We start from the raw sequence: 57,671 nt of genomic DNA on the forward strand, positions 1-57,671 counted from the left end.
GACGCCCTGCCCGTTCTTCTGTGGATTCACCGGCAAACGATTTCAAATAGCCTTTATTCTCCATCCGATTCAATGCAGTGTGAAGTGCCCCCATGCTGACTGAGCGTTTCAGCCTTGATTCAATTTCATCTTTGATCGCCACACTATAGGCGGCATTGTTCAGGATTCCTATCGTGAGGATTACAATCTCCTCAAACTCTCCCAATTGATAGTCTTTCATCTGTTATAATTTGATTTTTATTGGTCATTACCTGTCCCGAAAATCGGGGTGGAATCTCGCACCGTGGATAATCATCTCTCTGTGTGACTTCAGAGTCATGCTCGACTTCATAACAAACAGAATAATATCTAAATGTAGGAATAATAATTATGCCAGACTTTTATAGACTATTTTGAGCTATTGAGAGGGATTTGTAAGCTGGTCTTGTCCGTAAAAGGACAGAAATGATCGGATTTGGGATTTTCAAAAAAAATTATATCCATGTTTTAACCCGGACTATGCATTAGGATTCGTAACAGCCTGTCCCGATTCTTTTCGGGAAGGGTTCAAACTGCAAGAAAATCAGTCACTTTGGAGATCGAGTCGTCCCGTACATACGGGGCGGTGAGAGCGAAAAGTGAAGCATAGCGACTGATTTTGAGGCGGTTTGAAGCCGTAGTAGATTTGCTAATGCATAATGCGGGTTTAAGTACACGATCTTGCTCCAAGAAACTGATAAATAGATCACTTACATAAAACATATGTCAGCAAGGGCTAGAAAAGAAAACTACTCCCCTCGTTTCAATATCCTCCTATTTAAATCATATGTGATTTAACAATTCCAAACTTACTTTCTGGACAAATTAGATCACTTTCCCCTGATTTTCATCAGAAGATAGGTAATGCTAAAACCTAGGAAGCCTAGGACACAAGACAGAATCACAGCCCCAACCAAATACTGATGAAGTTGAAGATAAATTGTCTCTATGGTTATTTCTGAAAAATCAGGAATCAGTACTTTCTCTTTCATAAAAAAACTTCCAAAAAAGTAGCTGGACAATATTATTACAGGAATCAAAGGTGGTAAACTTATATTCGAAAAGGCAAGGACTATAACCCGGTTAAGCTTCAGAAAGCTTGCCACAAAAAATGCCGCAATCATCTGAAATCCCCAAATCGGAAACACTCCAAAAAACAACCCCAACCCAACTGCCCCTGCCATATGCATAGGATCGTCCTGATGCCTCTGAAATTCTCTCCTAATCTGAGTAAATATATTGCTATCACCTTTGGAGAAAAATAAGCGCTTGGGCGCATAATAAGCCAAAGCCAATACAAACAGCACCGTATTCAACACCGAAATCCTACTGAAATCAGTAAACGGACGAAAATGACTGACCCTATCTTCTGGGTAATTTACATGGATAGGCACTTCTTTGATGGGAATCCCATCCCATGCCAGCCGAACAATTACTTCTATCTCAAACTCAAACTTCTTGGTAAACCATCTCTTGTCCACAACCGCAGCTAATGGATAAGCCCTAAACCCCGTCTGTGTATCAGAAAGCTTAATACCAGTATCTACCCAAAACCAAAAATTACTGAAGTTATTGCCGAAACTGCTTTTCTTCGGAACAGATTCTTGGGTCATATTGCGGGAGCCCATCAGAACAGTTTCTGTCTCTAGAAGATGGATCTGCTCCAGGATATCTTTGATATTTTCAGGCTCATGCTGACCGTCCGAGTCCAAGGTAATGGCATAATCAAACCCCTGTCCGAAAGCGTGTTCAAATCCTTTTCTCAGTGCATATCCCTTCCCCTGATTATTCTCATAACTGATATAATCCAAATCAGGGAAAGCTTTTAGGATTGATTCTGTGCTATCTGTAGAGCCATCATTCACCACCAATAAGTCATAACAAATTGACAAGACTCCAGATATTACTTCACTGAGAGTTGCTTCATTGTTGTAAGTTGGGATGATGATGCAAACTTTCTTTTCCATTAAACCTGAGAGTAAACACCTTTCATTTTAAAGAAAACCTTATCCCCTGAATAAAGATTTGCTTCTACTTTCAACCCATCCTCTACTTCTGTGTGCTTTATGCTTAGATGCACAGTTTCATTTTCAGCAGGATTCAAAACTGCAAGAAATTTTATGCTTAGAGCTGTCTTAAGATGAAATTCTCTCCCAAAAAGTCTTTGTAGTGAAGATCTGACCGCCTCCACCATAATTACACCTGGCAAAATTGGGTGTCCAGGAAAATGCCCTTCGAAAACAGGGCTATTGCCCAATACCTTCACTTCCATCAATGATTCCGTTTCTGCTTGGGAAATGACAGTAATTTCAATTGTATGATCTAAGGCTACCTGCTGCATTTTATTGAAAAATTGATGGAGGAATCGCAGTATTTATTTTCTGGTTCGTAAAATTGATTTCCGTGGAATCATCCTGGTTTTCAAACATTTTCAGTTGATCGAGTAGCAGCGTTTTCTCATCAAAGACCAGTTCTATCTTCGTCAATCGCTTCGTCATCCGCTTATCCACAGGCAATAGTGTGATGGCCATTTTGCCATTCTTGCTCTGAAATCTCTTTTCAAATGAAGGATCATTCAAAATAGATCCATCCACGGTACTCAAAATAAACTGCCTGAAAATACTCATCTGCATATTCAAGCCTGTAGATTTTTTAATAGATTCACCATCAAACTGAATTATCTCATCCTTAGTCAGAATAAAATAAATAGTGCTTGGCTCCCGCTGCTCCCAGCGTATTCTGTCTGGATTTTCATAGTAAAAAAGACCACTGGATACGAGTGGCTCATCAAAAAGCAAACTCTGTTTTCGCTGGGTAAAATCAGCCGTTATAAAGTTTACTGTCTTGTAGTGCTCTTGTAGCTTGGTGGCAAAAGCTGCATCCTGATTCTGGGCAAAAGCAGGGATAGATAGCGAGATAAACAATATGAGATTAAGTAGAAATCGCATTTAATTCAATTCAGCTTTTAAGGTCAAGTTTCTTCTTTTCAGTTCCAGTATCAAAGGTTCCAATATCGAAACTGTGTGTGATTGGGTATCATGCAAGAGTACAATATCTGATCCCTTTATTTTTTTCTTCAAACTCGCAAGGAGTTTTTCAGGATCTTTTTTGACGGTATCAAAGCTTCTCACTGTCCATCCTACCGCTTGCAATCCCTGTTTTTTGAGTGCAAAAGCAATGTTTGGATTGGTGACTCCAAATGGAGGCCTATACCAGTTGCCTGCATTAGGAATTATAGTTTGTAATGCTTCATGTCCGCTTTCAATATCAAATGCAGTTTTATGCTTGCTCCAAAGCCCAATCATAGGATCATGACTGCATGAATGGCTTCCCAGAATATGCCCTTCTGCATGCATTCTTTGAATAAGCGCTTCATTGCCCTTCACTTTTTTCCCGATCAGAAAAAACATCGCTGTCACCTTATGCTTTTTCAGAATATTCAACACCAATGGTGTATTCACAGGATCGGGACCATCATCAAAACTAAGCAAAACATTATCCTCAGTCGTCTTCAGCACATACTTGACAAAAAACTGTGGTTTGATAAGCATAGCCATGGAAAACAAAAAAAGTGATATCCCAACTGCCAATACAATCAAATATAAATTAGAAATCGAAGTCATTATTATCACTGCCGCAAACAGAACAGCTATTCCCAAAACTATCTGGACCTTACTCATGGCCAAGCAATGTTAAGCCTAGACCAGCTTCTGAATCAGTACAGATCAAGACATGCCGATACGCTTTCTCCGCTAAATACGAACATCCCAAATGCATCGCTATACCTGAATTGGTCATGTAGCTTCCAACTAATCCTGCCACAGATCTTTGAGCTATATCGAAGTTACTTATCAAATCGGCTGTAGTAAGAAGCAAACAGAATTTCTTATCAACCTGATTTTTCAACAAAAAGGAATCAATTTCTCCAGTAGGGTTTTCGGTTTTCATCTTGATCAAAATATCCTTTACAAAAATCTCAGAAGGAATATCGACACTCAGCTGGAAAAACGATGCTCCTTCCCCAAATCCTTTAATATCCGTTTCCTTATAGCCCGCCTCTCTTGCCAAATTATCAAGCAAGGGAATATGCTCATCAGCCGCGCCTAGGAGAAAGTTCTTCATTCCAAAATGGGATTGAAGAGCCGCATCTTTCAGGCCATTTTCAAAAGAAAAATTCCGCTGCACATGCGTCATATTATAACCATGATTTTTCAGTTGCAAGGCAATCTGTCCAGAAAGCGTATTGTGGCTTGACTGAGTGAAGGCCGTCGGGGAAATCAAACCTGTCGAAGACCCGGAAATAAGATTCAAAAACTTCTCTGTATCCGCCAGATTACCAAGTCCTGTTCCCACTATAATAGCATCCCAATCCAAGGCCGATTTTTTGGAAATAGTCAAACCACACATCAAAGCCATTTTGGTGATTTTTGACATTCTACGTAATGCCATCACTGGAATCACTGTTTTATAGTCAGGGTCAAAAGCCTTGAATTCTGATAAACCCTCCTTCAAGTTAGACAGACAAAAGCCTTCCCAAAAGCCCTGGGCAGAGATCGAAACCGCTTGATGGATATAAAGCTTTTGCATCAATTCTTGGAAAAAATCAAAGAGGTTGAATTCCCGCCAAATCCGAAGGAATTTGACATGACATGGTGTATGTCTTTTGGTACAGCTTTCCGTAAAAGTGAAGAAGAATCTGTCATAGGCTCCACAATACTGAAGTTTCCAAAAGCGCAGTTTTCAAGCAGACTTTGTACGGCAAAGATGGCTTCTATAGCTCCCGAAGCCGCTAAGGTATGGCCAGTTGCTCCTTTGGTAGAGCTAAAATCGGGAAGAACATCTCCAAAAACAGACTCCATCGCTGCCAATTCCGATGAATCGTTATTCTGGGTTCCAGTACCATGAGCATTGATGTAGCTGATTTGATCAGGTTTCAGACCTGCAATTTCTAATGCTGCACGCATGGCTTTTTGTGCGCCGATTCCTTCAGGTGAAGTCCCTGTGTTGTGGAATGCATCATTGCGATTTGCCCAGCCTGAGAGTTTTGCAAGGCAGCGATTACCGCTTTCTTTTATACTCTGGTCACTTTCCAAAAGCAAATAGCCTGCACCTTCACCTAGATTCAGCCCACGCCGACTTGCATCAAATGGTTGGCACAAATGAGTATCATAAACCATCAAAGACCTAAATCCTTCGATAGTAAAGTTGCACAACGCATCAGTTCCGCCCACCAATACCCTGTGAAACTCTCCCGTATGGATCAATTGCGCTCCCAGCATGATTGCATTCGCGGCTGAAGAACATGCAGTAGAAATTGTATTTACATACTCAAAATCACCTACATTTTCAGCGATGTATGTTGAGTTGGCACCTAGGTCATGCATTTGAAAAAGAGCTGCATCTCCCTGCTCACCTTTGCTTTTTGCCTCAAAATACTGCTCACTCAGATCCATTCCACCAACTGTGGTGCCATTGATAAATGCAGTAGGCATTCCAGAGTCAAATACAGTACTCCCCATAGCTTCATTGGCTGCCAGAAGCCCCAAAAGTGCCGATCTTGATGTGTAGTCCGATAAAGGCACTCCACCTAATTTTGATAGTTGCTGATTAGTAAATGGCACTTTCCCGGCATAAAAATACTGCCCATCCCGCTGATAATGGCTTATGCCTATTATCCCAGATCTGAGCTGATTGAAGTGGTGCTTTGAACTGATACCCAAAGCACTCACTACTCCTAGACCGGTAACATTAATCTTTGTCAAGATCGGTTTTTTACGATGTAATCTACAAGCGTATTCACCGACTTAAAAACTTCCTTTCCCGACTCCGGATTCTCCAATACTACTCCGAAATGATTATCCAGAATTACAATAATTTCCAGTGCATCAATCGAATCCAGTCCTATACCTTCCTCTCCGAAAAGTGGCTGATCATCTTTAATATCCTCAGGTGTCAAATCTTCCAAACTCAACTGCTCAATCAGACACTTCTTTATTTCTTCCTGTAAACTCATCTTTATATAGTTAATAACGACATTTTTATTTCCGCAGCTTCTACCAAGTAAAGTTGCAGCTGATAATTCTCCTGAAATACATCTACCCATCCTCCGAGGCAATAAGCGGCCTTCTCACAGGAAATCAACAAATCAGCCTCCATAGCCCATTCTTCAAAATCGAAACTTGGCTTCAAAATAAGTAGATTTTCCCCATACCATTTATTCCGGATAGCTATTTCACCCATCATAATGTTTGGCAAGGTATATACAAAGATCGCAGGGCTGACTTTAGTCCCTTCATGGATAAGCTGCTGATGTTTTGAATCGGTATCCAAACTGGATTGCCCATTGAAAAAAATCATGGCAACTTCATCATCTCTGAAGCTTAGCTTCACCTCCTTTGATAAGTACTCAGCTCCCAGAAATGCCAGTTGGCATAGCTTGTCCATCTTGTAAAACTTAGGATAGGGAGAATCCAGCTTCTTAAACGCTGCCTTCAGGAACTCAGACAAATCTCCATTTTCAAGTGAAAACACCGTTGTTCCGTTGACGGCTACATTGCCATTTTCAATACTACAGGAAGAGATTACTTGTATAGCCATTTCCTACTGTTTCTCGATTAAAATTGCCGCATTACAGCCACCAAAACCCGATGCCGTTTTCAACGCCAGCTTCACGTCAATTTCCAGGTTTTCCTTCAATACATTAAGTTCAGTCTCTGCCCCGGCATTCACACATCCAAATGTCTTTAGCAGTAAGCCCACTCGCATGCTCCGCATGGTCATTGCGAGTTCGATCAGACTACTCGCTCCCAGAGTATGACCAAAATAACCTTTCAAACTATTCAAAGGAGTTTTTTCCAAACCGAGTCGGCTGAAAGCTTTGGCTTCCATTTCATCATTGAATAAAGTCCCGGTTCCGTGAGCGGATATAAATTGAACCTGATTAGCAGGTTTACTGCTGTAATTTAGAGCTTTTGAAACTGCCCTGTAAAGCCCTTCTCCAGTTCGGGAAGGACCGGAAATATGATTTGCATCATTGCTTGTAGCTCCACCCAGATACTGAAAGGGAGCAGATTTGAAGAGACTTTTATCCTTCGAAAGCACAACACTTGCTGCTGCTTCTCCTAGATTCAATCCATTTCTGTGTTGGTCGAAGGGTTTGCATTGAGCTGCGTCCACAGCGAAAAAGGACTCAAAACCCAATGCGGTAAATTCACTAAGTAAATCTGCACCGACAACAAGCGCATGATCTACCTGATCAGTGGCGATCTTATCCGCTGCATAGATCAAAGCTGACAATCCCGAAATACAGGCACATGAAACCACCTTTCCCTCACAGGAAAACGGCAGTTCCTTCTGTAGCTGCTGCATTAACCAATAAGGATTTGAGCGCTCCACATCACCATTTTTTAAATGGGTAATATCTCCCTTGGTAGTACTCAGCACAAACAGCCAGCGCTCTTCCAATTGATGGGTGATATGCAAACCTTCCAAACTCCCTTGACAACTCTCCCCTGCAAATTCCACTATCGGAGAATCTGTAGAGAAGGAAGAATCATCGAATTTTGCAGCAAACAATTTTGAGATACCGGGAAATGGTTTTTCCACTTCCCTGAGTCCTGTTCTACCATTCTGAGCATTGGAAAACGCTTCCTGAATACCCCAGCCCAATGGTGAAATCACATTCTCCGCTCCCAAAAATACTTTTAGATTTCCAGCCATACTTGTTTGGACTTCCAAGTTTCAAAAACAGGAGGAGTATTCAACTGTAGCTCCATTTCTTCATTTACGAAGACTTGTATTGTTTCTCCCACCGCAGCCAATTTGTCGGTAGTTTCATTATAAACCGTGTATTTGTAGATGACTTTGGCTGCTTGACTGTATTGAAGTCGGGTGACAAGCCGGGCCACATGCCCAAATTTCAGTACCGATTTGAACTGCAACCTGGTATCGACTATTGGCAAAATCAGCTTATTTTCATAGAGATCATGGTAAGACATACCATACTTCTGTCCGAGACTTTCCCGACCATCTTCAAAAAACTTAAGGTAATTCCCATGCCATACTATGCCCAAAGAATCAACTTCTGAAAAACGGATGTTAACCAGTATTTCGTCTTCTATATATTTCATGTGATTATAACTGTTTTTCAAAGGCCATTACCTGTCCCGTGACGAAGAATACGGGATGGAATCTCGCAGGTCTTCTAATCATCTTTTCGTGTGGCGCTCGAGTCATGCTCTATTTCATCTGTTTATTTCTGTTTTTCAATGGTCATCCCGATAGCTATCGGGAGGAATCTCGCAGGATATATAATCATCCGGCTGTGTGTTCCAGTAGGTACGGGATCATGCTCGATTTCACGGATTGATAACAATTTTCATTTCACATTCCAGCAGCAACTCGCCCAAGTTAAAGCATTTGCCACTGATCAGCGTAATATTAAATACTTCCTGCAGGATTTCCACTTGAGTAGTAATCGTCTGCGATACTGCTGCAAAACCTGCGACCTTTACTTTATTAATTCCACCAATAAACCCTAGCGGGACTTCTTCTCCTATCTCCCTTGCTTCCAGTCCCACCATTGCCGCAGCTGTCTGGGCGATATTCTCCAGCATTCCGGATTCAGAAAAAAGATCGCCATTAACAAAGATATTCTCAGCTTCAATATCAAATTCAGCCTGAATTCTACCTTTTGAGTATGCCAAAACTCTACTGACCATCACCATAGGTGTACGTTGTGGGATCAACGAAACAATGGGGATTTTACGTAATTCTGGAGATGAAAACATTAAGATGGGTCTTGGTAAAAATCGTAGTAGTTAAACCACTGCTCTGGATATTGCTTCACTTTTTCCTCTAGGGCAACCACATAATTCTTTACAATTTCATGGATATCACCATCAGCTTTGCATGGCTTGGTTGCGCTAAACTCGTATCCAAATTTACTGTGCTTCACCGCAAAAACGAAAGTATATTCAGCTTTAAGCTTACTTACTATAGAGAAGGATCCTTCTGGGAAATGTGCTTTCGAATTTAGAAAATCTGCCGCAATGGTTTTCGATCCCGGCAAAAAACGGTCAGCATTGATGCAGATCAGTTCCTTTTGCTTGTAGTGTTTGTAGATTTTCACTAAATGAGACAAGTCATCTTTGATCGGAATAATATTAAAGCTGGGCTTTGACCCTATCCTGTCCAAATAGCTGTTGATTTTCTCCTCCTCGTTTTCGAACATCACCACATTCAGGGGTACATCCAGATTTTGCAGCAGATTGCCGGCAATATCCCAATTTCCCACATGAGCAGAAAAAACAAAACCGCCTTGGCCTGAATTCGCCATACGGATCAGTTGATCTTCACCCTTTTGCCTGTAGAAAATATCCCCGCCGAGATTCCTAGCCAAAGCGATCTTATCCAGGATACTTTGAGCCAACAAAAAGAAATTGGCTTTGCACAAAGTTTTCGCCTTCTGAGTGGAAAACCCCATGTGATTTTGATAGAAATCAAGAATATGCTTTTTGGGCTCCCGGGCAAAAATGTAGTAATAAAAAGAAATTACCCTCAACAGAATGTATGTGTTGGACAAGCCAAAAACGCGGAGAGAACCCACTACTATTTTGTACCCAAGTACATTCCCCCTGCTCCTACCCGTCCATGAGGCCATTACTTCGCACTCACTTTATCAAAAATCAGATTGTAAAAATCCTGATAGGTACTAACAGACTTAAAATCCTCACCTGTCACTTTAAAGCCAAAATTATTTTCAATCACCACTACCAAATCCACATAATCCAAACTATCCAATTCCAATGTGTCCTTTAAGCTGGCATTAGGTTCAATGACGCTCTCATCCACCTCAAATTCTTCCACAAGGAAGTTATTTATCCTCTCTATTACGATTTCCTTCGTCATACTTTCTTTATAATTAAAGTTGAATTAGTGCCTCCAAACCCAAAAGAATTGGAGACTATATGCTTTAACTCAGCTTTCTTTGAGTGTGCAATAATATTAAGTTCCAAAGAAACTTCATCTGGATTTTCGAAATTAATATTCGGCGCAATGAAATTATTCTTCATCATCAGCAAGCAATAGACGATTTCGCTTGCACCCGCCATCCAGCATTCATGACCTGTCATGGACTTAGTGGAGCTTATTGGAGTTTTTGATCCAAACACCTCTTTAAGTGCCATTCCTTCAAATCTGTCACCCACCGGGGTGGATGTGGCATGTGCATTTACGTAGTCAATTTCCTCAGGATTCAGACCTGCTCCCTTCAGCGCCATTCGGATTGATCTTACCTGCCCGTCCATGTTGGGGTTGGAAATATGCTCTCCATTAGAAGAAAAACCATAGCCTACCAATTCTGCTAAAATTGTGGCTCCCCGAGCTCTGGCAGACTCATAGCTTTCAATAATCAGCGTGGCGGCTCCCCCACTTGCCACCAGTCCATCCCTATCTCTATCAAAGGGACGGCATGAAGCCTTAGGATCATCCTCACGGGTGGAAAATACGCCAAGTCCATCAAAACTCCCAAAAGCCAAAGGATTCACCTCTTGTGCTCCGCCGACAATAATCATGTCTTGTATTCCGGCTTTGATCAATTGATATCCCATGCCTATGGCATGCGAACCGGAAGCGCAAGCTGCACTTACCGTATAATTGATTCCCCGCAGCTTGTAAATAGTCGCCAAATTCATGGTGACAGTACTGTTCATCGATTGAAAAATAGACCCTGATCCTACCAGCGTGGTATCCTTCTTTGCACGGATTGTATCTACAGCCTCTATCACTGCCTTTGCGGAAGAATCGTTTCCATAAATCACCCCCACCTCATTCTCCTCAAAAAACGTTAGATCCAAACCTGCCGTTTTCAAAGCCTCCTCTGTAGCCACGACGGCATATTTGGCTTCTTCACTAAGGGTATTCCGCTGTTTTCTGTTTAGGATAGTCTTTAGATCGGGCTCCTCTACCAAACCAGCGAGTTTGGATCTAAAGCCCATTTCTTCTCTAGCCGGATCAATGGAAATTCCACTCAGACCATTTTGCAGGGAATGCAATACTTCCTCTAGATTTTTACCAATACAGGAATAAATCCCCATGCCTGTGATTACTACCCTACTCATGAAATTCCTCCGTTTATGTTGATTACTTCACCGGTGATGTAGGCGGCTTTTTCGGAAACAAGAAATGAAACTGTTCCAGCTACCTCTTCCGGTGTACCAAATCTATTCATTGGAATTAGTTTTTTCAATTCATCCTCGGGTAAATCCTGCGTCATATCCGTGCTGATAAATCCCGGGGCTACTGCATTCACTGTTATTTTTCTCTTCGCTACTTCCTGCGCCAAGGACTTGGTGAAAGCGATCATGCCTCCTTTGGAAGCGGAATAGTTTGTCTGTCCGGGAACACCTTTTACACCTGCAAGGGAAGTAACATTTATGATGCGTCCATATCTCTTTCTCACCATATGATTGATCACTGCCTTGGTTACATTATAAGTACCCCGTAAATTGACATCGATCACTTGGTTAAATTCATCTTTTTCCATGAAAACCAACAGATTGTCTTTGGTAATTCCCGCATTGTTCACCAATACTTTAATCTGATCCTCCGGATTAGACTTGATCCAGGTTTCTATTGCTTCAGTGGTCTTTTCGTAGTCCTGCACTTGGAACTGCATTAACTCCCCTGAACCGCCATTCGCCTCTATAGCTGCTAAAGTCTCCAGTGCAGCAGCCTCATTGCTGGCGTAATTAATCAAAATATGAAATCCATAATCCTGAGCCAGCGTGATGGCGATGGTTTTCCCGATACCTCTGGAGGCTCCAGTGATCAAACAACAATCTCTCATTTATACTCCTTCTTTACTTTGTAACAACTTAGCCTTTAATCTGGCCAATTCTTCATAATTAGGCTTATCTGCTTTTATTACTTCTAATTCTTCTCTCACAAAATCATACAAGCCCTTCGAAGAGGAAGAAAGCCTATCGTAGCTCTGATCGATATCTATCGCCTGGGCAATTGCAACCAACTGGACAGACAATACTTCAAAGGTATTATTTATCACCCGCTCTGCCATGAGCGCTGAGTTGGTACCCATGCTCACAATATCCTGATTATCTCCATTATTCGGAATGGAGTGAATATATACAGGTGTACTCAATGATTGGTTTTCAGCTGTGGTGCTGACTGCTGTGAACTGCATCCCCTGTAAACCGAAGTTGAATCCAAGTTTACCCATATTTAAGAAAGCAGGGAATTTATTATTCAATCGATCATTCATCAAGTAATTGATCTGCCTCTCCATGAGCATGCTCAACTTGGTCATGCCTATTTTAAGCTTATCCATCTCGAATGAGATGTAATCCCCATGAAAATTACCACCATGGTACACATTCTCAGTATCGGCACAAACAATTGGATTATCGTTTGCCGAATTAATCTCTTCCTCCACTATTTTCTTAGCATTCAAAAAAGTATCGTATATCGGCCCGATGATCTGGGGAACGCATCTAAGGGAGTAATATTCCTGAACTTTTTCGGAGAAAAACTCCTGACCGTTTATGTACTTCTCATTAAAGAGATGGTCATGTCTGTTTTTCAATACATTCCCGTCAGCCAAAAAACCCCGCATTTTTCTGGCTACATATTGCTGTCCAGAATGAAGTTTTGCGCCGTTCAGTTCCTCGCTAAAGGAGTCTGTATAAGAGGCTGTCAATTCATTCATCACTGAGGAAGCCAGTATACTATAATGTAAGAGTGTAGAAGTATGAATCAGGTTAATTGTCGCCAATCCGCTCATACAGGAAGTACCATTGATAAGTGACAATCCATCCCTGAGCTGCAGCTCAGACGGCTTGAGATTGGCAACCTTAAGGGCTTGTGCTATAGGCATTATTTCATCTTTGTAATATGCCTTTCCCTCTCCTATCAACCCCAACGTCAAATGTGCCAATTGAACCAAATCACCGCTTGCTCCGACTCCACCATGCTGCGGAATAAGCGGAAATATTTCCTGCCCGATGAAGCTCGCTAAAGTCTCCAAAATCTCTGGACTGGTACCGGAAAAACCCAGGGCCAAGGTATTTAACCTGCAGATCATAATGATTTTGGTGGCTGCAGGGGAAAGAAAATCGCCTGTACCATTGGCGTGACTGCGGATTAAATTATACTGAAGTTCCTTAAGGTCTTCTTCGACTACACGGTACTGAGCCATCGGTCCAAAGCCCGTATTAATCCCATATATCACTTTATTTTTGGAGAATTCCCTTAAAAACTCGAAAGAACGGATTGATCTCTTCAGTTGAGTTTCAGATAATATATACGTACTATCATTTCTAAAAAATCTTTTAATATCCTCCAGCTGCAGATAATCACTCGGCAGATTTTCTTTCATCTGTTTATAATTTGTTTTTTAATGGCCATATGGAATCTCGCAGGGTAAATAATCATCTCTCCGTGTGACGCTTAGGGTCATGCTCGATTTCATATGACTCGAATCTTGTATTTAACAAAACTAGAACATTTAGTAATCCCAATAAGCTTGAAGACCTATTTTAAACGAATATTTAAATAAGTTGCAAAGAACTTCCATAGGTAGATTGTAATATTGCACTTTGAGACCACGGAATTGGTAGTTGGATTTTTATGCGTCAATTGATTAAATACCTCCCTGTAATTCTCTTTATCCTAGTGATTTTGGCAGGTGCTTTTAGCGCATCGAATCTGGATATTCATGAAAATCTAAACAAGTCTATTCCAGGCAACTTGGATCTCGAAGCCTTGCAGCCGGTGATTGAAAAAGGTGAGCGTGCAGTATTTTTCTCATTGGATATTCGGGATTTACAAGGTGATAATTACCAAATAGACAGTACAGGAAATGCTCTGATCACAAGCTTGAGCGAAAGCTTCGCTTCTCAACTTGGCGGACTTCAATATCAATCTGATATAGATCCTGATATTTTCAATTCCTTCGTCCAAGATCATCTTTATTTATTTTTGGAGGAAAGCGATTACGCTGTTTTTGATAGTATTTCACAAAGAAAAAACCTTGTAAGCGCCTTAGCGGAAAACAAAAAAACGCTAAGTAGTACACAAGGATTTGGTATGGCACAAGCCATTTCAAATGATCCGCTTCATTTGAGCCAGTTAGCATACAAAAACCTTTCTAAGGGTCTTTCTCTCCAAAATATGCTTACTACTGAAGGTCTGTACATCTCCACAGATGGCACAAAACTCATGGTGAATGGAGAACTTATTTTTGATCCCAAGGAAGTAAGTAATGTACAGCTTCTTGATACCCAACTGGCAGATTTCAGAGATTCTTGGAATCAGAATCCATCGCATGCGCGACTCGACTATTTCGGTTCGTTTACCATTGTATCCGCGAATGCATATCAAATCAAAAAAGACATTATTCTCACGGTAAACTTAGCCCTTCTATTCATTGTCGGACTACTGTATTTTTATTACCGCAAGCTCTCCACCATTCTATTTTTCATACTTCCCGGTACTTTTGGAATTGCTGCGTCAATCACCTTGGTTTATTTGTTTGCAGGAGGAATTTCTGCATTGGCATTGAGTGCAAGTGCTGTGATCATGGGAATAGTGGTGGATTATTCTTTCCACTTTTTTTCCCATCTGAGTCAGGACAAAGATGCATTCAAAACCAGAAACAGCATTGCTTTACCACTGATAGTCAGCAGCATTACGACGATAATTGCCTTCTTTTCGTTGACGTTTGCAACTTCCGAAGCATTGAGGGATTTTGGTGTTTTCACGGGTCTGAGCCTACTGTTTACGCTAATTTTTATCCTGTTCCTTTTGCCGCACTTAATCCAGCTTTTCGGCAAAAAAACGATGCAAAACGGCAGCAAAAAAATGGACAGCCTGATTGAAAAGTTTAGCTCAGAAAAGATCAAACAGCCTAAATGGATACTACTAGTCATTTTACTAGTAACAGGATTTCTCGCTTTTCACGCAAATGAAGTAGAATTTGAGAATGATCTAACCAAACTTAATTTTTATCCCGAGGAACTCAAAAAGAAAGAAATAGCACATCAAAACCTCGATCCTGATACCCAAAAGCGAATTACCATTGTAGCGTATGGCGAAACTGATCAAGAAGCAGCTGAGCGTAACAGAGCACTTTTCGAGACACTGACTCAAAACTCCTCCGGTACGAATCAGGAGGTGAATTCTATTGGTTCATTTATCATTCCAGAGAAAGAAATCCTACAAAAATCAGAAGCTTGGATTTCTTTTTGGAATAAGAAAGGAGAAGAGTTTACCAATCAATTTGCTATAGTTTCCGATTCGTTGGGCTACAGTTCCCGCGCTTTTTCTCCTTTTCTAAATAGTATACAATCTACCCCTGCGAAGATCAATTCGTTTGAATTTGCCACACAGTTTGAAAGTCTTCAAAAACTGATTATTCGAGACCGGAATACGAATATTCTGACTACGGCAGTCTTTGACAAGGATGCCTATGGGCAGCTGAAAGAAACCATTGCTTCGGTGCCGGGAACATTTATAGTAGATGGAGAAAGTGTTGCAGAATCACTGGTCAATTCCGTGAAAGCTGATTTTAACCTGCTCCTAGTCATCGCCAGCGTTTTGGTATTTGCGACTATGCTGCTTGTCTATGGCAGATTGGAATTGACACTGATTTCTTTTCTGCCAATGGTATTGAGTTGGCTATGGATTTTGGGATTGGCTGCACTGTTCGATATCAAGTTCAACTTCATCAATATTATGATCGCCACGATCATCTTCGGTTTGGGAGATGATTTTGCCATTTTCATCACCGACGGATTGCAGACCAAGTACAAGTATGGGAAAAATGGGCTGGCTACAAACAAAGCAGGAATCTTGCTTTCCTCTATCAGTACAATTATTGGAACGGGAGTCTTGTTTTTTGGCCAGCATCCGGCCATCAGATCTATAGCTGCCATCAGCGTGATCGGAATCAGTACTATCGTAATCCTGAGCTTTGTGGTGCAGCCGTTTTTGTACCGCATGCTTATTACAAGACGTACAGATCAGGGCAATCCACCTTATACGATTTTAGAGCTAATTATCAGCGTTTTCGCTTTTACTTTTTTCTTCCTTGGCTGCATGATCAGTACGCTGTTGACAGTGATCGTGCTGATTATTCCTTTCTGGAAAGTGAAGAGTAAAAAGCTGTTTGTACATCGGCTGATACAGTTTTTCACCTGGTCACTTTTGAAATTCATGGTATTTCTAAAGAAACGCTACTACAATTTTGAGTTGCTGGACTTTTCAAGACCTTCGGTTATCATAGCAAATCACAGCTCCTTTTTGGACATTTTGTACATCGCTATGCAGCATCCAAAAATCACTTTTCTGGTTGGTCCGTGGGTGTACAATTCTCCCATTTTTGGCAAATTCATTCGCTTTGCTGATTATATTCCGGCCTTTCTCCCTATTGAGGACAGCCTGGAAAAGCTGAAAGGTTTGGTTACTGACGGCTACTCTATATTGGTTTTTCCTGAGAGCCACCGATCTGTAGATGGCAAAATGACTCGATTTCACAAAGGTGCATTTTACCTGAGCGAATTGCTTCAAATTGACATTACACCGGTACTGCTGCATGGGCTAAATTATACTTTACCCAAAGGGGATTATTATGTCAAGAGCGGTGACATAAATATGAAAATCCTCTCTAGAATCTCAAATTCGGACACGCGTTTTGGTGAGGGATATAGTCAACGGGCAAAGAACATCACGAAATATTTCAAGGAGGAACATGCTCAATTCATCTTGGAACGAGAAGATGCCGATTTTTTGGAGGCTCCCCTTAGGTATGCATATCTATATAAAGGGCCGATTTTGGAGTGGTATTTTAAAATAAAATATAGCCACGAGAAGCATAATTATGAGCTGATTCACCGTGAACTGATCGAAAAAAACAGCATCTATGACCTTGGCTGCGGCAATGGATTTTTGAGTTATTTCCTGAAATTGAAGAATTCTGAAAGAAAGATCATCGGGATAGATTACGACGAAAACAAAATTGCCATTGCGGAAAACTGCTACCTGAATGATGGCTCCATGGAGTTCATTTCAGCTGACATTTCAGATATAGAGCTCGCTTCGTCTGAGGCAATTATTTTGATGGATGTTTTGCATTATCTGAGTCCAGAGAAAAAAAGCATTGTGCTACAGATGTGCCTCAACAGCTTAACAAATGACGGTATTCTGATCATTAAAGACGGCCTACTCAGTGATTCCGATAAACACAAGTGGACTCTTAATTCTGAGAAATGGAGCACCAAATGGGTGAAGTTCAACAAAATAACAGATGAGCTTTCATTTTTCGACCTAGCCTTTATCGAAAACTGGTCCACCGAAAATCACCTGGAAATGAAAATTCTATCAGAGTCCAAGGACTCAAGCAACACCTTGATGGCGATCAGGAAATTATCTTGAAAGTAATTTAACCACAAGGAACGCGGAGATTATCACAGAGGCCACAGTTTCATTTTTTTATTGAAAGGGCTGAAAGTCCTAAATAATTCCGCCCAGTCTGTAGGGCGGGGTACTTTCATCAACACCTATGCTACAAAGCTCTGAAAGAGCGAAATACCCCCCTTCAGAGAGCAGAAGGTGCTAGAGCCATTGTCAATTGTCGGTTCCTATTGACCTGTCTCTATAACACTAAATTCAAGAATGTTTCCCAGCTACAACTATCGCTTTGTTTTCAATATTGATCACTTTTGCCAACGTAGACAATATGGTCCGATGCTTTTTCACAAATGGATTAGCATTATCCCAAACATGCCCAGCTAATACTGAGCATATCTTTTTTTTGATTTCGGGATTAATCTTTGGATTAAAGAAAATGGTTTGTAACTCCCCATTATACCAGCCATTGACATAGGATCGAAAAACCTCTACGCCATATTGCATTTCATCCTCGTAGGCAGTTTGCCAATCCACGGATTCACCATTCAATTCCTTCTCCACCAATTTTGCCGCAAGCAATCCAGAAACTGTAGCCAAGGTGACACCAGAAGAAAAAACAGGGTCCAGAAATTCCGTAGAGTTTCCGCACAGCACATAGCCATCACCATACATCCGCTTCACACCTACTGAATATCCTAAAATCATGCTTGGATCACGCTGATACCTAGCTTCGGTAAATCTCCCTTTCAGCAGTACAAAACTCCTCACGAAGTTTAAGTATGCTTTGTAATCATCAGCAGCAAAAGCCTTGGTCTCTTCCGTCTCGGACACCAAACCGACGCTTGCCGTCCCATCTGAAAATGGAATCACCCAAATCCAGGAATTCTTATCGTCAAAAGGATAAATAAAAATATCATCCCCTTCTCTTCCCGTTCTCTTTTGATCTACAAAATGTGCAAAGACGGCACCTCTTGGTTTCTGAACTGAGGGTTTTTCCAAGTTTAGCAACTTGGGCAGCACACGCCCATATCCGCTTGCATCGATAATAAAGGATGCTTCAATAGTCGTTTTGCCACCATCTTCTGGCTCGTATGTCACTGTACGATATTCTTCATCGATCTCCACTGCGGTCACCGTGTTCCCGAAGAGAAACTGAACTCCATTGGCTTTGGCAGCATCAACCAAGTCCTGATCAAAATGTATGCGTTGGATATTCCAAGTCCAATCCCAGGATTTCGAAAATTGCTGACTGAATAAAAATGAACAGGTTTGATTTTCTCTATTATAATAAGAGGCTCCCATCTTCTTTTGGTAGCCTTTTTCGAGCAAAGGAGGCATCAAACCTGCTTCCTCTAATGATTCCATACACTTTGGCAACAGACTTTCTCCAATTACGAACCTTGGAAATCCCTCCTTCTCCAGCACAATCACTTCAAAGCCTTGCTTTACTAAATAACTAGAAGCTACAGTCCCGGCGGGACCAGCACCAATCACAACTATTTTTTTCATACCAAACCTTTGCCCGCTTCCCCGCTAAAATTTAATTCAGATTACTTGCTTATTACTTACCTTTTTTAGTTGCCTTCTCCTTGCTTACTAGTAGTTCATATATAGTTCGAGCCCAGTAGTTTCTCAGTCCGAATCCTCCCGGTTTTTCCACAAAATGCTCTGCTGAAATGATTTCAGATGTTTGGGCATCGATTAGAATTAACCAATGCGAACCCTTTGTCGTTTTTTTATTATAGCACTCTGCCACCAATAGGGCAGCTGTGCCTTCGATCTCTGACAAATCATATGATAGTGCAACAGTCTCAGCTTCTTCTTGAGTGATCATGTGATCCTCCTCCTGAACCATAGCTTCAGTATCAAGCCCCTCATTTTTTTTATAGGTATAAGACAAATCTATTGTCACATCAGAGATGCCCAATGCCTTTTTTACATCATATTTATCAGGCTCAGTGATCACAAAATCATTCCAGTCCAGCAGAAATCTCGGCAAATCGCTCGGATCAGTAAATCCGGCAGCCCCAACAAATTTGGCATGTGTGTAATCAATTCCTATCCAAGTGACAGGCCCATCAATTTTAAAAAGCTGATCATTTCCAGCACTTGAAAAAAATGCCAGGAATGGGAGAATAAGGGAGCAAAATAAATTCATAACTTTGATGTTTATTAATGTGAATATTCCTTCTCTTTTATCTTAAAGATTAAAGGACTAAATTAAACTAGAATTGCGGAAGAAAAAACTCATCATTTGCGGAGTCATTTCTCTTTTGATTATCATCCCCTTAGTTTTTATTAAAATCACAGTTTATCCCACTCCGGATTTACCTGAAGTTCAGGCTCAAAATCCACAACGGGAAAAGATAAATAGCACTACTTTTCGCTATAAAAATAACTGGCTACGAAAAAACAAGTTCGGCAATTGGGAAAGCTACATCGAAGGAACAGCTTACGAAAGAGGCATTGCTTTGGGACTTCTCCACAAGGAACTTATCCAAAGTCAGGAAACAGCTTTTGTGGGAGAAATCGAAAAACTTCTTCCATCAAAAGTCCTGCGTACCATAATGCAATTAGGTCTTGGCTGGTTCAATCGTAATCTGGACAAAGACATTCCCGAAGAATATCTGCAGGAAATCTATGGAGTCTCCCAAAGTTTCTCCGATGACTATTCCTACGTGGGGCCAAAATTCAATCGGGTGCTGAATTATCATGCCGCACATGACATTGGGCATATGGTACAAAACATGAATCTGGTGGCTTGTACTGCGGTGTCTCAATGGGATTTTGAGTCGGGGAAATCTGAGATGGTTTTGGGAAGGAATTTTGATTTTCACTTCGGGGAGGAATTTGCCAAAGACAAAATTGTTCTTTTCGTCAATCCAAGTGTGGGTTATGACTTCATTTCCGTGACTTGGGGAGGATTTAGTGGAGTGGTGTCGGGGATGAATGAAAAAGGGTTAACCGTCACTCTCAATGCTCTGCCTTCGGAGATTCCCACCAAAAGCTCCACACCGGTCTCCATTATCGCGAGAGACGTGATCCAATATGCCTCCACTATTGAAGAAGCCTATGCGATCATCTCCAAGTATGATGTGTTCGTGTCTGAATCATTTACGATTGTTTCCGCCCTGGATCAAACAAGTGCTGTCATCGAAAAAACACCTGAGAAGACGGCAATATATTATCCCCAAGGCAATCAGCTTATCGTTGCAAATCACTTCCAAAGTGATGAATACAAAAACTCACCCCTCAATTTGGATCATATCCGTGATTCGGAATCCATGCCTCGCTTTGACCGTATGAAAGAACTCACCGCTGACGACAGCATTATTTCTGTTGAGAATACACTTCGATACATTCGTGATCAAAGAGGTATCAACAGCAAGGAATTGGGAACAGGAAATCCCATGGCTATCAATCAATTACTGGCGCACCATGCGGTGATTTTCGAACCCGTAAAAGGAATTGCATACATCTCTGCCGCTCCTTTTCAAGAAAATGTATTCAATGCATACGATGTCAGTTCCATTAAAACCATGGCAGATCTTGATCCTATTCATTCTCCTGAAATAGACTCCCTACGATTGGCTCAAGATACATTCTTTGCCAGTCGGGGATTTTCAGACTATCAGGAATACAAAATTTTAAAGGCCGATTTTAATACAGATCCCGAGAAGAAAGTTTCAGAGAAAGGATTCACCGAAAGGTGGATCGCTACAAATCCTTCTTACTACGAACCTTATTTATTGCTGGCAGATTTCTATTTTGACCAAGAAGATCTTGAGACGGCAAAAACTTACTATGAGCTAGCCCAAAGTAAAGCAATACCTTATTTAGAAATCAAAAAACGCATCACCGAAAACCTAGCTAAAATCAAATGAGAGGAATAGGAATTGATATTGTAGAAGTGGCAAGGATAGCACAGAAATGTCAAAAACCCTCATTTGTCAAGATGGTTTTCACTGCTGAAGAAGAAACGTATTGCCATGCTCAGGGAAATTCTGATCAGTGCTTTGCTGCGAGATTTGCTGCAAAGGAAGCCTACATGAAAGCTATAGGTTTGGGCTGGACAAGTGATGCACAATTCCACGAAATCGAGATCGATAAACTTGAATCCGGACAACCTAAACTAAGATTGCACGGAAATACGAAGCTGGCTTTTGAAAAGGAAGGCTTTTCGGATATACTTTTGACACTCAGTCACACTTCACAAACTGCCGTGGCAGTGGTAATTGTAGTTTGAAAACCATGGAAATCGAGCATGATCCCGTACCTACGGGAACACACAGAGGGATGATTACCGTGCGAGATTCCTCCTGATAGCTATCGGGATGACCAATACAAAAACAATTCTAAACAGATGAATATCACTTCGGACAACAACATTGACTATCTGCCTGGTGATGAAATAGAAGCCAGACAAGTTGAGTTGCTCAGAAAACATCTGAGCTATACACTGGCCCACTCTCCATTTTATAGGGACAAGTTTTCAGAGCAGGACATCGCTGCTATTTCCAAACTTTCGGATTTATCCAATTTCATCAAAACATCTAAAAAAGATCTTGCTGAATTCAATGCTGAATTCTTAAGTGTTTCTCAAAGAGAGGTAGTGGAATATGTCACCACCTCCGGAACCACAGGGAAACCTGTAAGCATCGCAATTAGCAAAAATGACTTGGAGCGATTAGCCTATAATGAAGCACGATCTCTCGAAATTGCTGATTTCACCGCTGACGACATCGTCCAAATCACCACCACACTGGACAAATGCTTCATGGCGGGAATGGCATATTATCTTGGCTTGACAAAAATCGGTGCCTCTGTACTACGTGCAGGACAAGGTACACCAGAGTTTCATTGGGAAATGATCCGACAAATCAATCCCACTGCATTAATAGCTGTTCCATCATTTCTTCAGAAATTAGGATCGCATTCCAGTTCTGCTTCCAATCGAATCAATAAAGCACTTTGCATCGGCGAACCGCTTAGAAACGCTGATTTCAGCGATAATCAATTGTCAAAGAACATATCACAACACTGGAACCTTGACCTGAGATCAACCTACGCCTCTACAGAAATGGCCACTGCATTCACAGAGTGTAAAGAAAAGCAAGGTGGACATCTACTTCCGGAGCTTATCATTTTGGAGATTTTAGATGAAAACGGAAATGAAGTCACAGATGGTGAGCTCGGTGAAGTCACTGTAACTCCGTTGGGTATTGAAGGTATACCTTTGGTGAGATTTCAAACAGGTGACCTTGCCAGAAAACATACTAGCGCCTGTGCCTGCGGCAGAAACACCGCACGACTTGGGCCGATAGAAGGACGATTGGCTCAGATGATCAAGTTGAAAGGAACGACAATTTACCCAAATCAGATCGAAGAAATTCTTTATAACTATCCTTCCGCAAGTCCATACCTTATCGAAATTAACCGCGATTTCAATGGTTTAGATGAGGTTAGCATTGTTCTTCCGGAGACTTTTTCCGAGGAAGAATCGAACACCCTTCTTGTTGTTTTGCAGGCAAAACTCCGAGTGAAGCCTTCATTAAAGAAATCATCCACCTCAGCTATTCAACAGTTACTTTTCCGTGGAAATAGCAGGAAACCAAAAAAGATAATAGACCACCGAAATGCCTCAGCTTAAGGAAGAATACGACATTGTCATTATAGGATCAGGACTTGGAGGCTTACTCTGCGGATATGTGCTAGCGGAAGAAGGAAAGTCCGTCTGTATTCTTGAGAAAAACGCGCAGATAGGCGGAAACCTTCAGACGTTCAAACGGGACAAAGTTAAATTCGATTCGGGAGTACACTACATAGGCGGTTTGGATAAAGGTCAGGCACTTTATCCCTTTTTCAGATACTTCAACCTTATGGACAAGGTGGATAAAGCACTTCTGGATAAGGATGCCTATGATGTAATTTCTTTTGAAAATGATGACATACATTATCCCCATGGGCAGGGATATGAAAATTTTGTGCAGCAACTGCTTAAGCATTTCCCCAAAGAGGAAGAAGGATTGCGGATATACTGCAAAGAAATTCAGCGCATATGCGAAAAATTCGAATGGTATAATCTGGATAAGGATTATTCGGAAACCGATGAAATGAGTACTTTCAGCCTGAGTACCAAGCAGGTTATTGCCTCATGTACCACAAATCAAAAACTTCAGCAAGTGCTGGCTGGATCTAACTTACTCTACGCTGGAGAAGGAGAATCCTCCCCATTTTACATTCATGCGTTGATTATTGATTCATATATCGGCAGTGCTTACAAGCTGAAACACAGCGATCAGATTTCGAAGCAACTACGCAAAGACATCAAGGAAATGGGGGGGGACATTTTTATAGATACAGAGGTCACCAAAATCAGCAATACTCCAAAGCGTGTGGATCATGTGGAGCTTGCTAATGGACAAATAGTCAGTGGAAAGCAATTTATATCCAACATTCATCCAACCCAGACTTTCAAACTGCTGAATACCGAAGGACTTCGGAAAGTGAATGTAAACCGTATGATGCAGCTGGAAAACACGACTTCCTCCTTTATCCTGTACATCAAATTAAAGCCCAATACTTTTAAATATTCAAATTCTAACCGATACCATTTCATAGACGGAGATGTATGGAGTGCGCACAAATATGATCCGGACAATTGGCTGAAAGCTCTGGCTATTTTCAATTCCAGACCTAACACTGATACTGACTATGCACATACGCTCACCGCAATGGCATACATGAACTATGAAGATGTGAAAGAATGGGAGAACAGCTTCAATACTACGCTTAGTGAAAGTGAGAGATCAGATGAATATAAGAAGTTCAAGCGGGAAAAGGCAGATGAAATGATTACCGCACTATCCAAAATCTATCCCGATTTTGACAAGTGCATCGAGAGTTTCTATACTGCTACGCCACTCACCCAACGCGATTACATTGGAGCGATCGAAGGTGGTTTATATGGCATCAAAAAGGATTTTAATGCACCTGTAAAGTCTTTTATCAGTGCCAATACAAAGCTGGACAATCTATTTCTGACGGGCCAAAATGTAATTCTTCATGGTGTCCTCGGGGTTACGATAAGCGCTATGGTCACCTGTCAGTTTATCCTAGGCAAAAAACACATGTTGGATAAGCTAAAGGGCTTTGTCTGACCTCATCCCAGGTATATCCATCCTGTTGATTTCTAATAATCCCACAACATTAGCCCGATCATATCCCAGTAAAACAAATAGAGTGAGGTGATGCAACAAGTCAGAGAAATCAGCATTGCAGCATATTTCATCCAGGGGTTAGCTTTTATCGTATTGGGAAAAATCTTTGCTGCTTGGTAAAGCGAGAGCAATGAAATAAATAAAAATGCCCATCCTAATAAGAAAAAAAGGATTGATCCTATACTATAAAGTTTCTCGGGGTTATAGAAAAATACTACCGATACTACCATGCCTAGCAGACAACATATTGCCAGAAAAGGTGTAGCCAAGACACGAATGAATTTCTTTTTGTTTTGTATCCATCGGATGAGGATCCAAAAAGGAAGGATTAAAAATCCGGCTATTAAGAAAAGTACACAGCCCATGGCGGTATAAAACTGCAGGTATCCCCACCACAAAGGAATCTTTCTATAGGATGCCTCTTGGGTAAGAAATTCCCATTTCCCATCTGCCCCCTCGACTATCGCGCAGCTGCCTATTGGTTCACCCTGAAATCTGAATATCCTATCTTGGACCTGAACCAACCTTTGCTTCCCTCCCATCATTGATGATTGATATAAATGTCCCTCTTCCTCCTCTAGAATAACCAAGTCCATCAATCTATATAGGAAGAATCCTAGTTTCCCTAATTGAGGAAAGGAAGTAATAGGTTGGTAACAACCGCTTATTTCATTTATTAGCTCAGCTTCACTGACCTGAATATCAACATCCTCTCCCTCTTCCGGGTCTGCTACATGAGCAAGCAACAACGACTTGATTTCCTTAATGGCTTTTCCCCCATCCACGTGGTTTAAAAGAATAACAAAACCCAGGTCTAAGTCTCTTGAGTATGCAAACTCTGATAAGAACCCACCATATCTACCGGAATGACCGTAAAACAATTTTCCTTTTTCAATCTGTCCTAGCAACCCCTTTGAATATCCTAAAGAAACTCCCGATTGGGCCAAAAGCGAGGTCTCGGGGATTTCCAGCCTTTTGACTGAAATGGAATCCATGATTTGTACGGAATCATACCTACCATCACTCATCAGCATTCTTACAAATTTTGATAATCCTTCTGTCGTTAAAGTCAAAGATCCGGAGGGCCATTGAGGAAGACTGGGAAAGGGGATTTCTTGAATATCCTTACCTGAATAGCTTTTTGAAAAATGAACAAGATTTGTTTTTTGAGGATGATAACTTGAAACATTTATTTCAAGTGGCATCAACAGGTTCTCAGAAATAAACTTTTCAAATGGCTCTCCTACTTTTTCCTCGAGGATAAAAGCAGCTGTCATATATCCAAGCGTATTATATTCATAATAGTGACCAGGCTTCCAACGAGTCTCAAGGGACTTCCTATTCAGGTTCACTAACTCCCTCAACGGGGTGGCTGAATTGGCTCTGGGAAAAAGACTAAAATGCGCCTCGTCAAATCCAGACGTATGCTCTAGTAAATGGATCAACCTGACTGGATGGGAAGCTTTCCATTGATTTTTGTACTTGATCTCGGAAATTACACCTTCAATTGGCTCCAAGATATCCAGCAATCCCTTTTCTTCTGCAATTAAAGTTCCAGCCGATAAAAAGGTTTTTGAAATGGACCCTATGGTAAATAAGGTGCTTTCGCTAACGGGAATTTCATTTTGAACATCAGCAAAACCATAGTACTCCATCCAAATGATCGAGTCTTTGGAAATCAAGGCTACCCCTGCACCTGGAATACCATGATTTTTAAGGATTTGGTGGATTTGGGTATTCCTGTCGGTGGCATCAATGAACTGAGAAAATCCAGGGAAATGAATAAAGCACAACAGCAATTCAAAAAGTATGAAGATTTTAAATTCTCTCATAGGGCCGGGGAAATTTTACAAAAAAACTTTACATCATGCTTATTTTCAATTACTAGACCAATGGAGCCTGAAAAATCCGGAATCTTTGAAATTAAAATTTCAATATTCAAGCTTCCTTACAAAAAAGAATAAATTACTACCCAAAATCCGCTAAAGTATACCCCTCAAGTTGTTTTAAGAAATGACTTGCTATCACCCAATCAATTTGAAATTGATCAAAGATTTTTTCCAGCCAATTGAAAAAAATTAAATACCTGTCCGATTGTGCAATAGGTCTTGTTCGTGTTTGAACACAACTATTCCCATTATTGTCAGAAATGAGATTGATTGCAATTGTGTTTAATCCTGTCAAACATTCTAAAAAATTGGTCATTATTCTTGATCTTTAACCAAAATAGAATTTGGCAAACTTACTTCTGTTCAGAGAAATGGATTTACACCTATTTATTTAAAGAAAGGTGAAAAATAAATGCTTCAAGAGAAATAAAAATGGAATATAGGTGAGGAAAATATTAGTAAGTATTCGCCTTGTTTGAAACCTTTTGAAATGCAAAATCTCCTTTTAAGAAATTTTGTCTTTTATTTTGTTGTAAAGGTATATGAGAACTATGATTGCAATAACAAAAAATATAGCTCCCAAAAAAAACTCAATAACTTCCATAACAAGAGTCAACACAAGAATTAGCCCCAGAATGACTACACCTAGTATAATTAATCCTATTTTTTTCATAAAGCAATTTTGATTTATATAAAAACTCTCTAGCTCTCTTATTTCCAAATATATCCAAATGCAGATGGATTGGGACTGAATTGAATATAAGTACATACACACTATCCATCACTTCTTCTATCCAAATACAACTCTTGGACCAGCACAATAACTATGACGGTAATTGGGGTTGCAAGTATTAATCCCCAGCCTCCGGTAAGTGCGCCCATCAGCAATTGTGCTATTAGAATCATGGCAGGAGGCATTTTAATTAATTTTTGCTGTACAATAGGGGTGATAAAATTGCTTTCTAGGAACTGGACGAGAACATATATGCCTAAAACAATAAGTGCAGTTTGAGGTCCATCCATAAGACCAATCAGAAGAGCGGGAATTAAGGCTATTAAAGGTCCAAAGTTTGGGACAAAGCTTAGAAGACCAGCGAGAAGGGCCAACACTAACCACAAATCCAGTCCTAAAATTGCCAGGCCTGTCCCAGTAAGAACAAAGACAATAAACATAGAAAACAATTTCCCCTTTAACCAATCCCTAAGTTGCTCACCCAGCTTTTTGCTTACCTCCTCGGCTTTGGATTGTCCTTTTTCAGGGACCAGAGTAATCAATCCCTGAGTATAAACAGTTGGGTTAACTGTGAAAAAAATCCCTATGAATAATACAACATATAAATCTCCAAATACCCCAAAGGTGGATTGAAAAAATTGCCCCCCAAAAGCCTCGGCTCGTTTAACAGACTCCTCGGAAGTCACTTTTTCTAATACCTTCTCCCCTATAGTAGTCTCTTTCAGCTTTTCCTTTGCATTAACTATAGTTTCGGGAATCGTTTCACTCAACTCAGAAAATTGAGCTTGAACTTTGGCTCCCATTAACCAAAAAAAAGAAATAGCTATAAGCAGAGTTCCTATGATAGAAATGGATTTACACAGTCCCCGGTTCCACCCCGTTTTTCGTTCAATCAAAGAACTAAATCCAGTGAAAAAGACAGCAATTAATGATCCCGCAAGGATTAACAGTAAAGGATTTATAGTTTTAATAAAAAACAATATTATTAAAACTGTGAAAGCAAAGATGCCAGCGGTTAGCCATACTTTTTTTGAAAAGGACTTTTGGGAGCTATTGTCGAGATTGGGGTTTTCATTCATAAAAGACTCTTTAAGAGAGTAAATTTTTACTGATTCAAATTATGTAAAACTATTAAAGTAATTACATTCTCTATGATTGAGAGAGTATGAAAACCGAAATGATGGCTATTTTCAGGTATTAAGTGATTCTATTCTTTAGGTGATTTTTATATAACAAGTTAAAAAATATACAATCCGAGTAAAAAAAATATATGAATTTTATGGTTCTACCACGAATTTAATGGAAGTCCGTCAATGAAAACCTGACCAAATGCTGATTACTCAATATGAGAGATCGTCATTTAGCCTTTAAATGCCCATGAGTGTATATCCTCTTGCATTTAAACTAACTAAGAATCGTGTTTTCCACTAACTTAAGGGTAGAACCAATTTTATTAATCAAGTAAAACAAACTCAGCCAACATAGGGAAATGATCTGAGCCAAAACCTGGTAACCTCTCTAACTTCGAAAGCGAAAATTGCTTTGTAACAAAAAAATGATCCAAAGGCCAGCGTAAAAAAGGAGAATTCACGTCAAACGAACTGTAAATTCCGCGACCAATACGCACGTTTTTGAGATCTCCATTCTTTTCAAACAGGCGAGATGTGTCAGACCAGGAGACATCGTTAAAATCCCCAGCTACTATAACGGGAATTGTATCCTTGGATACCATATCTCCCACTTTTGCCAGAGCCACTTCTTCTTTGCCAACATTATCCGGATATCTATCAGAAGGTACAGGTGCTACTGGATGAACCCCATGAAATTGAATACTTTCCCCCGAATTCAATGTTATTTCTGCGTGAAATGATGGAACATCATCTTGATTTAAAAATATAATATTGTCGTTCGTTAATCGTAATTTGGAGTAAAGGGCCATACCATAAGCATTGTCCAAAGGAAATTCCATAAAATAAGGGTAGTTATTTTTAAGAATCTGCAATTGGTCTATCCACCAATTATCTACTTCCATGGCAAGGATCAAATCTGGGTTACTGGTTTTAATTAGTTGTAAAAACTCCTGAGAATTTTTATTGGTAACTAAAACATTGGCTATCAGAGCACTTATTTTATTATCCTTTGTGATTTTATCCACTGTAGCATCAGGCACCTTTTTCTCCCCCAGATAATAAGGCAGAATTAGTCTTCCCTGAATAACAATAGAAACTAATAACCCCAGACATAGAAAAACCGCCGGGAATCTCCACTTCTTAGTGAGAAAAAGGAAAGTAACAAATAATACTATTGCTATTATTAAATATTGGAAACGGGGAAAGTCAAGTATTTTAAAATACCAAAGCTTTAGGTCGTGAAAAAGTGAAAGAAGACTAAGGACTATGACACACATACTGAGAGTGATCACTACAATTCGCAACAAGTTTTTGAATGACTTCATCTGGTGAAATTTAAATTCAAATCTTCCTTTTTGGCAAAGTTATTCGATTAATATAAAAGCAATATCGACTATCTATACTACGTATAAAAAGGGCTTTTCAGTAAAAAAACAAGCTATCCACAATATCACCCTTTTTTAGGACTGAATTCGAGCATGTCTTTGACGACACCCAGAGGGATGATTATCAGCCCATGGGAGATTCCCTGCCTGACGGTAGGCAGGTCCCGAAACAATCCCGATAACTATCGGGACGGGACAGGTTATGACCATTAAAAACCAATTAAAAACACATGAGAGCCTAAATATTCTAGCCTGAATCACTCTGTTACTGCTACATTCTAACCTATTGCTCTCTTTGATTGGATAATAGGAATGTCAGCATAAAACCTACGATAAATATGGTTAGTGTCCCCATCACGATGGTCAAATTGGTATGAAGTGTGTTTTGAAAACCTTCCAGACTTGTTCCTTTCAAAAGGACCGCAGATAGGCTCATCCACCCAATGACTATCACTCCGCACAGTACACCGATGGCTGCGGCTTTGCTAGAAGCTTTTTTGACTACAAAACCCAATAAGAACAAGCCTAAAATCCCACCGCTAAAAATAGATGAAAGTGCCCACCAAGCTTCCAGCGCACTGGTAACACCATTGAATGCTAATGCTACTACTATACTAAGCATTCCCATCCCAAATGAGCTGATCCACAAAACCCTCATGGATTGCTTTTCAGTAGCATTCTTATGAAAATATTTTCTATAATGATCTGAAAGAAAAACAGTCGCGGAACTGTTGATACTGGTAGAAACAGTACTCATTCCCGCTGCAAAAATTGAGGCAATCAAAATTCCGGTTACTCCGACAGGAAGCCCAGATACAATAAAATAAGGAAAGACTTTATCCGCATTTTCTGCCAGATGTAATTCAGCCGGCAACAAATTTGGATATGCTTGGTAATAGGAAAAAAGGGCTGTTCCAATGAAGAAAAACAGTAGTGAGACCGGCACATAAAGTAAGCTTCCTAGCCAAGTGGACTTGACTGCTTCTTTCTCAGTTTTGGCAGTAATATAGCGCTGAATATAGCTCTGATCAATCCCAAAATTCTGAAGATTGATAAATAAGCCGTATATCAAAATCATCCAGAAAGTCGATTCTACAAAATTGAACTTGAAACTACCCAAGCTGAATTTATCTGCCTCGGAGGCAATCGTAATTACTTCTCCTGGACCATTTGGCATGGAGAACAAAATCACAATAAGGCAAAGTAACGCCCCTCCTATCAAAACTATTCCCTGAATAGCATCAGTCCATATTACCGCTTCAATCCCTCCTAGCATGGCATAGATAATCACGCTAACGCCAGTACAGATGATAATCAAAGGAATACTCCAACCAAAGAGTGCATTCATCGGAAGAGCCAAGAGATACATAATTGCCCCCATTCGAGCCAATTGGGTCAACAAATAACAAATCGAAGCATAAACTCTGGCCCAGGAACCAAAACGAGTTTCCAGATAATAATAGGCTGACTCACTTTTAAGTTTACGGTAGAGAGGAACAAAATATTTGACTGCGATCCAAGCTGCAAAAGGTATGGAGAGACTAAACACAAAGCCATTCCAATTTGATAAATAGGCATTACCAGGAAGTGCAAGGAAACTGATGCTACTTACAAAAGTGGCAAAAATTGACATCCCAATCGCCCAACTCGGAAGACGACCTCCGCCTGTAGTGTATTCAAGTGCTGTTCTTTTCCTAAAAGAAAAAGAAACACCAAATAGCACAATGACGGCCATATAAACGAAAAAAACTATTAAATCAATGATTGGTAAATCCATGTATTGGTAGGCGTTTTGGGTTTAAAAGAATCCATTTCTGTCTTGGTTGAAAAAGCCTTAAGCTGATTTGTAATGTGTTCAGAAAGTCCAATGCTGAATTGAATCCCACCTTTTTATAAGTTGAAATGAAGACCAATTTCCTGAAAGTTTCACTAAACCTTGCTAAAATGCATAATTTGAATTGAAATAATAAGGTTTATATGTTTGCCTTTTGATAGAAAGAGCCAATCCGATTTAGAAGACGATCAAAAATATTTATAGCATGCTTGAAATTATTCGTTTAGATCATATACTGATCACTATCCCAACAAATACACGGGAAGAGGCTAGACTTTTTTATTCAGGTAAGCTTTCGCTCAAAGAAATCCCAGGCACTCATCCCAATGGTGCTATTTGGATAGAAATGGGAGATATAGAACTGCATATACGGGAAGAAGAAGGACATCAAAGTAATTCAGCCAGGCATCCTGCTTTGGTGGTAGAAGACTTGGACAAAGCCAAAGCTTTCCTTCAAAAAGAAAACATCGAAATCAGTTATTCATCTGTGATTGAAGGTCGTAACCGCTGCTTTTTTAGAGATCCTTGGGGAAATAGATTTGAGCTGATTGAATATGTTAAATAGGAATATGGTTATCTGAAATGTTGCCAGTTCCCTTAGTTTCTTTGCTCATCAAGCCAGGAGACCGATGACGGAAGACGGAAGTACCCTCAATTCCTGATTTCGCCATCTCTTAAGGCGCTTTTGAACACCTAATGGTAGAAATGCGGATTTACTTAAATAGGAATATTATTATCTGAAATGTTGCCAATACGGCTAATTCCTTTGCTTGTCGGTCCTGATCTTGGATTATAATCAAATAAATTACAATTCTTAAAATCTGATTAGAAAGTACGCTTTTTCCAATATTACCTAATTTTCAAGGGCTATCAATCAGGAATTAAGTCCATTTAAAATGATTCTTCTGCTTTAATCGCAGAATTTTTACTTTCTTCGGGCTCAATATGAACCCAAATCACACTTACGAACAGAAATTTTAAGTTTTAAATCAAATTATGAAAGAAATAGTAGAAGCTATTAACGCAGTTGTTTGGAGTAATGCTCTGATCTTTCTTTGTCTGGCGGCGGGAGTTTATTTCTCATTTGCCACCAAATTTCTTCAGGTTACCTTTCTGAAAGAAATGGTTACACTTCTTTTCAAAGGCGAATCATCCAAAGAGGGTGTTTCATCTTTTCAGGCTTTTGCCATTGCTATCTCGGGTAGAGTAGGGACAGGAAATATTGCAGGTGTAGCCACTGCAATTGCCATGGGAGGTCCAGGAGCTATCTTTTGGATGTGGGTAATTGCCTTCCTAGGTGCATCATCTGCATTTGTAGAGTCTACCTTGGGCCAGATTTACAAAGAAGTAAACAATGGAGAGTACAGAGGTGGGCCAGCTTATTACATAGAAAAAGGAATAGGTAAAAAATGGTATGCAATGCTCTTCGCTTTTTCGACGATCCTGGCCACTGCCTTATTTATGCCTGGTGTCCAAAGTAATAGTATTGCCTTGAGCATGGACAATGCATTCGGCGTTCCAGTTGAATATACTGGTATTTTTGTCACCGTATTTATGGGTTTGATTATCCTAGGTGGAGTGAAAAGAATCAGTAAAGTAGCAGAGGTAGTGATTCCTTTTATGGCTGCAGCATATATTCTAATGGCTGTGGTTATTATTTCTATAAACATCACTCAGGTACCTGCAGTGTTTATATTGATTTTCAAATCCGCATTCAACATGGAAGCAGCTTTCAGTGGTGTATTTGGTATGGCTATAGCTTGGGGAGTAAAAAGAGGTATTTATTCGAACGAAGCAGGACAGGGAACTGCCCCTCATGCCGCTTCTGCGGCTGAAGTTAGTCACCCTGTGAAGCAAGGTTTGGTTCAGTCATTTTCAGTGTATGTGGACACGCTATTTGTATGTACCGCAACAGCGCTTATGATTTTATTCACTGGCCAATACAATGTATTAAATCCTGATGGGGGATTTATAGTGGAAAATCTACATGGAGTAGCCTTTGGACCAGAATACACTCAGTTTGCAGTAGCGTCCCAATTCCCTTCTCTAGGGGCAGGTTTCGTGGCAATTTCCTTACTGTTTTTCGCTTTCACCACAATCATGGCTTATTACTATATCGCAGAGACCAATCTGAGTTATTTGATCAGAAAATCTAATAACAAATGGGGTATCTGGGTACTCAGAATCGCTATTTTGGGAGCTACATTCTACGGATCTATCAAAACCGCTCAGATGGCCTGGACATTGGGTGATATCGGCGTGGGACTAATGGCTTGGCTCAACATAATAGCAATCATCCTTCTCCGTAAGCCAGCTTTCAAAGCGTTGGCTGATTACAAAAAGCAGAAGAAGGAAGGTAAAGATCCAGTCTTCGTTGCGAAAGATGTAGGCATTGAGAATGCTGATTTCTGGAAGTAAAGTTATTTTAACAGCGAAGTTCACAAAGGATAATTGTAAACATCCTTGTCATAACTACCTTAAAGAATAGGGAGTATCAAAGCATAACGTATTCGAAAGCCGGCAATTTTATTGTCGGCTTTTTTATGAGATAGTTTCACCGAAATCACTAATTTTAAATAGACATTACCCTCTGAATTGCTAACAGTTGCGAATTACCTGTAATTAGTGATAGTGTTTGAAATGTACCCCATTTACGAAAACTAATGAATAGACTTTTACTATTATGAAAACTTTAAAAACCCTTATCGCCTGCATCTGCCTAATGAGCTTTTTGGGATGTGATAACAATGATATTGCTCCCTCAAATATGGATGTTGACAGATACGTAGAATTATTGAGGAAGGGTAAATACGAGCCTTACGAATTGCCAGATTTCACTTATAAAGATATCCCAGCGCTTCTAGCCTATAGAAATGAAAATCAACAGATTACAAATTACCCTATAAACAGCATTTCTTCTCTTTGGCTTTCGGAATGCAGCTTAGGAATGTATGTATTGTGGACTATCGAATCTATCCGTGCAAGAGCCATAGACAGTGAATACCTGATTGGTACATTTCCATCCCAAAATCCTATTGTAGAAAAAAGAGATAACCCATCAGCAATAGAAAGAGGAAATGAGGTGCAAGAATTGATTGCCAAATCATACCAGGACTGGTGGAATAATAATAAGAACAAGGACTTTGATAAGTTTAAAGAAATTGATCCTTTGGTAAACACTGAATATCGGTGGCATTAAATGACTGAGCTATATATCATCTTGGCTCATGCGGTCGGAACCAAGAGAAATAAAATCTTTACTATAAGAAGTTAGGATAAAGCTTGAAGAATACGGTAGAATACCGTCGTCTCCAAGCTTTATTACGTTTAGCCAGTTTAATTAATAGATATCATGGAAAATATTTGGTTTGACAGTTGGGAAAGTATACTCAGGATAATCTTGGTAACCCCATTAGCTTACTTCACGATGGTACTTATATTACGGATTTCCGGTAAAAGGACCTTATCTAAAATGAATGCTTTTGATTTTGTTGTTACCATTGCGTTAGGATCCACTCTCGCTAGCGTAGCTCTTATCCAAAACATCCCATATGCCAATGGTATCACTGCCATTCTTGTATTTATCGGTTTACAGTTCATATTCACTTGGTTATCTGTGAGGGTAAGGGCTGTTAAAACCTTAATCACCAGCAGGCCATCATTAATCTTCTACAAGGGCGAATTTCTGAATCAGGCTATGAAAAAGGAAAGAATAACAGTTGAGGAAATATACAGCGCAGCCCGACAAAAAGGGCTTTCTACTTTAGATGGAATAGATATGATAATTTTTGAAACAACAGGTGATATTTCAATTATTGAAAAGATAACGGATAATACAGAAACTACTTATCAGGATGTTAAAATAAAACCCTAGAAATCCGATTTGACATGGGAACTAATGACCAGAGGGCTATGAAAAAACACATTATATTCTTGTTCGCATCTTTATTGTTACTATCCTGTAATTCAGATGATGAAGATATTTTAAGAACAGAAAATGGGGAAATTTGGCGTAGTGGAGGCTTATATTATTGCGCTGAACAAATACATCTTGATAATGGAGACACTTTAATTGTCAATATTAAAGACGTAATTACCTATGTAGGAGGAGATAGAGTAACTATTAAATATAAAGAACTAGGCAGAAATGAAAACTGTTCGTATGGAATCAATTGCCAGGTTATTGAGCTTAATAAAATAGAATAACGATTAGTTGAATCAAAAAAAATATGTCAATAACAAAAGACTCCGAACTAATTGGAATGAAGCGCATCAGTGAAGTGGTAGGAACCACTCTGAAACTGATGACAGCATACGCTAAAGTGGGTATGTCCACCAAAGAGCTAGACGAATACGGAGGCGACATTCTGAAAAGTTATGGAGCTAAGTCGGCACCTTACGAAACGTATGGATTCCCAGGCTATTCGTGTATAAGTGTAAATGAAGTTGCTGCGCACGGGATACCTTCGGAGAAAATACTTTTGAAGGAAGGAGATTTAATCAATATTGATGTATCCGCAGAGCTCAATGGCTTTTGGTCTGACAACGGAGGTTCATTTGTACTTGGGAAGGATATCCATAATCACCAACCTCTAGTGGATGCCTCCAAGGACATTTTACGTAAAGCCATAAACGCAATCAAGGGCGGAGTGAAAATTGCTGACATTGGTTATCTGATAGAAACTGAAGCTAGAAAATCAGGTTACACAGTAATTAAAAACTTAGCCGGGCACGGAGTCGGCAGAAGTTTGCATGAAGAACCTCATGATATTTTAAACTACCGAATCCGAAGCAACAGAGAGCGATTTAAGAAAAATACCACCGTTGCCATAGAGACTTTTATTTCGACAAACTCTACCATTGCTGTGGAGCAGAAAGATGGCTGGACTTTAATGGGGAATAATGGCGGATATGTCACACAGCATGAGCAGACAATTCTAATTACAGATCATGCTCCCATCATTCTGACGGAAGCTAATGGGATTTGGGATTAGATAACAAGGCAGCAAGCGTTAAGCTAGCAGATTTAGTGATGTTTTTTATTTTCAATTTAACACTAGTTGAAAAACCCAATAACGCTAAATGATCCTGTTTAAACCCTTATTTTAGTATCAAAATAAAACGCATACTAATAGATATAAGCAAAATAGACGCAATTGGATTGAGGGAGTGTGTATATATAATTTTGGGTAGCATAAAATAAAATGAACGTAGAAAAGAGAAAGCAAGGTGAATCTACTATTTTGACAATCAATCCAAGCTATAAACCTACAGGAATAGCAGTATTCGTTACATTGATTTTTACCGGATTTATTGTAATATTTACTCAGTCAATAGAACAGATTATAAAAGGTAATTTCAATTTATTTTTTACTATCGTTTTCGGACTCTTTTTCTGGGTAGCTTATTTCAACTTTTTCAATTTCTATTGGGCGATTCTTGGAAATAAGATTGTTGAAATAAATAATGACTTCATAAAACATACGAAATGTGTTTGGTTTTTAAGGCATTCAAAAAAGTATAGAAAAACTAAAATTGGAGAATTCAAAATTGTGGATAGCACTAACTCATTTGGAGCCGCTGGAACTGCGATGTTTGGATTTTCAAACATTAACGTTCAATATAAGTATGGTCGTAAAAAGAAAATGATTGGAAAGCAGATTGACCAAGAAGAAGCCAAATTAATATTAACAGAACTTAAAAATAAGAACTACGCTACCAAACACTATGTATAAAATCAGCCGCACAAAGCCAACGCTTAGTCCAAGTTAGGCCCCATACCTTGAACATTGTGTACAAGCAAAATAAACAGTGAATGAATAGTACGATAATCAACACGAAACTAGGAGATATTGAGTACCGTTCTATCGGAAAGGGAATTCCGGTAGTTTTCATTCACGGTGGACACTCGAACTGTTATGAAACTCTTGGTCATAAAGGCTTTGATTTATCAAAATTTCGATTGATAATTCCTTCAAGACCAGGATATGGTAGAACACCATTGAATGGTAAAAAGACACCCAAAGAAGCAGCTGACTTAATTATAGAAATATTAAATTATTTATCAATAGACAAAGCAATTATTTATGGCATCTCTGCGGGAGGATTAACAGCCATAGAATTAGCTGCGAATTATCCTACCAAAGTTGAGAAACTATTACTCGCTTCAGCTATTTCAAAAAAATGGCTAAACGAAGACGGAAAGATTTATAAGACAGCACAATTAATCTTCAATCCCAAAATTGAAAGACTTACTTGGGGTATGGTCAGGTTGTTTTCCGGAATTTTCCCAAGGATGATAGCCAAAAGCTTTTATCCTCAATTTTCAACTGATCCCGCTCATAAGCTTACTCAAGAGGATATACAAGAACTAGTTTTGGCACTGAAGCACTATCGTTCAAAAAGAGGATTTATAAATGATATTGACCAAGATATAAATGATGGGACAATTACAAAGATTAACTGTCCATGCCTTATAGTTCATAGTAAAAATGACAATAGCGTTTCATTTGAACATCCCATACATTCAAATGATATGATTAAAAATTCAAGACTGATTGAATTGGACAATGAATGGGGACATCTATTTTGGATTGGTAAAGACTCTGAACAATCGATAAAGAAAACAGTAGAATTTATAAATGAATGAAAGGCAGCGCACAACAGCACCTAAGAAAACATGAGGTGGACAGTGGTTTCCGCAAGGTTCGTTCTTCGTGGCTACTTTTGTCATGGTGGACGGGAATTGCTCAGAAAACCGCCACAAGTCATATACACTAACCGATATGCACAATCAAAAACTTCCCATATGGCAATAATAATACAACCTTACCTCATGAGTCTGCTAATTTGTTTTTAACTGATGGTGGGCTGGAAACAACTTTAATTTTTCTTGAGGGTTTTCACCTCCCCTATTTTGCAGCATTTGATTTATTAAAAGATGAGAAAGGCTATAACCTAATTAGAAACTATTATCTAAGGTATTTGAAAATCGCAAAGGATTTCAAAACAAATTTCATTTTGGAAAGCCCTACTTGGAGAGCCAGCCCAGACTGGATCGAAAAGATTGGCTATCCAAGTTCGGCAATTTCAGAAATCAATGAAAAAGCCGTTCAACTCTTGGTCGATTTAAAAAATGAATTTGAAAAAGATTTAGATGCCATCGTTATTAGTGGTTGTATCGGCACTCGGGGAGATGGTTATAAACCTGAAAATAAAATGAGTGTGGAAGAGGCTCAAAAGTACCACTCGGAGCAAATAGGTATTTTTAGACATACACCTGTTGATATAATTTCAGCTGTTACAATGAATTATGCTGAAGAAGCTATTGGCATCACCCGTGCGGCGGGAGCGGTAAACCTTCCTTCAGTCATATCTTTTACTGTGGAAACCAATGGCAATCTACCTTCAGGAATGAGTTTGAAAGAAGGTATCGAGCTAGTGGATGAAAGCGTAAAAGAATCCCCACTCTATTTTATGATTAATTGTGCTCATCCGACGCATTTCATAAACAAATTATTGGATGGGAAAAATGAGCCTTGGACAAAGCGGATAAAGGGTATTACCTGGGTGGATTTACTTTAAACCTCGTTTTCTAACCTTCTAACAGCAATAGTTTTGCAGATTATTGTCGGTCAACTTAAAGAAAAATCAATAAACAAAGTTGTCTTGAATAAGCTATTAATTCGACAGATCATGGTGCTAGTAAGTGATTTACCTCAAATAAATCGGAAAATGTTTTCAGCAAAATACACATTAACCAATATTCATGACCTTGTAGTATCGTTCCTATTCTTAGGACTCTTATTCGGGCTGCACAACTTTAAAACTCATGCAGAAAATGAATGAAGAAAAAATTATGACTCTGCACCCAGAAGGGAAGAAAGGGGTAAACATACTGAGAAGAAGGTATGACACAATCAAAGACTTTATCTTAAAAGCGATTGATGATCGTGAGGAAATTGGTTTTGATGAGCTTACAGATTTTGCCGTTGATAAACTGTCCACCACCTTCGATGGAAAAGTAGTCTGGTATATAGTAACAGTAAAACTTGATTTAGAAGCACGAAATATAATAGAGAGAGTTCCTAAGACAAGTCCGCATAAATTGCGAATGAAAAATTAACGACTCGCTAGTCGAGTACACGGCGGTTCGTAAAGCAAAAGACTGTTGCTCTTTACACCAACAATCACCTTTCCGCTACTTTTGAGATAAGGCTACCAATGGCCCCTTATCGAATTTTCACTTAACAATACGTTCAGTCCTTCGCTACCCAGTGAGGTCTCTGTAGCATTTACAGCTCTACTTCCGACAACTACTATGACTTCGGCTGACTTCTCTTAGATGTTCATTACACCCAGCATGGCCTGCATTTAGTTCCTTCTCTAAAAAATGTCCAGGGGACATTTTCTCACGCTTTGGGAAAAACCTGTCCTGAGAATCGTGATTATCTCCGCGCTTAAGGGACTTTATTCGCGGAGAGTTTGTATTGATGGCATTCATGAATACTCCGTATTTCACCCGTTGGAACGGCCATCTTTTTGGTCTATTTTCACCATTTTAGGCATACACAGCGGCTAAGAGTGCATGCCACAGTTAGTCCTTATTTTGAAGAAGAATAGAAAATTTTAAGATGGCGTAAATTAAGACATAGGAGTAATAATGCGGCAAGCACCATAGCCACAATCCGTTATGTGGCAGCTTCGAAAATGACGTCAATTCAGGAAGTATAGTATATTTATTATAGTTAAACATAAACTCTTGGAATGATGAAACTATTGAATGCAATCGGAAAGCAGATGCAGTACCCTAGGGGGGTATTCGGCAAGATCTTGTTTGCGTGGATGACGAGAAAGACTATTGCGCATGCACGTTGGACGATAGACCTAATGGATATACAACAGAATGAAGATATCATCGAAATAGGTTTCGGAAACGGTTCTAACATTAAGTTACTCTTACAACGAGCAGTCAGAGGTTCCGTTACAGGAGTCGAAATATCAGTGACTGCAATTGAAATGGCATCTAAGAAAAATGCCAAAGCCATCTCGGATGGCAAAGTGGCACTGCACCTGGCCCCAGGCAACGCCCTTCCTTCTAAAGATAGCGTATTTGACAAAGCATGTACGGTTGCCACGGCCTATGTGATTGAAGATCCTGGAGCGGTATTTAAAGAAATGTACCGTGTTCTCAAACCCAACGGACGCGCGGCCGTTACTTTTCCAGTCCGGGAGAATTTTATGCAATTTAAACCCGTAGCAACAGAAGGCTTTTACCTCCATAAGCTTACAGATCTTGAATCAGCATTTCGCGATGCGGGCTTTGTCAATTGCAAAACCGAACGCAATGATCAAGTGCGCTTTGGCGCTCATTGTATGCTTGGAGAGAAACCGACTAGTATGGACTAAAAAGAACGCCTCATGGATGACATCAATCAAATCCCTTTTAATTTCGATCCGCGAATCGGCTTAATTATCGGCATCATGGTTGGCTTTCTGGTCTTTGCTGTATCTTTGGACTTGACGTGGGAAAAGCTGCTGAGAGCCCTCAAAAGACCAAAACCCCTCGCAATCGGAATTGTTGCTCAATTTGGAATCCTACCCGCCAAGGGTTTTGCGTCAGTTGTAAACCTACCACCGACAACCTACAATTTCAATCGGCAACAAAATCATCCTTTTAGTTTTGCTATTTGTTTTTCGCCCCAATCTCTCAAATGACTAATAAAAGGAATTAATTCTGCACCTATTTCCGTGAGTGAATATTCCACTTTGGGGGGTACTTCCTGATACACTTTTCTGCTCACCAAGGCATCATCTTCCAACTCCCGTAAAGTTTGAGTAAGCATCTTTGGAGTTATATCAGTCAAGGTTTTTCGCAACTCGCCGTAACGCATTATTCCTTTGCTGTGAAGATACCATAAAATCCTGCCCTTATATTTCCCTCCAATCCGCCTAAAAGCATAATCTACCGAACAAGTAGGTTCTGAAATATTTTTTTTCATCTTTTCTTTGTTTATAACTAGTTGAATTTCAACGTTAGTATTGTTTTAGTATATAGGTTACAAAAAAGTGCATACTTGCCACAAATATACTATGTATCTACATTTGCGTCCTAAATTTCAACAATAAAAAAATGAATGCATTTATTTTAAAGGAAGCTGGAAGTATTGAGAATCTTCAATTGACAGAGATAGAAAAACCAACCATAAAAGCTGACGAAGTATTGGTAAAAGTAGTATCAATCAGTATCAATCCCGTTGATGTAAAGGCAAGGACTTACGATGGAGTTTTACAATGGATTTTTGGCGAAGAATGTCCTGTTATTTTAGGTTGGGACATTTCTGGAACAGTGGTTGAAACAGGTAGTGCCGTAACCGATTTTGTAGTAGGCGACGAAGTGTTTGGAATGGTCAATTTCTTTGGTAAAGGAAATGCCTATGCCGAATATGTGGCTTCGCCAGCAAGTCATTTGGGATTGAAACCCAAAAACACTTCACATCAACAAGCTGCTGCTGCTACGATGGTTGCAATCACAGCCTATCAATCATTAGTAGATGTAGCAAAAATTAAGAAAAATGATAAAGTGTTAATTCACGCTGCATCTGGTGGTGTAGGACATTTTGCAGTACAAATTGCCAAATATTTTGGAGCTTATGTAATTGGAACATCTTCCTCTAAAAACAAAGACTTCGTTTTATCATTAGGTGCTGACGAACATTTAGACTACAACAAAGAAAATTTTATTGGAAAACTTTCGGATTTTGATATTGTACTAGACACAATCCAAGGCGAAACTTTATTAAGCTCAATTGCCATAGTAAAACCAAACGGAATAATTGTAACACTTCCTTCTCCTGAAATTTCGCAAGAAATAAAAGACAAGGCATTAGAGAAACAGATAAACATTGAATTTATGATGGTTGCTTCAAAAAATGAGACTATAAAAGCCATTGCGCATTTACTAGAAATAGAAGCAATAAAATCAAATATTCACAAAATATTTCCTTTTGAAGAAGTAGGGAAAGCACATTTAGAAGTTGAAACCAAAAGAGTTATCGGAAAAGTTGTGGTCAACCTTTAACAAAAAACAGAGGAGAATAAAACTGCGAAAGTAAAATAAGGGCTACAGCTAATCGAGTGTCGCCCTCGCCAGATTTCTCTGGCGAGGTGCGCTTAGTGTTTTATTCGCGGAGAATTTGTATTGATGGCATTCATGAATACTCCGTATTTCACCCGTTGGAACGGCCATCTTTTTGGCCTATTTTCACCATTTCAGACATACACAACACATTGCTGCCAGTGGGGCTGTTTGCTTTGTTGACAGCCTCATTGGTAATCTTGTGACTAACTTAAAGGCATAAAATTTCAATTTCCTTCATCAAAAAGTAGCCCCAAATAATTCTTGTAAAGCGTTAGCTGTTTAGCAGTCACAGTTGGATCATTAATGGCTTTGGAAACAATAAACGCCCCTTCCATTACAACAGTGAAATGATCGGACATGGCAACTTTATCGAATTCTATTTTTGGAGTTTGGGTTTCCAATACCTTATCTATCATCACTTCAAAAGCATTTCGCCATTTTATAATGGTTTCAGCAACTGCTTCCTTGATTTCCTCACTGTATTGGTTTTGCTCGTTACTTACCGATGCATACAAACAATTGGGAGGCTCTTCCTGGCCAGAAAACATATCGATGAAACATTGTACAAATTCCAACAGCCTTTGTTTTGGTCGTTCAGCATATTGTTCTGTTTTTTCCATGACACGATCCAACTCTTGGAGATCTGTGGTAGCAAAATCGTTTACTAAAACAAAGGCCAATTCTGCTTTCGTTTTGAAATGATAATAGAAGGCGCCTTTCGTTATACCTGTTTTCTCAAGAATTAAATCTACTGATGTGCCTGCAAATCCATTTTCATAAATCAGTGCTTTGGATTCTGTCAGTATTTTATCTCTTGTTGCCTTTCCATCTCGTCCCATTTAACAAATATAAAATATTTATACCGACTAGTTTGTTTATTTAAAAATTTATTTTACTTTTATACCAACTAGTCTGTTTAAATAAGCTAATTATGAATTTTCCCTCGCCATTAGAATTGCTACTTGATCCGATTTCATTGACTGTAATCGCAATGTTTATTTCCCTTTATGTTTGGGAGAAGTTATTCCCACGGAATAAAAATCTACCATCAATAAAGTATGCCACTATTAGAGGCCTGATCGCCTTTGGTATTTTCTTCTATCTGAGCTCATATCTACCGATTGTGACCGATGGGTTTTTGGCTGATTACCAGATGATTGATCTTTCAGGTTTTCCATTAATACTCCAAGTATTGATAGGTTTACTTACCTACCAACTATTCTTGTACGGCTGGCACTGGTCTATGCATAGATCCAATAAGTTATGGAAAGTATTTCACCAGATGCATCATAGCTCCGAGCGCTTGGATATCCCAAGTACCTTTTATTTCAGCCCGATGGATATGATTGGTTTCACGCTTTTGGGCAGTATTGTTTTTGCGCTCTTTATGGGTGTTTCTCCTCAGTCAATCACAGTGATTATTCTTTCTCTAAATTTCCTGAGTATTTTTCAGCACGCCAATATCCAGACGCCACAGTGGTTGGGCTACTTCATCCAGCGACCTGAACAGCATGCTATACACCATCAAAGAGGAGTGCATAAGTACAATTATTCAGACTTTCCGGTTTATGACCTGATTTTCGGAACATTCAGTAATCCGAAAACATTCGAAGGAGAAAATGGTTTTTACGATGGTGCATCTACAAGAGTACTGGAAATGATAATGTTCAAAGATGTTTCCTCAGATTCCGGAGTGAACAGTGAAGAGAAGATAGGGTTTGTTGATAACCATAAAGTGAAAATCACACCTTCTTAAAAAGTGTCTTTGAACAGCCCCTGTAAGGAGCGGCAACCATAATCTTAGAAGTCAAACCCTTGTTGTTGATCTTTTTCTCTCCTTTCTACTTTCTCTTGATATAAACATATCGTTTGATCATTTCCTCATCAAGTCCCGTCGTGTTGACAAAATAGCCCCTTGCCCAAAACCGGTTTCCCCAATACGGCTTCTTCTTCAATTTTGGAAAACTCTTGAATAGTTTGATTGAAACTGAAGCTAGAAAATCAGGTTATAAAGTAATTAAAAAACTTAGCCGGACACGGGCAGACAATTCTTATCACAGATTATACTCTGGTCATTCTAACGGAAGCTAATGGGACTTGGGGTTAACTAATCCTTCATATGAAGTGATTAGGTTTTCGTTTTAAACCATGAATTGAGAAAAAATTCTTGACGCATACCACCTACTCTTTGACGTTTTTAGACCTTAGCATATCTTGGCTTAGCACTAGATTTGGATAGCAATAAATAATTCAAAGGCACTACAATAACAATAAGATTATGGCACTGATCAATCCTTACATCAATTTCAATGGAAATGCGGAAGAAGCATTCAATTTTTACAAATCTGTCTTTGGTGGCGAATTCGCAAACATTACCCGCTTCAAAGACCTCTCAATTCCTGAAAATCCAATAGCAGAACATGAGGCAGATAAGATCATGCACATTGCTTTGCCTATCGGGAAAAATGTCTTGATGGGCAATGATGTCCCTGAAAGAATGGGCCGGGTAGATGAAAATGAAAACAGGTCTAAAATATCTATCGGTGCAGAAAGTAAGGAAGAAGCTGAAAAATTATTTAATGGACTTTCAGCTGGAGGAAGTATTGAAGTTCCAATGGATGAAAGTCCATGGGGTTCCTATTTCGGGATGTTCAGAGACAAATACGGGATTGAATGGATGGTGGATTTTGACCCAAAACACAAAGGAAAAGTGTAATTAACTAGGTCAAGCCAATAAAACGATCAAAATCCTCCCAATACTTTGAAACTATTGGGGATTTTTTTTGATATCCGCTCCACCTGTTTATTTCTCATCCCAACTTCAAAACTTACTTAATTGTCACCTCTTGTCTATATTTCGTGTATCACTTAATTTCTACTATAATCGAGAATTACCATAGAAATTTTCGGGTATGATCGAGAATTTACATGTATATTTTCGGTTATAATCGAGAATTTACATATTTTTGATTCATGATTTCTCGACAGATAGAATCGGAATTAAGAAAAAGAATCCATCAAGGGAAGCTTTTGGTGATAATTGGTCCTAGACAGGTGGGAAAGACTACGCTTATGAAGCAAGTCTTAGATTTCCCAAATGACAAAGTTTTGTGGCTGAATTGCGACAATCCAGATGACCGATTGAGTCTGCAGGAAGCAACAACTTCTGACCTTCAGGCACTAATTGGGACTTACAAGTTGGTAGTTATTGATGAAGCTCAGCGAGTTTCAAATATTGGGCTTACTTTGAAAATTATGGCAGATGAATTCCCGGAAGTTCAGGTTATTGCTTCAGGTTCGTCAGCTTTAGACCTTGCCAATTCAATCAAAGAGCCACTTACTGGCCGCAAACGAGAATTCCAACTTTACCCGATTTCCACAGAAGAACTTTGCTTACATACCTCTTCCCGGGAAGAAAAACGACTGCTAGAGCAGCGGATGATCTTTGGCTTTTATCCTGAAGTAATTAATCATCCAAGCGAAGCTCAAGAAGCACTTCAGGAAATCACAAACAGTTATCTCTACAAGGATATTTTGAGTCTGGCGGAAATCCGCATGCCTACAATTTTACAAAAGTTATTGCTAGCCTTGGCATTACAGGTCGGTTCCGAAGTCACATTCAACGACCTGGGAAATACGGTTGGAATAGATAAGGAAACAGCAGAAAAGTATATTGACTTGTTGGAAAAAGCATTTGTGATTTATCGTTTGAACTCATTTAGCAGGAATATGCGACGCGAGCTCAAAAAAAGTCGGAAAATATACTTTTGGGATAATGGGGTACGAAATGCTATTATCAATAATTTCAATTCTCTGGATCTAAGGACAGATAAAGGAGCACTCTGGGAGAATTTCCTAATCAGTGAACGGATGAAATATCTAAGCTACCACCGGATTCATTCTAACGTTTATTTCTGGAGAACCACGACAGGAAAAGAACTAGACTGGCTGGAAGAGCGAGAAGGAAAGCTGTTTGCATTCGAAGCAAAATGGAATCCCGAGCGTAGAGCCAAGCTACCACTGGGGTTTGAAGAAGCATATCCTGAAACTGAATTTCGAGTGGTCCACAAAGAGAATTACTTGGAGGTATTGACCCAATAAAGGGAATTTTAACGAACTGAAGTTTCTGGAAAATATATTCTCCGCATAGCTAAATGATCTTGACGAAATCCTTAATTTTAGGATCAACAAAGCCCAGCGGATTTCAGATAATAGAGATATACTCAATAAGGTATAGGGAGTCGGGTAAATGAAACTGGTTTAATGAAAGGAAAACTTTAGAATATTAGAATGAAATTTAGTCTATTCCAGAGAAGTATTTGGACAGTCGAGCTGAGCAAGGAGACCATAATCAAACTTTTAACTCAAAATACACAAACCGAATTCCATAGGAGCAAGGGAAATAAATCTAAAATAGCTGCGTATACCGGCATAATTGAAAGCGATAAATTTAGAATAAGAGAAAATAGGTTTCAAACTTCACTTTATTCGACTAGCGGTATGCAAAACATGACACTTCTCGAAGGGGAAATAAGAGAGTTCAAAGGCTTGACTCAAATTTCTGTTATTGCTAACCAATTAAATTTCCGAACGATCTCACTATTGATTTCACCAATTTTGATAGCTGCGGGACTAATACCAATATTATTGGAAGAAAGCATTTATTTTCTTTTTGGAATTCCGCTAACAATTCTAATTGAACTTCTAATTCTCAAAGGAATAAACGCTGAAATTCAAGAAGCAATTTCTAAGTTCCAAAAGCAATTAATCAAAGTAGAAGAAGAATCACAGCAATCGAGTAAACCGATGTGAGCAACTCACTCACCATGGCTAAGACACCAAACACAACTTATCCATCCAGTTAAAAGAGCTGTTGACCAAGCTCAATACAACCTCCATCCAGCTTCTGGAAAAGCAGGACAACACTAATTTGCGACCTCCGCGAAAACCGCAGCAGTCTCTGCCGCTAAAAAAAAACACCCCCATGAAGCTCTTCGCTTTCTGGGGGTGTTTAAATAATAACTAATTTTTATAGACTATTTAATGATTCTCGTGCTTACTTGGATCGTAATTAGCTTCCAGCTCTGCCAAGCCCTTTTTCCCATACGCTATCTTAGTAATCACAACATACAGCACAGGCACAAAAAAGATCGCCAAGAAGGTAGCTGCAAGCATCCCTCCGATCACTGTAAATCCAATAGTCTGTCTAGCCACAGCACCAGCACCATTGGAAATAGCCAAAGGAACCACACCAAGAATAAAAGCAAGGGAAGTCATGATAATCGGACGAAGTCTCAATCTCACCGCTTCCAACGTTGCCTGAATCAGCGGCATGCCAACATCCACACGCTCTTTGGCAAATTCCACAATCAGAATGGCATTCTTAGCAGCCAAACCTATCAGCGTAATCAGACCAATCTGCGCATAGATATTATTATCCAATTTCGGTAAGAAATGAAGTGCGACAATCGCTCCAAATGCTCCCAATGGCAAAGCCAAAAGGACTGAAAATGGAACAGACCAGCTTTCATACAAGGCTGCCAAAAGAAGGGAAACCAGTACAATGGCCAAGGCAAAAATCAGGATAGTGCTACTTCCCGAGGAAAGCTCTTCCCTACTCAAGCCAGAGAAATCATACCCATAACCCGCAGGCAATACCTCTGCCGCCACTTCCTCCAAAGCTGCAAGCGCTTGCCCACTACTGTAGCCAGGCGCTGCATTTCCATTGATTTCCGCAGAACGGAACAAATTATAGTGAGAAATCACAGGAGCATTTTCCACCACTTCGTAACTTATCAATGCACTCAATGGTACGGATTCTCCTCCACTACTTTGCACATAGTATTGTTCCAGATTATTTATTCCTGCCCGGTAAGCAGTATCTGCTTGAGCCACCACCCGGAAATTCCTGCCATACCTGGTGAAGTCATTGACATAGGTACTACCCATGTAATTTGACATAGTCGTAAAGATCTCGGTCAGGGGAACCCCCAATTTCTTAGCTTTTTCCCTGTCCACGGTGACGTGGTAGCCAGGGGTTTTGGCCGTAAAGAAACTATAAGCCATGGCGATTTCAGGGCGTTGATTTGCAGCGGCAAGGAATTGACCCATTACTCCTTCAAATTCCTTGATATCTCCAGTGGCAGATCGCTGCTCCAGCATAAAACTAAAACCACCTGTGCTACCCAAACCAGGAATCGCAGGCGGTGGAACTACCACAATGTTTCCTTCCGTGATAGCTGCAAACTTCTGGTTCAATGTTGCCAACATCCCTCCAAGCTGAAGAGAAGGATCTTTTCGGTCATCCCAAGGATCCATCTGCACAAAGAAAGTAGCTGCATTTGGCTTAAAGGAGAAGTTTATCACATTCAATCCACCAATACCGGTTACGTGATTGATCCCTTCCGTCTCTTCCAGTATACCGTTCATTTCCTGCATTACCGCCTTTGTTCTATTACTTGCAGCTCCTTCAGGCAATTGTAGTGTCACGTACAGTCTTCCTTCATCCTCTGTAGGCAAGAAACCAGTAGGCTTAGTTTGGAATAGACCGAACGTACCTGCAAAAATACAGATGAGCAAAATCAGCATCAGTGGAGCTCTTTTGATACTGTTTCTCACGCCATTGGTATAGCTGGCTGTAGTACGTTCAAACCACATATTGAATTTATAGAAGAACTTATTCAGTCCTTTTCCATTCTCATTTACTTCAGAAGGCTTCAGCAAAAGAACACACAACGCAGGAGTTAAACTCAAAGCCACAAATGCTGAAATCAATACTGAGATGGCAATTGTAATCGCAAACTGCTGGTACATTCTACCCACGATGCCAGGAATAAATCCTACCGGAATAAATACCGCCGCCAAAATCAATGCAATCGCAATTACCGGAGCAGTGATATCCTTCATTGCAAGACGAGTTGCTTCCTTCGCAGAAATCCTCTTGGAATCTATGTAATGCTGCACAGCCTCGACTACCACGATGGCATCATCCACCACTATACCGATAGCCAATACAAAACCAAAAAGCGTCAACGTATTGATCGTAAATCCGAGTAAAGGGAAGAAAATAAAGGTACCGATGATGGACACAGGAATCGCAAGAACAGGAACTAAAGTCGCTCTCCAGCTCTGTAAGAAGAGGAATACTACCACGATCACAAGAAGCAATGCCTCAACGAATGTGTACATTACTTCATTGATCGAGACTTCTACAACAGATACTGATTCAAAGGGAACAGTATAAGTCATATCCGTAGGAAAACTCTTTTTTAACTCATCCAAAGCCGCATAAACGCCTTCGGCAGTTTCCAAAGCATTACTTCCCGGCGCTTGATAAACCAGCAAAATCGCAGCTTCCTCTCCATCCAAAGTAGAGTATCTACCGTAGTCAAATTGACCCAATTCGATTCTGGCTACATCTTTCAAGTAAACTAAAGAACCATCCTGAGAATTTGTTCTTAAGACTATGTCTTCAAACTCCTCAGCTCTTTCCAGACGCCCATTTACAGTGATCGGATATTCAAACGCCTGCGTATCATACTGAGGCATACTTCCTACTGTTCCGGCAGCTACTTGTAAGTTTTGCTCCTGAATGACAGCAGTTACTTCTCTCGCAGAGATGCCGTATTGGGCCAGTTTATCAGGCTTAAGCCAAACTCGCATACTGAAATCCTGACCAATTGCGGTAATATCCCCGACCCCATTTACGCGGAGTAAGGCATCTTTGATGAAAATATTGGCATAGTTGGAAAGGAATTTGGAGTCGTGAGATCCTTCCGGTGAAGTAATACTCAACACCATCATAATAGATGGATTTCTTTTTCTCACGGTTACACCCAGTCTACGAACAGCCTCAGGGAGAGATGGCTCAGCAATGGACACCCTATTTTGTACATCCAATGTGGCGATGTTAATATCCGTCCCCACTTCAAAGGTGACGTTCATCTGCATCTGCCCAGTACTGGTATTGTTAGATGAAATATAAGCCATCCCAGGTGTACCGTTCACTTGGGTTTCTATTGGTGTAGCTACCGTCTGTTCCACAGTTCTTGCATCTGCACCTGTGTAATTGGCCGACACTGAAACTACCGGAGGCGTAATGTCAGGATACTGAGTAACGGGTAGGTTTAATATAGCTAAAACACCGACCAGGACGATGACGATCGAAATCACCATTGCTGTCACAGGCCGTTTTATAAATACGTCTGATATCATAAATAATTAATCATGTCTTTTGAAAAAACGAGTTATTGAGCGGCTGTCTGCTCGGTAATCTGAGCTCCATCACGTAATCTCTGGATACCGGTCACCACAATTTTGGTCCCTTCTTGCACCCCCCTTCTTACCACAATGTTCTCCCCGATTTGCGTCCCAAGAATTACATTTTGCTGCTTCACAGTATTGTCTTCCTGCACTACATACACAAAGTACTCACCCATCTGCTCAGTCACGGCTCGGTAGGGAATCACCACCTGCTCACCTATATCTTGATTGAGAACTTGAATGTTTACAGTCATTCCTGCGATTAAATCACGCTGTGGATTTGGGAATTGTACACGTAAATTAATAGTACCGGACTGCCTTCCCACAGCTCTGTCGATGGTGGTAAATGTGCCATTGTAAGGATATATACTTCCATCACTGAATTTGAGTCTAAACAATGAATCTGGCATATCTTCTGACTTCAGCATTTTATTGAATCGAGGAATCTCGCGCTCATTGATCACAAAATTCAAAGCCATAGGATCATTGGACGAAAGTGTATTTAGAAGTGGCTGGCCCGGAGAAACCTGTGATCCCATTCTGACTTGAGAAATACCTACCGTTCCGTCAAATGGCGCTGTAATCACTGAATACTGATAGTCCGTGTTAGCGGATTCAAGTTGAGCCTTCGCTGAACTCAGTTGAGCTTTAGCATCCAATACCGCACTTTCTGCATGATCCAATTGCTGCTTTGCAATGGCATCTTGTTCATCGAGTCTCTTATATCGATCGAAATCTTTACTCAATCTGGCAAGGTTTGCTTCAGCACTTGCCACCATTGCTTGTGCTTGCTGTTGTGAAGCTGCATATTTGCTTCGGTCAATTTCATAGAGCTTCTGCCCTTTCTTAACTTCCTGACCATCTTTAATGTATATATTGGTAATATATCCACCTATTTGGGGACGAAGCTCTACCTCGTTTAGAGGCACAAGTGTAGCTGGATATTCGTCTAGGCCTGTTACGGATTTTTTCACCAAAGTGAAAGTAGTGACCGTGGTAGCAGCTGGAACTGGCGGACCAGCCTGCTGCTTTTGCCCACAAGAAAACCCAGCTAAAATCAAGGCCGAAAAAGCTGCTAGTTTGTATGATAATTTCATCTGATATAAAATTTTATGCTGGTTCTAATTAATTGATCGTACCTAATGCTCTCTGTAAGTCAAGTTTGTCTTCCAATACCTGATAGAATGCATTGATATGGTTTATTTGGGCAGTTTGGAGATCAGTTTCTGCTACGACTAATTCCACGTAAGCTTTGATTCCTTCATCATATTGGAGTTTGATGATGTTATATACTTCTTCAGCCATCTCCATATTCTCTCTGATCAGCTGCCATTCATAGATACTACTGTTATAATCTGCCAGAGCTGTGGAATATTCCGTTTTGATCTGATTGCTGAGATTTTCGATTTCAACATTTCCCCGCTCCACCTGAAGTTCTGCTGCTTTCACTCTATGAATCCGTTTACCTCCCTGGAAAATCGGAATAGATAGATTTAGTCCCACAGCTGAAACCGGGTATGCTGAATTGTATAAGTTGGAAAAATCCTGACTGAAATAATTCCAGTTGTATCTGTAATAAGCTGACAACTGAGGCAGGTAATTCCATTTTTCATATCCAGTCTGGATTTCATTGAGTGTTTGCTGCGTTTGCAAAAGTTGATACTCTATTCGATTTTCAAGAACCAAAGGATCAGCCGCATCTTCGCCGATTTTGCCTTCTGCTCCTTGTGAATCAAACTCAATCGTAAAATCCAGACTATCTGGATAGCCCATCAATTGCTTTAGATAGTCATACTTAGCATCAAAAGAGTTTGCCACTCTATTCCGATCACTCTTCACATTGGTCAAAGCAATCGACGCACGCTGGTAATCTGTCTTATCTACCAATCCAGCTTCAAATCGGCTGTAAGCATCTTTATATTGCTTCTCCAAACGATCTAGATTCTGATCAAGGATTCTTATTTGTTCTTCGGATAAAAGAATCGAGTAAAAAGCTTTACTCACATCCACCACCGTATTTATCCTGGCATCTTTTAGCACCTGCTGTAGTTGCTGGCGATAATACTTAGACGATTTCGAAGCGAAAAGCTGATCTCGATTAAATAAGGTCTGGTCAGCCTGAAGCAGAATATTTGAATTGTAAGGCTGGCCAAAAGTGATCAGTTGATCACCGATGATCTGCTGCTGAAGCTTGATATTATAAGCTCCCGCCGCAGAGGCAGTGATCTGGGGATACCAATCTGCCAAATTTGATTTAATATCCCGCTCCCCTATCTCCTGATCAATCTGTGCTTGTCTGATAATGGGGCTTCGGACTAGTGCATATTCGACCACCTCATCTAAGGTCAATGTACCTTGGGGCACTATGCTTTCTTCCTGACTATAGGCGGTTTTTGACAAGAGTATTATACTCATCCCGGCCAACAGTAAACGTTTCTTGAACATATATAAAATAATTAGTTGGTGCTATTTTAAAAAGGTTTTTGGGTTAAGCAGTTCTGATCCCAGCCCAGATCAGGTGGGATATTTCATCCAGATCCATGTTGTTTCTGGCAAGTTTATTTTTGAAATTCCGTTTGATACGTACAATCGAATTCACATTTGTATTCACCAAAATAGAAAGCACAATAGGGTTTAATACTTTGATTTCTCCTTGTTTGATTCCTGATTCAAAAAAAACATGAGAGAAATCATGCCAAACATTGGATTTAATCTGCATCTCCTCCGAATTGAAAGGTGAATTTAAAAACTGATCGTAAAACCCATGAATAGAGGGGTTTAGTTCATAAAAATTGGTAAGATTTTTCCAATAATTATAAAACCTATCTTTAAAGACCAACCTAGTATCGTCCCGTTCTGAGACATATTTTTTTATTTCCTCGGTTACATATTCAAAGACCCCTATGATCAATGCTTCCTTATTTTCAAAATAAGTATAAATCGTCCCGGCAGCGACACCGGCATTCTTGGCCACCTGACTTACAGGACTTGCATGAAAACCATGCTCCTGAATCAAATCAAGCGCGCTTAGGATGATACACTTCTTTTTATCTAGTAAATTATGCATGGAACTATATGATGAATGAACGTTCAATCATAGTTGACAAACAAAAGTTCCGAGACAGGGTAAAAATTTGAGAAAAATTAAAGTATTGAAAACTTCGCTGTAATGAGGAAAATAAAGCGATTGATAATGAATCAGTTCTATCCATCTTCCTTTTTTTTTCGATATTTAGTTCGTATTAAATATTATTTCAAACCTAGAATCACTAACATTGCAACCCAATTGAAAATAGCAGCGGATGTGGCGAAATTGGTAGACGCACTAGACTTAGGATCTAGCGCCGTAAGGCATGGGGGTTCGAGTCCCTCTATCCGCACAAAAGGCTCCCCATACAACTGGGAAGCCTTTTTTTTATGGAAATACCGCTGATAGAGGATTGACTACAGCTTATTTTGGATTACAAAATAGGCTAAACATTCCTAGCAAGGAAGTTCTTCCAAGAACCTGATCAAATACAACTTTTGAAAAAAGTAGTCATATGTGCGTGCAGGTTTTCTCAGAAGTAGTATTAGGAAGTTTGGAATACATTCATTGTCCCCTTCTCTAATTAGCGTTGACAGATTTTATAATAGCTATGCCTTCTGTTAAAGTAAATGTTTTCGCTTCGAACCATGTAGAAATTCCTGAATACGCCTACACTGATCTTTTGTCAACCGGTAATAATCATCGCAGTTGAAATAGCTCATCACATTGTGCCTATCTGGATTAAAAGTAAGATCAATACGTAAAATTTTGCTTTGGATGTGGATCTCACGGGACGAATCTGCGGGATTCCAATCTTTACCTAAAAAGTATCCTTTCCCAACATCAGGTGGAGTGTCCCGTACAACGTTTCTGTCTCCATCTAACGCATCCAATGTTTTGGATTTAACTGAATTAAGATAAGAGATTACTGCCGCATCGCTATTTTCTCCATATTCAACCGCCACAAAAGTATGGTCAAGGCCCAAATAATGACCAAGTTCATGTGCCAAAAGTTTAATATTCTGAATTTCTTTTGAACTACCGTCTTGATAATACGCAGTTGTATGTGTTTTGGAAAATCCAGGCATTGCCACGTAATCTGCCTTGCTACTTGAAAATCCTCCTCCTGCAGCTTCATCATTCCTTCCATAGCGAAAGAAAATCACGATTTCTCCAGGAAAATCTTTAGCAAAAGCATCAGCGGCATCCTTTGATTTTTGTTTATCAATTTTTACCTGCCGACTATCTTCATCATCATTTGGAGCCAATTTATTAATAGTCGTATTCTTTAAAGTATTTACCATGGTAATATGATCAAATTGAACTCCTGCAGGCGCATAAGCCTTGTTTGCGGCATCGATCCACTCGTTTACTTCGTCTACCGATATTTGTGCCATCCGTGTACCATTGTCATCAGCGCATTTTATTGCTCGTATTTTAAGCTGGATACCATGCCGGTAAAACAGTAATCCATGGCCGGTATCGGCGCTAAAATGTCCACTGATTATAAGTGCCCATGTTTTATTCCAATTCTTGTGACTTTTAATCGGTTTAAGGTTATAAGAGTCTATAGATGATAATACTCCTAGCCCATCTGCACGGTTATAGCAAAGAAGCTTTGTAGAGGATGAAGAACCCAAAGGCAACAAGATATCCCAATCTGGACTCCAATTAGTATGATGGGCAAGACGCGTCATCTTGCCATTTACATCAGTGGAAAAAAACTTCGCTTCGCCTACTACTCGACGATAGAATAGCAGATCATTTGTAAGAATATTCTTCCCAAAGTTTCCGGGAACTATGATATCCCAATTTTTTTTCCAGTTTGTATAGTGTTTGATCAAAGTGAGATTTCCTTTGCCATCATTGCTGAAAAATTTCCCTTCTCCGTGTGTTCGATCGTATAGGAGTAATCCTGTCCAAGCTCCGCCTGTATCAAATGGCACAATGATGTCCCAACTTTTCCTCCACCCTGTATGATTCTTTACCGTTTTAAATCCTCCATTGTTATCTGGAAAAAGGAACTTTGCCTCTCCCTTGCTTCGATCATAAAGAAATAAGGATGTAAGATTTGGACCTATTAAGAATTTTCCAGGGACTATAATATCCCAGCTTTTCGCCCATGCTTTGTGGTGTTTTGCTAAGGTAATATTACCCTTTCCATCGCTACCATATACTTTTGCCTCACCATGTACCCTGTCGTAAAATAAGAGGTCAGTGTATCCGCCTCCTACAAAAGAGCCAGGAATAATTTGAAACCAACTTTGCCTCCAATTGGAGTGTGTTTTGATGGCATCAAAACTGCCATTATTTTTTGCGATTATGAATTTTGCTGTGCTATTAGTCTCTGAGGCCATGATTTCTAATGTTTAGCTTACTAGATTTTATGCCGATATAATTTGTTATCGGGTCTGATTTCCTGAATCAATTGATGTTGTTCCTATTAAATCAACAACCTAAAACTAAAGCAACACCCATTTCTTCGCTAACAACAAAGTTCCAGATAGTAACATCATAGTTCCATTCTAAAATTTTGAATTATAGATGTAAATGTTAGGTAAAAATAGAGTGTGAGACAGGAGAACTAAAAATACTTTTATAGCTGTGTAAGGTTATTGACTATAAGGATTTAAACAAGCATACTTTGTTCGCACTAATACTCAACTGGCAGATATCCATATCTTAAAAAAACAGACTATTTTTTCAGTCTTTTATCCCTACTTTGTAAGTTCATCACTCCCAACATACCCTTACTCATGAAAAAATCTCTGATTCTACTATTCTTTATTCCGGGTTTGCTTTTTGCTCAAGCCAAAGTCGATACCATAGAAGTATTCAGCAAAGCCATGAATAAAACGCTGAAAGCAGCGGTAACTACACCTTCCAGCTATGACGGCAATAAGCAATTTGCTACGCTCTATCTACTTCATGGTGGAAGCGGTGCTTATAGTGACTGGTATCAAAAGGTAACCGAACCCGGTCTTGTCAATCGTATGGCTGAGCAATATGAGCTGATCATTGTGACTCCTGGAGTGGGGCCGTCTAGTTATTACTTCGATAGCCCAGTGATGGACTCGGTGCAATACGAGACTTACATCACGGCTGAGCTGATCCCTCACATCGACAATTTGTACAAAACAATAGCTAAGAAAGAATCTAGAGCAATCACTGGTCTCTCCATGGGTGGACATGGGGCGATCATGCTCAGCGCAAAGCATTCTGATTTATTTATTGCAGCTACCAGTATGAGTGGAGTAATGAACATCGACACCCGCTTATGGAAAGTCCCAGCAGAATTCAGCAAGCTTCGTCAAAGTCAACAACAGGAAATGCTGGGTATGGATCTGCAATACGATGCTCCTTTCAGTACCTATACGGCGGTGGGATTAGTAGATCAAATGAAAGAAAATGGAATTGCCTTGCTTATGGATTGTGGTGTGGATGATTTCTTACTGGAAACCAACAGACAAATGCATCAACTGCTCCTTGAAAATGGCACTCCGCATGACTACACAGAGCGTCCGGGAGCCCACACCTGGGAGTATTGGACTAGTGCGCTTCCCTTTCATTTGCTCTTCATAGATAAGCACCTCATTCGCTAGTTCTAA

The 57,671-nt window shown here is 39.8% G+C and carries 52 protein-coding genes, 1 tRNA gene and 2 pseudogenes; 24 read left to right on the forward strand and 31 right to left on the reverse strand.

The annotated features are described in order from the left end of the window. From SYJ56_RS20990 to flxA, 17 genes and pseudogenes are all read right to left on the reverse strand, one after another. Window positions 1-220: pseudogene (locus SYJ56_RS20990) on the reverse strand (PadR family transcriptional regulator); the annotation flags it as partial. Between the two features lie 628 nt (window positions 221-848). Next, entirely contained in the window at window positions 849-1,985 is a 1,137-nt protein-coding gene (locus SYJ56_RS20995) for a DUF2062 domain-containing protein (RefSeq protein WP_323837601.1), read from the reverse strand. Next, entirely contained in the window at window positions 1,985-2,359 is a 375-nt protein-coding gene (locus SYJ56_RS21000) for an ApeI family dehydratase (RefSeq protein WP_323837603.1), read from the reverse strand. Before SYJ56_RS21000 ends, SYJ56_RS20995 begins: the two co-directional genes overlap by 1 nt. Before the next feature lies 1 nt (window position 2,360). Further along, window positions 2,361-2,966: a flexirubin biosynthesis/transport protein LolA2 gene (gene lolA2, locus SYJ56_RS21005; RefSeq protein ID WP_323837605.1), complete on the reverse strand. Its 606-nt coding sequence runs from the start codon at window positions 2,964-2,966 to the stop codon at window positions 2,361-2,363. Beyond that, window positions 2,967-3,698: a polysaccharide deacetylase family protein gene (locus SYJ56_RS21010; protein WP_323837606.1), complete on the reverse strand. Its 732-nt coding sequence runs from the start codon at window positions 3,696-3,698 to the stop codon at window positions 2,967-2,969. After that, window positions 3,691-4,605, reverse strand: a complete 915-nt coding sequence (locus SYJ56_RS21015; protein WP_323837608.1) for a beta-ketoacyl synthase chain length factor — start codon at window positions 4,603-4,605, stop codon at window positions 3,691-3,693. The genes SYJ56_RS21010 and SYJ56_RS21015 overlap by 8 nt, the downstream gene beginning before the upstream one ends. Beyond that, window positions 4,605-5,780: a beta-ketoacyl-[acyl-carrier-protein] synthase family protein gene (locus tag SYJ56_RS21020; RefSeq protein ID WP_323837610.1), complete on the reverse strand. Its 1,176-nt coding sequence runs from the start codon at window positions 5,778-5,780 to the stop codon at window positions 4,605-4,607. Before SYJ56_RS21020 ends, SYJ56_RS21015 begins: the two co-directional genes overlap by 1 nt. Next, window positions 5,777-6,031, reverse strand: coding sequence for a phosphopantetheine-binding protein (locus SYJ56_RS21025; protein ID WP_323837612.1), 255 nt, complete (start codon window positions 6,029-6,031; stop codon window positions 5,777-5,779). Before SYJ56_RS21025 ends, SYJ56_RS21020 begins: the two co-directional genes overlap by 4 nt. A 2-nt stretch (window positions 6,032-6,033) precedes the next feature. After that, window positions 6,034-6,615, reverse strand: coding sequence for a hypothetical protein (locus SYJ56_RS21030; protein WP_323837614.1), 582 nt, complete (start codon window positions 6,613-6,615; stop codon window positions 6,034-6,036). 3 nt (window positions 6,616-6,618) lie between these two features. After that, window positions 6,619-7,737 (reverse strand): beta-ketoacyl synthase N-terminal-like domain-containing protein, encoded by a 1,119-nt coding sequence (locus tag SYJ56_RS21035; RefSeq protein ID WP_323837616.1) that lies wholly within the window; start codon window positions 7,735-7,737, stop codon window positions 6,619-6,621. Further along, the gene (locus tag SYJ56_RS21040) at window positions 7,722-8,147 is read right to left on the reverse strand and encodes an acyl-CoA thioesterase (RefSeq protein ID WP_323837618.1); all 426 of its coding nucleotides are present in this window, start codon (window positions 8,145-8,147) and stop codon (window positions 7,722-7,724) included. The genes SYJ56_RS21035 and SYJ56_RS21040 overlap by 16 nt, the downstream gene beginning before the upstream one ends. 228 nt (window positions 8,148-8,375) lie before the next feature. Beyond that, window positions 8,376-8,807 (reverse strand): hotdog family protein, encoded by a 432-nt coding sequence (locus SYJ56_RS21045; protein ID WP_323837620.1) that lies wholly within the window; start codon window positions 8,805-8,807, stop codon window positions 8,376-8,378. Beyond that, a complete protein-coding gene (locus SYJ56_RS21050; RefSeq protein WP_323837621.1) occupies window positions 8,807-9,679 on the reverse strand; it encodes a lysophospholipid acyltransferase family protein in 873 nt (290 codons plus the stop codon). Before SYJ56_RS21050 ends, SYJ56_RS21045 begins: the two co-directional genes overlap by 1 nt. Further along, window positions 9,679-9,927: an acyl carrier protein gene (locus SYJ56_RS21055; protein ID WP_323837623.1), complete on the reverse strand. Its 249-nt coding sequence runs from the start codon at window positions 9,925-9,927 to the stop codon at window positions 9,679-9,681. Before SYJ56_RS21055 ends, SYJ56_RS21050 begins: the two co-directional genes overlap by 1 nt. Next, complete coding sequence (locus tag SYJ56_RS21060; RefSeq protein ID WP_323837625.1) at window positions 9,924-11,138, reverse strand: beta-ketoacyl-[acyl-carrier-protein] synthase family protein; 1,215 nt, start codon at window positions 11,136-11,138, stop codon at window positions 9,924-9,926. Before SYJ56_RS21060 ends, SYJ56_RS21055 begins: the two co-directional genes overlap by 4 nt. After that, a complete protein-coding gene (gene flxB, locus SYJ56_RS21065) occupies window positions 11,135-11,866 on the reverse strand; it encodes a flexirubin biosynthesis SDR family reductase FlxB (RefSeq protein ID WP_323837627.1) in 732 nt (243 codons plus the stop codon). The genes SYJ56_RS21060 and flxB overlap by 4 nt, the downstream gene beginning before the upstream one ends. After that, the gene (gene flxA, locus SYJ56_RS21070; protein ID WP_323837629.1) at window positions 11,867-13,411 is read right to left on the reverse strand and encodes a flexirubin biosynthesis tyrosine ammonia-lyase FlxA; all 1,545 of its coding nucleotides are present in this window, start codon (window positions 13,409-13,411) and stop codon (window positions 11,867-11,869) included. It abuts the gene before it with no gap. A gap of 251 nt (window positions 13,412-13,662) precedes the next feature. Between flxA and SYJ56_RS21075 the strand changes: the two genes are divergently transcribed. After that, window positions 13,663-17,466, forward strand: coding sequence for a 1-acyl-sn-glycerol-3-phosphate acyltransferase (locus SYJ56_RS21075; RefSeq protein WP_323837631.1), 3,804 nt, complete (start codon window positions 13,663-13,665; stop codon window positions 17,464-17,466). 234 nt (window positions 17,467-17,700) lie between these two features. Here SYJ56_RS21075 and SYJ56_RS21080 read toward each other — a convergent pair whose 3' ends face one another. Next, window positions 17,701-18,951, reverse strand: a complete 1,251-nt coding sequence (locus tag SYJ56_RS21080) for an NAD(P)/FAD-dependent oxidoreductase (RefSeq protein WP_323837633.1) — start codon at window positions 18,949-18,951, stop codon at window positions 17,701-17,703. Window positions 18,952-19,003: 52 nt separating this feature from the next. Beyond that, window positions 19,004-19,600 (reverse strand): hypothetical protein, encoded by a 597-nt coding sequence (locus SYJ56_RS21085; RefSeq protein ID WP_323837635.1) that lies wholly within the window; start codon window positions 19,598-19,600, stop codon window positions 19,004-19,006. Between the two features lie 73 nt (window positions 19,601-19,673). Between SYJ56_RS21085 and SYJ56_RS21090 the strand changes: the two genes are divergently transcribed. The 4 genes from SYJ56_RS21090 to SYJ56_RS21105 all read left to right on the forward strand — a co-directional run bounded on the left by SYJ56_RS21090 (window position 19,674) and on the right by SYJ56_RS21105 (window position 24,602). Then, window positions 19,674-21,326, forward strand: coding sequence for a C45 family peptidase (locus SYJ56_RS21090; protein ID WP_323837637.1), 1,653 nt, complete (start codon window positions 19,674-19,676; stop codon window positions 21,324-21,326). Then, window positions 21,323-21,688 (forward strand): holo-ACP synthase, encoded by a 366-nt coding sequence (gene acpS, locus SYJ56_RS21095; protein WP_323837639.1) that lies wholly within the window; start codon window positions 21,323-21,325, stop codon window positions 21,686-21,688. Before SYJ56_RS21090 ends, acpS begins: the two co-directional genes overlap by 4 nt. Before the next feature lie 117 nt (window positions 21,689-21,805). Beyond that, entirely contained in the window at window positions 21,806-23,092 is a 1,287-nt protein-coding gene (locus SYJ56_RS21100) for a phenylacetate--CoA ligase family protein (RefSeq protein ID WP_323837641.1), read from the forward strand. After that, the gene (locus tag SYJ56_RS21105) at window positions 23,079-24,602 is read left to right on the forward strand and encodes a phytoene desaturase family protein (RefSeq protein ID WP_323837643.1); all 1,524 of its coding nucleotides are present in this window, start codon (window positions 23,079-23,081) and stop codon (window positions 24,600-24,602) included. The genes SYJ56_RS21100 and SYJ56_RS21105 overlap by 14 nt, the downstream gene beginning before the upstream one ends. Before the next feature lie 32 nt (window positions 24,603-24,634). Here the strand turns inward: SYJ56_RS21105 and SYJ56_RS21110 are convergent, their stop codons facing one another. From SYJ56_RS21110 to SYJ56_RS21125, 4 genes are all read right to left on the reverse strand, one after another. Continuing rightward, window positions 24,635-26,494 (reverse strand): serine hydrolase domain-containing protein, encoded by a 1,860-nt coding sequence (locus tag SYJ56_RS21110; RefSeq protein ID WP_323837645.1) that lies wholly within the window; start codon window positions 26,492-26,494, stop codon window positions 24,635-24,637. 831 nt (window positions 26,495-27,325) lie between these two features. After that, a complete protein-coding gene (locus SYJ56_RS21115; RefSeq protein ID WP_323837647.1) occupies window positions 27,326-28,363 on the reverse strand; it encodes an AI-2E family transporter in 1,038 nt (345 codons plus the stop codon). 374 nt (window positions 28,364-28,737) lie between these two features. Beyond that, entirely contained in the window at window positions 28,738-29,739 is a 1,002-nt protein-coding gene (locus SYJ56_RS21120; protein ID WP_323837649.1) for an endonuclease/exonuclease/phosphatase family protein, read from the reverse strand. 343 nt (window positions 29,740-30,082) lie between these two features. Next, entirely contained in the window at window positions 30,083-31,576 is a 1,494-nt protein-coding gene (locus SYJ56_RS21125; protein ID WP_323837651.1) for a sodium:solute symporter family protein, read from the reverse strand. 262 nt (window positions 31,577-31,838) lie between these two features. On the opposite strand from SYJ56_RS21125, the gene SYJ56_RS21130 reads away from it, so the two are divergent. From SYJ56_RS21130 to SYJ56_RS25995, 12 genes are all read left to right on the forward strand, one after another. Next, window positions 31,839-32,198: a VOC family protein gene (locus tag SYJ56_RS21130; protein WP_323837653.1), complete on the forward strand. Its 360-nt coding sequence runs from the start codon at window positions 31,839-31,841 to the stop codon at window positions 32,196-32,198. A gap of 431 nt (window positions 32,199-32,629) precedes the next feature. Next, window positions 32,630-34,051, forward strand: a complete 1,422-nt coding sequence (locus SYJ56_RS21135; RefSeq protein ID WP_323837655.1) for an alanine/glycine:cation symporter family protein — start codon at window positions 32,630-32,632, stop codon at window positions 34,049-34,051. Window positions 34,052-34,316: 265 nt separating this feature from the next. After that, window positions 34,317-34,832, forward strand: a complete 516-nt coding sequence (locus tag SYJ56_RS21140) for a DUF4943 family protein (RefSeq protein ID WP_323837657.1) — start codon at window positions 34,317-34,319, stop codon at window positions 34,830-34,832. A gap of 153 nt (window positions 34,833-34,985) precedes the next feature. Beyond that, entirely contained in the window at window positions 34,986-35,507 is a 522-nt protein-coding gene (locus SYJ56_RS21145; protein WP_323837659.1) for a DUF421 domain-containing protein, read from the forward strand. Between the two features lie 38 nt (window positions 35,508-35,545). Then, window positions 35,546-35,839 carry a hypothetical protein gene (locus SYJ56_RS21150; RefSeq protein WP_323837661.1) on the forward strand — a complete coding sequence of 98 codons (294 nt, stop codon included), beginning with the start codon at window positions 35,546-35,548 and terminating at the stop codon, window positions 35,837-35,839. A gap of 23 nt (window positions 35,840-35,862) precedes the next feature. Continuing rightward, entirely contained in the window at window positions 35,863-36,627 is a 765-nt protein-coding gene (gene map / locus SYJ56_RS21155; protein ID WP_323837663.1) for a type I methionyl aminopeptidase, read from the forward strand. A 210-nt stretch (window positions 36,628-36,837) separates the two neighbouring features. Then, window positions 36,838-37,368 (forward strand): hypothetical protein, encoded by a 531-nt coding sequence (locus tag SYJ56_RS21160; RefSeq protein WP_323837665.1) that lies wholly within the window; start codon window positions 36,838-36,840, stop codon window positions 37,366-37,368. A gap of 80 nt (window positions 37,369-37,448) precedes the next feature. After that, entirely contained in the window at window positions 37,449-38,282 is an 834-nt protein-coding gene (locus tag SYJ56_RS21165; protein WP_323837667.1) for an alpha/beta fold hydrolase, read from the forward strand. A 200-nt stretch (window positions 38,283-38,482) separates the two neighbouring features. Continuing rightward, the gene (locus tag SYJ56_RS21170) at window positions 38,483-39,217 is read left to right on the forward strand and encodes a homocysteine S-methyltransferase family protein (RefSeq protein WP_323837669.1); all 735 of its coding nucleotides are present in this window, start codon (window positions 38,483-38,485) and stop codon (window positions 39,215-39,217) included. A 256-nt stretch (window positions 39,218-39,473) separates the two neighbouring features. Then, window positions 39,474-39,758 carry a DUF6958 family protein gene (locus tag SYJ56_RS21175; protein WP_323837670.1) on the forward strand — a complete coding sequence of 95 codons (285 nt, stop codon included), beginning with the start codon at window positions 39,474-39,476 and terminating at the stop codon, window positions 39,756-39,758. A gap of 644 nt (window positions 39,759-40,402) precedes the next feature. Beyond that, a complete protein-coding gene (locus tag SYJ56_RS21180) occupies window positions 40,403-41,041 on the forward strand; it encodes a class I SAM-dependent methyltransferase (protein WP_323837671.1) in 639 nt (212 codons plus the stop codon). Window positions 41,042-41,116: 75 nt separating this feature from the next. After that, window positions 41,117-41,350: a hypothetical protein gene (locus SYJ56_RS25995; protein WP_416377826.1), complete on the forward strand. Its 234-nt coding sequence runs from the start codon at window positions 41,117-41,119 to the stop codon at window positions 41,348-41,350. On the opposite strand, the gene SYJ56_RS21185 is transcribed toward SYJ56_RS25995, so the two are convergent. Continuing rightward, window positions 41,302-41,634: a winged helix-turn-helix transcriptional regulator gene (locus tag SYJ56_RS21185; protein ID WP_323837673.1), complete on the reverse strand. Its 333-nt coding sequence runs from the start codon at window positions 41,632-41,634 to the stop codon at window positions 41,302-41,304. The two genes, SYJ56_RS25995 and SYJ56_RS21185, sit on opposite strands and share 49 nt — an antisense overlap. Window positions 41,635-41,765: 131 nt before the next feature. Here SYJ56_RS21185 and SYJ56_RS21190 point away from each other — a divergent pair, with 131 nt between their 5' ends. Next, window positions 41,766-42,713, forward strand: coding sequence for an NADP-dependent oxidoreductase (locus SYJ56_RS21190; RefSeq protein ID WP_323837675.1), 948 nt, complete (start codon window positions 41,766-41,768; stop codon window positions 42,711-42,713). A 284-nt stretch (window positions 42,714-42,997) separates the two neighbouring features. Here SYJ56_RS21190 and SYJ56_RS21195 read toward each other — a convergent pair whose 3' ends face one another. Further along, complete coding sequence (locus tag SYJ56_RS21195; RefSeq protein ID WP_323837678.1) at window positions 42,998-43,612, reverse strand: TetR/AcrR family transcriptional regulator; 615 nt, start codon at window positions 43,610-43,612, stop codon at window positions 42,998-43,000. A 92-nt stretch (window positions 43,613-43,704) separates the two neighbouring features. Here SYJ56_RS21195 and SYJ56_RS21200 point away from each other — a divergent pair, with 92 nt between their 5' ends. Continuing rightward, window positions 43,705-44,529 carry a sterol desaturase family protein gene (locus SYJ56_RS21200; protein WP_323837680.1) on the forward strand — a complete coding sequence of 275 codons (825 nt, stop codon included), beginning with the start codon at window positions 43,705-43,707 and terminating at the stop codon, window positions 44,527-44,529. 85 nt (window positions 44,530-44,614) lie between these two features. Here SYJ56_RS21200 and SYJ56_RS21205 read toward each other — a convergent pair. Further along, window positions 44,615-44,758: pseudogene (locus SYJ56_RS21205) on the reverse strand (transposase); the annotation flags it as partial. Between the two features lie 293 nt (window positions 44,759-45,051). On the opposite strand from SYJ56_RS21205, the gene SYJ56_RS21210 reads away from it, so the two are divergent. From SYJ56_RS21210 to SYJ56_RS21220, 3 genes are all read left to right on the forward strand, one after another. Next, complete coding sequence (locus SYJ56_RS21210; RefSeq protein WP_323837682.1) at window positions 45,052-45,489, forward strand: VOC family protein; 438 nt, start codon at window positions 45,052-45,054, stop codon at window positions 45,487-45,489. 257 nt (window positions 45,490-45,746) lie between these two features. Next, the gene (locus tag SYJ56_RS21215; protein ID WP_323837684.1) at window positions 45,747-46,874 is read left to right on the forward strand and encodes an ATP-binding protein; all 1,128 of its coding nucleotides are present in this window, start codon (window positions 45,747-45,749) and stop codon (window positions 46,872-46,874) included. Window positions 46,875-47,282: 408 nt separating this feature from the next. Continuing rightward, window positions 47,283-47,585: a hypothetical protein gene (locus tag SYJ56_RS21220; RefSeq protein ID WP_323837685.1), complete on the forward strand. Its 303-nt coding sequence runs from the start codon at window positions 47,283-47,285 to the stop codon at window positions 47,583-47,585. Window positions 47,586-47,813: 228 nt separating this feature from the next. Here the strand turns inward: SYJ56_RS21220 and SYJ56_RS21225 are convergent, their stop codons facing one another. From SYJ56_RS21225 to SYJ56_RS21240, 4 genes are read right to left on the reverse strand one after another with little or no spacing between them, the layout of a single operon-like run. Then, the gene (locus SYJ56_RS21225) at window positions 47,814-50,987 is read right to left on the reverse strand and encodes an efflux RND transporter permease subunit (protein ID WP_323837686.1); all 3,174 of its coding nucleotides are present in this window, start codon (window positions 50,985-50,987) and stop codon (window positions 47,814-47,816) included. A 32-nt stretch (window positions 50,988-51,019) separates the two neighbouring features. Next, window positions 51,020-52,132, reverse strand: coding sequence for an efflux RND transporter periplasmic adaptor subunit (locus SYJ56_RS21230; RefSeq protein WP_323837688.1), 1,113 nt, complete (start codon window positions 52,130-52,132; stop codon window positions 51,020-51,022). Window positions 52,133-52,160: 28 nt separating this feature from the next. Continuing rightward, window positions 52,161-53,480, reverse strand: a complete 1,320-nt coding sequence (locus tag SYJ56_RS21235; protein WP_323837690.1) for a TolC family protein — start codon at window positions 53,478-53,480, stop codon at window positions 52,161-52,163. Window positions 53,481-53,523: 43 nt separating this feature from the next. Then, entirely contained in the window at window positions 53,524-54,102 is a 579-nt protein-coding gene (locus tag SYJ56_RS21240) for a TetR/AcrR family transcriptional regulator (protein ID WP_323837692.1), read from the reverse strand. Between the two features lie 231 nt (window positions 54,103-54,333). Here SYJ56_RS21240 and SYJ56_RS21245 point away from each other — a divergent pair. After that, window positions 54,334-54,415 (forward strand) — tRNA-Leu (locus SYJ56_RS21245). Window positions 54,416-54,683: 268 nt separating this feature from the next. Here SYJ56_RS21245 and SYJ56_RS21250 read toward each other — a convergent pair. Further along, on the reverse strand, window positions 54,684-56,420 hold the full coding sequence (locus SYJ56_RS21250) for a zinc metalloprotease (protein WP_323837693.1): 1,737 nt from the start codon (window positions 56,418-56,420) through the stop codon (window positions 54,684-54,686). Window positions 56,421-56,819: 399 nt separating this feature from the next. Between SYJ56_RS21250 and SYJ56_RS21255 the strand changes: the two genes are divergently transcribed. Further along, window positions 56,820-57,665 carry an alpha/beta hydrolase gene (locus tag SYJ56_RS21255; protein WP_323837694.1) on the forward strand — a complete coding sequence of 282 codons (846 nt, stop codon included), beginning with the start codon at window positions 56,820-56,822 and terminating at the stop codon, window positions 57,663-57,665. Window positions 57,666-57,671: the final 6 nt, after the last annotated feature.

Source organism: Algoriphagus aurantiacus, from assembly GCF_035156405.1.
Classification (GTDB): domain Bacteria; phylum Bacteroidota; class Bacteroidia; order Cytophagales; family Cyclobacteriaceae; genus Algoriphagus; species Algoriphagus aurantiacus.

Excerpts from the sequence above, each read along its gene's own strand:
- SYJ56_RS21025 (WP_323837612.1), bottom strand. The coding sequence starts at position 6,031 with ATGAGTTTACAGGAAGAAATAAAGAAGTGTCTGATTGAGCAGTTGAGT.
- SYJ56_RS21200 (WP_323837680.1), top strand. The coding sequence starts at position 43,705 with ATGAATTTTCCCTCGCCATTAGAATTGCTACTTGATCCGATTTCATTG.
- SYJ56_RS21225 (WP_323837686.1), bottom strand. The coding sequence starts at position 50,987 with ATGATATCAGACGTATTTATAAAACGGCCTGTGACAGCAATGGTGATT.
- SYJ56_RS21075 (WP_323837631.1), top strand. The coding sequence starts at position 13,663 with ATGCGTCAATTGATTAAATACCTCCCTGTAATTCTCTTTATCCTAGTG.
- SYJ56_RS21105 (WP_323837643.1), top strand. The coding sequence starts at position 23,079 with ATGCCTCAGCTTAAGGAAGAATACGACATTGTCATTATAGGATCAGGA.
- SYJ56_RS21145 (WP_323837659.1), top strand. The coding sequence starts at position 34,986 with ATGGAAAATATTTGGTTTGACAGTTGGGAAAGTATACTCAGGATAATC.
- SYJ56_RS21255 (WP_323837694.1), top strand. The coding sequence starts at position 56,820 with ATGAAAAAATCTCTGATTCTACTATTCTTTATTCCGGGTTTGCTTTTT.
- acpS (WP_323837639.1), top strand. The coding sequence starts at position 21,323 with ATGAGAGGAATAGGAATTGATATTGTAGAAGTGGCAAGGATAGCACAG.
- SYJ56_RS20995 (WP_323837601.1), bottom strand. The coding sequence starts at position 1,985 with ATGGAAAAGAAAGTTTGCATCATCATCCCAACTTACAACAATGAAGCA.
- SYJ56_RS21165 (WP_323837667.1), top strand. The coding sequence starts at position 37,449 with ATGAATAGTACGATAATCAACACGAAACTAGGAGATATTGAGTACCGT.
- SYJ56_RS21120 (WP_323837649.1), bottom strand. The coding sequence starts at position 29,739 with ATGAAGTCATTCAAAAACTTGTTGCGAATTGTAGTGATCACTCTCAGT.
- SYJ56_RS21230 (WP_323837688.1), bottom strand. The coding sequence starts at position 52,132 with ATGAAATTATCATACAAACTAGCAGCTTTTTCGGCCTTGATTTTAGCT.
- SYJ56_RS21085 (WP_323837635.1), bottom strand. The coding sequence starts at position 19,600 with ATGAATTTATTTTGCTCCCTTATTCTCCCATTCCTGGCATTTTTTTCA.
- SYJ56_RS21180 (WP_323837671.1), top strand. The coding sequence starts at position 40,403 with ATGAAACTATTGAATGCAATCGGAAAGCAGATGCAGTACCCTAGGGGG.
- SYJ56_RS21060 (WP_323837625.1), bottom strand. The coding sequence starts at position 11,138 with ATGAGTAGGGTAGTAATCACAGGCATGGGGATTTATTCCTGTATTGGT.
- SYJ56_RS21000 (WP_323837603.1), bottom strand. The coding sequence starts at position 2,359 with ATGCAGCAGGTAGCCTTAGATCATACAATTGAAATTACTGTCATTTCC.
- SYJ56_RS21030 (WP_323837614.1), bottom strand. The coding sequence starts at position 6,615 with ATGGCTATACAAGTAATCTCTTCCTGTAGTATTGAAAATGGCAATGTA.
- SYJ56_RS21135 (WP_323837655.1), top strand. The coding sequence starts at position 32,630 with ATGAAAGAAATAGTAGAAGCTATTAACGCAGTTGTTTGGAGTAATGCT.
- SYJ56_RS21220 (WP_323837685.1), top strand. The coding sequence starts at position 47,283 with ATGACACTTCTCGAAGGGGAAATAAGAGAGTTCAAAGGCTTGACTCAA.
- SYJ56_RS21100 (WP_323837641.1), top strand. The coding sequence starts at position 21,806 with ATGAATATCACTTCGGACAACAACATTGACTATCTGCCTGGTGATGAA.
- SYJ56_RS21240 (WP_323837692.1), bottom strand. The coding sequence starts at position 54,102 with ATGCATAATTTACTAGATAAAAAGAAGTGTATCATCCTAAGCGCGCTT.
- SYJ56_RS21010 (WP_323837606.1), bottom strand. The coding sequence starts at position 3,698 with ATGAGTAAGGTCCAGATAGTTTTGGGAATAGCTGTTCTGTTTGCGGCA.
- SYJ56_RS21250 (WP_323837693.1), bottom strand. The coding sequence starts at position 56,420 with ATGGCCTCAGAGACTAATAGCACAGCAAAATTCATAATCGCAAAAAAT.
- SYJ56_RS21175 (WP_323837670.1), top strand. The coding sequence starts at position 39,474 with ATGAATGAAGAAAAAATTATGACTCTGCACCCAGAAGGGAAGAAAGGG.
- SYJ56_RS21195 (WP_323837678.1), bottom strand. The coding sequence starts at position 43,612 with ATGGGACGAGATGGAAAGGCAACAAGAGATAAAATACTGACAGAATCC.
- SYJ56_RS21015 (WP_323837608.1), bottom strand. The coding sequence starts at position 4,605 with ATGCAAAAGCTTTATATCCATCAAGCGGTTTCGATCTCTGCCCAGGGC.
- map (WP_323837663.1), top strand. The coding sequence starts at position 35,863 with ATGTCAATAACAAAAGACTCCGAACTAATTGGAATGAAGCGCATCAGT.
- SYJ56_RS21040 (WP_323837618.1), bottom strand. The coding sequence starts at position 8,147 with ATGAAATATATAGAAGACGAAATACTGGTTAACATCCGTTTTTCAGAA.
- flxB (WP_323837627.1), bottom strand. The coding sequence starts at position 11,866 with ATGAGAGATTGTTGTTTGATCACTGGAGCCTCCAGAGGTATCGGGAAA.
- SYJ56_RS25995 (WP_416377826.1), top strand. The coding sequence starts at position 41,117 with ATGGTTGGCTTTCTGGTCTTTGCTGTATCTTTGGACTTGACGTGGGAA.
- SYJ56_RS21050 (WP_323837621.1), bottom strand. The coding sequence starts at position 9,679 with ATGGCCTCATGGACGGGTAGGAGCAGGGGGAATGTACTTGGGTACAAA.
- SYJ56_RS21185 (WP_323837673.1), bottom strand. The coding sequence starts at position 41,634 with ATGAAAAAAAATATTTCAGAACCTACTTGTTCGGTAGATTATGCTTTT.
- SYJ56_RS21045 (WP_323837620.1), bottom strand. The coding sequence starts at position 8,807 with ATGTTTTCATCTCCAGAATTACGTAAAATCCCCATTGTTTCGTTGATC.
- SYJ56_RS21130 (WP_323837653.1), top strand. The coding sequence starts at position 31,839 with ATGCTTGAAATTATTCGTTTAGATCATATACTGATCACTATCCCAACA.
- SYJ56_RS21055 (WP_323837623.1), bottom strand. The coding sequence starts at position 9,927 with ATGACGAAGGAAATCGTAATAGAGAGGATAAATAACTTCCTTGTGGAA.
- SYJ56_RS21160 (WP_323837665.1), top strand. The coding sequence starts at position 36,838 with ATGAACGTAGAAAAGAGAAAGCAAGGTGAATCTACTATTTTGACAATC.
- lolA2 (WP_323837605.1), bottom strand. The coding sequence starts at position 2,966 with ATGCGATTTCTACTTAATCTCATATTGTTTATCTCGCTATCTATCCCT.
- SYJ56_RS21215 (WP_323837684.1), top strand. The coding sequence starts at position 45,747 with ATGATTTCTCGACAGATAGAATCGGAATTAAGAAAAAGAATCCATCAA.
- SYJ56_RS21210 (WP_323837682.1), top strand. The coding sequence starts at position 45,052 with ATGGCACTGATCAATCCTTACATCAATTTCAATGGAAATGCGGAAGAA.
- SYJ56_RS21140 (WP_323837657.1), top strand. The coding sequence starts at position 34,317 with ATGAAAACTTTAAAAACCCTTATCGCCTGCATCTGCCTAATGAGCTTT.
- SYJ56_RS21080 (WP_323837633.1), bottom strand. The coding sequence starts at position 18,951 with ATGAAAAAAATAGTTGTGATTGGTGCTGGTCCCGCCGGGACTGTAGCT.
- SYJ56_RS21125 (WP_323837651.1), bottom strand. The coding sequence starts at position 31,576 with ATGGATTTACCAATCATTGATTTAATAGTTTTTTTCGTTTATATGGCC.
- SYJ56_RS21150 (WP_323837661.1), top strand. The coding sequence starts at position 35,546 with ATGAAAAAACACATTATATTCTTGTTCGCATCTTTATTGTTACTATCC.
- SYJ56_RS21035 (WP_323837616.1), bottom strand. The coding sequence starts at position 7,737 with ATGGCTGGAAATCTAAAAGTATTTTTGGGAGCGGAGAATGTGATTTCA.
- flxA (WP_323837629.1), bottom strand. The coding sequence starts at position 13,411 with ATGAAAGAAAATCTGCCGAGTGATTATCTGCAGCTGGAGGATATTAAA.
- SYJ56_RS21235 (WP_323837690.1), bottom strand. The coding sequence starts at position 53,480 with ATGTTCAAGAAACGTTTACTGTTGGCCGGGATGAGTATAATACTCTTG.
- SYJ56_RS21190 (WP_323837675.1), top strand. The coding sequence starts at position 41,766 with ATGAATGCATTTATTTTAAAGGAAGCTGGAAGTATTGAGAATCTTCAA.
- SYJ56_RS21115 (WP_323837647.1), bottom strand. The coding sequence starts at position 28,363 with ATGAATGAAAACCCCAATCTCGACAATAGCTCCCAAAAGTCCTTTTCA.
- SYJ56_RS21110 (WP_323837645.1), bottom strand. The coding sequence starts at position 26,494 with ATGAGAGAATTTAAAATCTTCATACTTTTTGAATTGCTGTTGTGCTTT.